General features: G+C 70.0%; 52 protein-coding genes and 1 pseudogene (2 of these 53 only partly in view). 30 read left to right on the top strand and 23 right to left on the bottom strand.

The window, feature by feature from the left end:
* Positions 1-318: the end of a DUF2510 domain-containing protein gene (locus ACZ7OO_RS23365; RefSeq protein WP_471507214.1), read on the top strand. Its footprint begins 747 nt before the window's first position; only the last 318 of its 1,065 coding nucleotides appear in the window; the start codon falls outside the window, past its left edge; it ends in the stop codon at positions 316-318.
* Between the two features lie 153 nt (positions 319-471).
* On the opposite strand, the gene ACZ7OO_RS23360 is transcribed toward ACZ7OO_RS23365, so the two are convergent.
* Positions 472-1,086 carry a TetR/AcrR family transcriptional regulator gene (locus ACZ7OO_RS23360; RefSeq protein ID WP_471507212.1) on the bottom strand — a complete coding sequence of 205 codons (615 nt, stop codon included), beginning with the start codon at positions 1,084-1,086 and terminating at the stop codon, positions 472-474.
* A gap of 225 nt (positions 1,087-1,311) precedes the next feature.
* Between ACZ7OO_RS23360 and ACZ7OO_RS23355 the strand changes: the two genes are divergently transcribed.
* Both ACZ7OO_RS23355 and ACZ7OO_RS23350 read left to right on the top strand, forming a co-directional pair.
* A complete protein-coding gene (locus ACZ7OO_RS23355) occupies positions 1,312-2,106 on the top strand; it encodes a phosphatase PAP2 family protein (RefSeq protein ID WP_471507210.1) in 795 nt (264 codons plus the stop codon).
* On the top strand, positions 2,103-3,035 hold the full coding sequence (locus ACZ7OO_RS23350; protein ID WP_471507208.1) for a DMT family protein: 933 nt from the start codon (positions 2,103-2,105) through the stop codon (positions 3,033-3,035). The genes ACZ7OO_RS23355 and ACZ7OO_RS23350 overlap by 4 nt, the downstream gene beginning before the upstream one ends.
* Before the next feature lie 94 nt (positions 3,036-3,129).
* Here the strand turns inward: ACZ7OO_RS23350 and ACZ7OO_RS23345 are convergent, their stop codons facing one another.
* From ACZ7OO_RS23345 to ACZ7OO_RS23335, 3 genes are all read right to left on the bottom strand, one after another.
* Positions 3,130-5,184, bottom strand: coding sequence for a phosphocholine-specific phospholipase C (locus ACZ7OO_RS23345; RefSeq protein WP_471507206.1), 2,055 nt, complete (start codon positions 5,182-5,184; stop codon positions 3,130-3,132).
* Positions 5,185-5,380: 196 nt separating this feature from the next.
* Positions 5,381-5,839, bottom strand: a complete 459-nt coding sequence (locus ACZ7OO_RS23340) for a hypothetical protein (RefSeq protein ID WP_471507204.1) — start codon at positions 5,837-5,839, stop codon at positions 5,381-5,383.
* Between the two features lie 90 nt (positions 5,840-5,929).
* Positions 5,930-6,820 carry a hypothetical protein gene (locus ACZ7OO_RS23335; RefSeq protein WP_471507202.1) on the bottom strand — a complete coding sequence of 297 codons (891 nt, stop codon included), beginning with the start codon at positions 6,818-6,820 and terminating at the stop codon, positions 5,930-5,932.
* 376 nt (positions 6,821-7,196) lie between these two features.
* Here ACZ7OO_RS23335 and ACZ7OO_RS23330 point away from each other — a divergent pair, with 376 nt between their 5' ends.
* The 11 genes and pseudogenes from ACZ7OO_RS23330 (at position 7,197) to ACZ7OO_RS23280 (ending at position 18,987) form a co-directional block, all read left to right on the top strand.
* The gene (locus ACZ7OO_RS23330; RefSeq protein ID WP_471507200.1) at positions 7,197-10,292 is read left to right on the top strand and encodes an AfsR/SARP family transcriptional regulator; all 3,096 of its coding nucleotides are present in this window, start codon (positions 7,197-7,199) and stop codon (positions 10,290-10,292) included.
* A gap of 84 nt (positions 10,293-10,376) precedes the next feature.
* The gene (locus tag ACZ7OO_RS23325) at positions 10,377-11,039 is read left to right on the top strand and encodes a M15 family metallopeptidase (protein WP_471507198.1); all 663 of its coding nucleotides are present in this window, start codon (positions 10,377-10,379) and stop codon (positions 11,037-11,039) included.
* A gap of 165 nt (positions 11,040-11,204) precedes the next feature.
* On the top strand, positions 11,205-11,687 hold the full coding sequence (locus ACZ7OO_RS23320) for an RNA polymerase sigma factor (RefSeq protein WP_471507196.1): 483 nt from the start codon (positions 11,205-11,207) through the stop codon (positions 11,685-11,687).
* A gap of 119 nt (positions 11,688-11,806) precedes the next feature.
* Positions 11,807-12,955, top strand: a complete 1,149-nt coding sequence (locus ACZ7OO_RS23315) for a C40 family peptidase (protein ID WP_352221880.1) — start codon at positions 11,807-11,809, stop codon at positions 12,953-12,955.
* A gap of 108 nt (positions 12,956-13,063) precedes the next feature.
* Positions 13,064-13,903 carry a hypothetical protein gene (locus ACZ7OO_RS23310; RefSeq protein WP_471507194.1) on the top strand — a complete coding sequence of 280 codons (840 nt, stop codon included), beginning with the start codon at positions 13,064-13,066 and terminating at the stop codon, positions 13,901-13,903.
* A gap of 191 nt (positions 13,904-14,094) precedes the next feature.
* Positions 14,095-14,439 (top strand): annotated as a pseudogene (locus ACZ7OO_RS23305) (discoidin domain-containing protein); the annotation flags it as partial.
* Positions 14,427-14,663, top strand: coding sequence for an RICIN domain-containing protein (locus ACZ7OO_RS23300; protein WP_471507192.1), 237 nt, complete (start codon positions 14,427-14,429; stop codon positions 14,661-14,663). The pseudogene ACZ7OO_RS23305 and the gene ACZ7OO_RS23300, both read left to right, overlap by 13 nt.
* 580 nt (positions 14,664-15,243) lie before the next feature.
* Positions 15,244-16,496 (top strand): IS3 family transposase gene (locus tag ACZ7OO_RS23295; RefSeq protein WP_471507190.1). Its coding sequence is split into 2 segments (ribosomal slippage): positions 15,244-15,526 and positions 15,526-16,496, totalling 1,254 coding nucleotides; the frame shifts between segments, so codons are not numbered across the junction.
* A gap of 324 nt (positions 16,497-16,820) precedes the next feature.
* On the top strand, positions 16,821-17,885 hold the full coding sequence (locus ACZ7OO_RS23290) for a Rieske 2Fe-2S domain-containing protein (RefSeq protein WP_471507188.1): 1,065 nt from the start codon (positions 16,821-16,823) through the stop codon (positions 17,883-17,885).
* Positions 17,882-18,052 (top strand): hypothetical protein, encoded by a 171-nt coding sequence (locus ACZ7OO_RS23285; RefSeq protein ID WP_352221933.1) that lies wholly within the window; start codon positions 17,882-17,884, stop codon positions 18,050-18,052. Before ACZ7OO_RS23290 ends, ACZ7OO_RS23285 begins: the two co-directional genes overlap by 4 nt.
* A complete protein-coding gene (locus ACZ7OO_RS23280) occupies positions 18,049-18,987 on the top strand; it encodes a PDR/VanB family oxidoreductase (protein WP_471507186.1) in 939 nt (312 codons plus the stop codon). Before ACZ7OO_RS23285 ends, ACZ7OO_RS23280 begins: the two co-directional genes overlap by 4 nt.
* Here ACZ7OO_RS23280 and ACZ7OO_RS23275 read toward each other — a convergent pair.
* A complete protein-coding gene (locus tag ACZ7OO_RS23275) occupies positions 18,938-19,507 on the bottom strand; it encodes an IclR family transcriptional regulator domain-containing protein (protein ID WP_471507407.1) in 570 nt (189 codons plus the stop codon). The genes ACZ7OO_RS23280 and ACZ7OO_RS23275 overlap by 50 nt on opposite strands.
* A 129-nt stretch (positions 19,508-19,636) precedes the next feature.
* On the opposite strand from ACZ7OO_RS23275, the gene ACZ7OO_RS23270 reads away from it, so the two are divergent.
* The 4 genes from ACZ7OO_RS23270 to ACZ7OO_RS23255 are packed head-to-tail and all read left to right on the top strand — an operon-like array spanning position 19,637 to position 22,994.
* Complete coding sequence (locus tag ACZ7OO_RS23270; protein ID WP_471507184.1) at positions 19,637-20,602, top strand: ABC transporter substrate-binding protein; 966 nt, start codon at positions 19,637-19,639, stop codon at positions 20,600-20,602.
* A 5-nt stretch (positions 20,603-20,607) separates the two neighbouring features.
* On the top strand, positions 20,608-21,381 hold the full coding sequence (locus tag ACZ7OO_RS23265; protein WP_471507405.1) for an ABC transporter permease: 774 nt from the start codon (positions 20,608-20,610) through the stop codon (positions 21,379-21,381).
* Positions 21,378-22,154 (top strand): ABC transporter permease, encoded by a 777-nt coding sequence (locus ACZ7OO_RS23260; RefSeq protein WP_471507182.1) that lies wholly within the window; start codon positions 21,378-21,380, stop codon positions 22,152-22,154. Before ACZ7OO_RS23265 ends, ACZ7OO_RS23260 begins: the two co-directional genes overlap by 4 nt.
* Before the next feature lie 24 nt (positions 22,155-22,178).
* Entirely contained in the window at positions 22,179-22,994 is an 816-nt protein-coding gene (locus ACZ7OO_RS23255) for an ABC transporter ATP-binding protein (RefSeq protein WP_471507180.1), read from the top strand.
* Here the strand turns inward: ACZ7OO_RS23255 and ACZ7OO_RS23250 are convergent.
* The 10 genes from ACZ7OO_RS23250 to ACZ7OO_RS23205 all read right to left on the bottom strand — a co-directional run bounded on the left by ACZ7OO_RS23250 (position 22,963) and on the right by ACZ7OO_RS23205 (position 35,165).
* The gene (locus ACZ7OO_RS23250; RefSeq protein WP_471507178.1) at positions 22,963-25,140 is read right to left on the bottom strand and encodes a discoidin domain-containing protein; all 2,178 of its coding nucleotides are present in this window, start codon (positions 25,138-25,140) and stop codon (positions 22,963-22,965) included. The genes ACZ7OO_RS23255 and ACZ7OO_RS23250 overlap by 32 nt on opposite strands.
* A 55-nt stretch (positions 25,141-25,195) precedes the next feature.
* Entirely contained in the window at positions 25,196-26,803 is a 1,608-nt protein-coding gene (locus ACZ7OO_RS23245; RefSeq protein WP_471507176.1) for a glycoside hydrolase family 13 protein, read from the bottom strand.
* Between the two features lie 30 nt (positions 26,804-26,833).
* Complete coding sequence (locus tag ACZ7OO_RS23240; protein ID WP_471507174.1) at positions 26,834-27,715, bottom strand: carbohydrate ABC transporter permease; 882 nt, start codon at positions 27,713-27,715, stop codon at positions 26,834-26,836.
* Entirely contained in the window at positions 27,712-28,668 is a 957-nt protein-coding gene (locus ACZ7OO_RS23235) for a carbohydrate ABC transporter permease (RefSeq protein ID WP_471507172.1), read from the bottom strand. Before ACZ7OO_RS23235 ends, ACZ7OO_RS23240 begins: the two co-directional genes overlap by 4 nt.
* A gap of 5 nt (positions 28,669-28,673) precedes the next feature.
* Complete coding sequence (locus ACZ7OO_RS23230) at positions 28,674-30,026, bottom strand: ABC transporter substrate-binding protein (RefSeq protein ID WP_471507170.1); 1,353 nt, start codon at positions 30,024-30,026, stop codon at positions 28,674-28,676.
* A gap of 140 nt (positions 30,027-30,166) precedes the next feature.
* Entirely contained in the window at positions 30,167-31,162 is a 996-nt protein-coding gene (locus ACZ7OO_RS23225; protein ID WP_471507168.1) for a LacI family DNA-binding transcriptional regulator, read from the bottom strand.
* A gap of 57 nt (positions 31,163-31,219) precedes the next feature.
* Complete coding sequence (locus ACZ7OO_RS23220; RefSeq protein ID WP_471507166.1) at positions 31,220-32,035, bottom strand: ABC transporter permease; 816 nt, start codon at positions 32,033-32,035, stop codon at positions 31,220-31,222.
* 11 nt (positions 32,036-32,046) lie between these two features.
* Positions 32,047-32,910: an ABC transporter permease gene (locus ACZ7OO_RS23215; protein ID WP_471507164.1), complete on the bottom strand. Its 864-nt coding sequence runs from the start codon at positions 32,908-32,910 to the stop codon at positions 32,047-32,049.
* Positions 32,911-32,913: 3 nt separating this feature from the next.
* Positions 32,914-34,104, bottom strand: coding sequence for an ABC transporter substrate-binding protein (locus tag ACZ7OO_RS23210; RefSeq protein ID WP_471507162.1), 1,191 nt, complete (start codon positions 34,102-34,104; stop codon positions 32,914-32,916).
* A 29-nt stretch (positions 34,105-34,133) separates the two neighbouring features.
* Entirely contained in the window at positions 34,134-35,165 is a 1,032-nt protein-coding gene (locus ACZ7OO_RS23205; protein WP_471507160.1) for an ABC transporter ATP-binding protein, read from the bottom strand.
* A 123-nt stretch (positions 35,166-35,288) separates the two neighbouring features.
* Here ACZ7OO_RS23205 and ACZ7OO_RS23200 point away from each other — a divergent pair, with 123 nt between their 5' ends.
* Together ACZ7OO_RS23200 and ACZ7OO_RS23195 are read left to right on the top strand one after the other, a co-directional pair.
* Positions 35,289-36,029 carry a FadR/GntR family transcriptional regulator gene (locus ACZ7OO_RS23200; RefSeq protein WP_471507158.1) on the top strand — a complete coding sequence of 247 codons (741 nt, stop codon included), beginning with the start codon at positions 35,289-35,291 and terminating at the stop codon, positions 36,027-36,029.
* A 38-nt stretch (positions 36,030-36,067) separates the two neighbouring features.
* Complete coding sequence (locus ACZ7OO_RS23195; RefSeq protein ID WP_471507156.1) at positions 36,068-36,847, top strand: cache domain-containing protein; 780 nt, start codon at positions 36,068-36,070, stop codon at positions 36,845-36,847.
* Positions 36,848-37,075: 228 nt separating this feature from the next.
* Here the strand turns inward: ACZ7OO_RS23195 and ACZ7OO_RS23190 are convergent, their stop codons facing one another.
* Positions 37,076-37,747, bottom strand: coding sequence for an MmyB family transcriptional regulator (locus ACZ7OO_RS23190; protein ID WP_471507154.1), 672 nt, complete (start codon positions 37,745-37,747; stop codon positions 37,076-37,078).
* Between the two features lie 258 nt (positions 37,748-38,005).
* Between ACZ7OO_RS23190 and ACZ7OO_RS23185 the strand changes: the two genes are divergently transcribed.
* The 3 genes from ACZ7OO_RS23185 (at position 38,006) to ACZ7OO_RS23175 (ending at position 39,715) form a co-directional block, all read left to right on the top strand.
* Positions 38,006-38,662, top strand: a complete 657-nt coding sequence (locus ACZ7OO_RS23185) for a helix-turn-helix domain-containing protein (protein WP_471507152.1) — start codon at positions 38,006-38,008, stop codon at positions 38,660-38,662.
* A gap of 39 nt (positions 38,663-38,701) precedes the next feature.
* Positions 38,702-39,253 (top strand): toxin-antitoxin system, toxin component, encoded by a 552-nt coding sequence (locus ACZ7OO_RS23180; RefSeq protein ID WP_471507403.1) that lies wholly within the window; start codon positions 38,702-38,704, stop codon positions 39,251-39,253.
* Positions 39,254-39,487: 234 nt separating this feature from the next.
* Entirely contained in the window at positions 39,488-39,715 is a 228-nt protein-coding gene (locus tag ACZ7OO_RS23175) for a hypothetical protein (RefSeq protein WP_471507150.1), read from the top strand.
* A 22-nt stretch (positions 39,716-39,737) separates the two neighbouring features.
* Here ACZ7OO_RS23175 and ACZ7OO_RS23170 read toward each other — a convergent pair whose 3' ends face one another.
* Both ACZ7OO_RS23170 and ACZ7OO_RS23165 read right to left on the bottom strand, forming a co-directional pair.
* Positions 39,738-40,418 (bottom strand): 4'-phosphopantetheinyl transferase family protein, encoded by a 681-nt coding sequence (locus ACZ7OO_RS23170; RefSeq protein WP_471507148.1) that lies wholly within the window; start codon positions 40,416-40,418, stop codon positions 39,738-39,740.
* Positions 40,366-41,271 carry a metallophosphoesterase family protein gene (locus ACZ7OO_RS23165; RefSeq protein WP_471507147.1) on the bottom strand — a complete coding sequence of 302 codons (906 nt, stop codon included), beginning with the start codon at positions 41,269-41,271 and terminating at the stop codon, positions 40,366-40,368. The genes ACZ7OO_RS23170 and ACZ7OO_RS23165 overlap by 53 nt, the downstream gene beginning before the upstream one ends.
* Positions 41,272-41,636: 365 nt before the next feature.
* On the opposite strand from ACZ7OO_RS23165, the gene ACZ7OO_RS23160 reads away from it, so the two are divergent.
* Together ACZ7OO_RS23160 and ACZ7OO_RS23155 are read left to right on the top strand one after the other, a co-directional pair.
* Positions 41,637-42,767 (top strand): ATP-grasp domain-containing protein, encoded by a 1,131-nt coding sequence (locus tag ACZ7OO_RS23160; protein ID WP_471507145.1) that lies wholly within the window; start codon positions 41,637-41,639, stop codon positions 42,765-42,767.
* Between the two features lie 219 nt (positions 42,768-42,986).
* A complete protein-coding gene (locus ACZ7OO_RS23155; protein ID WP_471507143.1) occupies positions 42,987-44,666 on the top strand; it encodes a carbohydrate binding domain-containing protein in 1,680 nt (559 codons plus the stop codon).
* A gap of 27 nt (positions 44,667-44,693) precedes the next feature.
* Here the strand turns inward: ACZ7OO_RS23155 and ACZ7OO_RS23150 are convergent, their stop codons facing one another.
* The 5 genes from ACZ7OO_RS23150 to ACZ7OO_RS23130 form a co-directional block, all read right to left on the bottom strand.
* Positions 44,694-45,563, bottom strand: coding sequence for a sulfotransferase family protein (locus ACZ7OO_RS23150; protein WP_471507141.1), 870 nt, complete (start codon positions 45,561-45,563; stop codon positions 44,694-44,696).
* Positions 45,564-45,755: 192 nt separating this feature from the next.
* Positions 45,756-47,006, bottom strand: coding sequence for an alpha-L-fucosidase (locus tag ACZ7OO_RS23145; protein WP_471507139.1), 1,251 nt, complete (start codon positions 47,004-47,006; stop codon positions 45,756-45,758).
* A gap of 4 nt (positions 47,007-47,010) precedes the next feature.
* Complete coding sequence (locus tag ACZ7OO_RS23140; RefSeq protein ID WP_471507137.1) at positions 47,011-50,055, bottom strand: alpha-mannosidase; 3,045 nt, start codon at positions 50,053-50,055, stop codon at positions 47,011-47,013.
* Positions 50,056-50,100: 45 nt separating this feature from the next.
* Complete coding sequence (locus tag ACZ7OO_RS23135) at positions 50,101-51,438, bottom strand: 6-phospho-beta-glucosidase (RefSeq protein WP_471507135.1); 1,338 nt, start codon at positions 51,436-51,438, stop codon at positions 50,101-50,103.
* Positions 51,435-52,199, bottom strand: coding sequence for a DeoR/GlpR family DNA-binding transcription regulator (locus tag ACZ7OO_RS23130; RefSeq protein WP_471507401.1), 765 nt, complete (start codon positions 52,197-52,199; stop codon positions 51,435-51,437). The genes ACZ7OO_RS23135 and ACZ7OO_RS23130 overlap by 4 nt, the downstream gene beginning before the upstream one ends.
* 127 nt (positions 52,200-52,326) lie before the next feature.
* On the opposite strand from ACZ7OO_RS23130, the gene ACZ7OO_RS23125 reads away from it, so the two are divergent.
* From ACZ7OO_RS23125 to ACZ7OO_RS23105, 5 genes are all read left to right on the top strand, one after another.
* Entirely contained in the window at positions 52,327-53,346 is a 1,020-nt protein-coding gene (locus tag ACZ7OO_RS23125; RefSeq protein ID WP_471507133.1) for a carbohydrate kinase family protein, read from the top strand.
* A gap of 71 nt (positions 53,347-53,417) precedes the next feature.
* Positions 53,418-54,704 carry an extracellular solute-binding protein gene (locus ACZ7OO_RS23120; RefSeq protein WP_471507131.1) on the top strand — a complete coding sequence of 429 codons (1,287 nt, stop codon included), beginning with the start codon at positions 53,418-53,420 and terminating at the stop codon, positions 54,702-54,704.
* Complete coding sequence (locus ACZ7OO_RS23115; RefSeq protein ID WP_471507129.1) at positions 54,704-55,660, top strand: carbohydrate ABC transporter permease; 957 nt, start codon at positions 54,704-54,706, stop codon at positions 55,658-55,660. The genes ACZ7OO_RS23120 and ACZ7OO_RS23115 overlap by 1 nt, the downstream gene beginning before the upstream one ends.
* 14 nt (positions 55,661-55,674) lie before the next feature.
* Entirely contained in the window at positions 55,675-56,511 is an 837-nt protein-coding gene (locus ACZ7OO_RS23110) for a carbohydrate ABC transporter permease (RefSeq protein WP_471507127.1), read from the top strand.
* A protein-coding gene (locus ACZ7OO_RS23105; RefSeq protein ID WP_471507125.1) for a glycoside hydrolase family 2 TIM barrel-domain containing protein crosses the window boundary here: on the top strand, positions 56,508-56,527 show its 5' portion. It continues 2,908 nt past the right edge of the window; 20 of the gene's 2,928 nt are visible here — the first part of the coding sequence; the start codon lies at positions 56,508-56,510; its stop codon lies beyond the right edge, outside the window. Before ACZ7OO_RS23110 ends, ACZ7OO_RS23105 begins: the two co-directional genes overlap by 4 nt.

Genomic DNA, 56,527 nt, shown 5'->3' with positions numbered 1-56,527 from the left:
GCCAAGGCGGACATCGCGGCCAACGCCAAGGAGTCCTACGGCGGTACGAGCTACGGCGCGATCACCTCGCACGAGGTGCTGGCCTCCAAGGCGGTCACCGTGGCGGGGCAGAAGGGCTATCTGGTCCGGTGGAAGGCGGTCACCAGCAAGGGCTCCGACGGTTATGTCGAGTCGCTGGCCTTCCCGTCGCCCGCCAACGCCCAGCAGATGGTGGTGGTCCGCTTCGGCGTCGACGTCAGTCAGAAGCAGACGGTCATCGACACGATCACCAAGGGCATCAAGGTGTCCTCCGGCAGCGGCAACGGTCAGACCGTCTGACCCACCCCGGACGGGAACGTCCGTCGGCCGGGTGGAGAGCCCCTCCGCTCAAAGGGGAGCTCCACCCGGCCGGGGGGTGCGCGCCGCCCCCGTCCCCACGGTGCGGCGCGAGCAGGTCACCGTCCAGTCATCCCGTGGACGGCGGCCTGGGTCCTAGGTCAGTCCGAGTGCGGGCAGCGCCACGGCCTCCACGAAGCGGACGAGATAGTCGGCGTCGGCGTACTCGCCGGAGAGCACGGGCCGTACCCGCAGCACGCCGAACATCATGGCGGGCACGTAGTCCAGCGCGGGATGGCCCTCGGGCACCTCGCCGCGCTCGACTCCGCGGTGCAGGATCTCCTGGAGCGCGGCGATCTCGGGGTCGACGAGCGCCTCGCGCAGTGCCTGCGCCAGTTCCACGTCCGAGTGGAGCGCGTGGCTCAGCGCCGACAGCAGCTTGGTGTCCTTGCGCGACCAGTTCCCCGCGACCCGCGCCACCTCGCGCAGGTCCCCGGCGAGCGACCCGGTGTCGACCCCGGCGAAGCGCACCTCGCGGGTGGCCCGCAGCGCGGCGGCGACGAACTGCGGCTTGTTCTTCCACTGCCGGTAGAGCGTGGACTTGCTGCACCGGGTGCTGCTCGCGACCCCCTCCATGGTCACGGAGTCGTAGCCGCACTCGCGGATCTGTTCGAGCACGGCGTCGAAGAACTCCCGCTCACGCTCCGGCGTGATCTTGGAGCGGCGCGAGGCGGCGACCGTCTCCGGTCCGTCCGCGGCCTGCGACGTCATGTGCCCTACTCCTCACTCGCGCCTCACTTGCGGATCACCTGGTCCCCGCCCGCCGTTCGGTCCGGGCGGAAACCTACAACCAGTGTGGCCCACGTCTATCGATACGCCACTGTACCGGTACCCGACCGTATCGGTACAGTGGCGTATCGGTACGCTTTCGTATCGATGAGTTCGGGCCACCGCCCGGGACTCGGCACAGCACCACCGTCAGTGAGGGGGCCTGGGATGAGATCCCAGTCCGAGCCGGAAGCAGCGGAGCCGGGGGCGATAGCCCGGCCGCCGCTCGTCCGTGAGCTCCTGCTTGTCGTGGGACTCTTCCTCGTCTACAAGTTCGGGCGGCAGCTGGCCACCGGCCATACGGCCGAGGCCCTGCACAACGCCCACCGGATCTGGGACCTGGAACGGACGCTGCGACTGCCCTCGGAGGTCGACGTGCAGTCCGCACTGCTGCACGGCGACGCCCTCGTCCACCTGGCCAACACCTACTACGCGACGGTTCATTTCCCGGCCACGCTGGCCTTCCTGGTCTGGCTCTACCTGAAGCGGCCCGCGCACTACGTCTGGGCCCGCCGGGTCCTCGCCGTGGTCACCACCGCCGCCCTGGTACTTCCCTTCACGTTCCCGCTGGCGCCGCCGCGGATGCTGGCCGCGACCGGCCTCGTCGACACGGCCCGGATGTACGGCCCCTCCGTCTACGGGCCGCCCTCCAGCGACCACCTCTCCAACCAGTTCGCGGCGATGCCCTCGCTGCACTTCGGCTGGGCCCTGATGGTGGCGATCGGCCTGATCGTCGCCACCAGCTCCCGCTGGCGCTGGCTGTGGCTGCTGCACCCGGCGATCACCCTGATGGTGATCGTGGGCACCGCGAACCACTACTGGCTGGACGCGCTCGTCGCCACCGTGATGCTCGGTGCCGTCCTCGCCCTGATCAATCCGCCGCACCGCACGGCCACCACCGCCGGCCGCGGCACCCGCGAGTTCGTGTCCGAGGAGCCCGTGCTGGTAGGGGCAGGCCGATGAGCGCCGCGGCGATGATCGCCGTCCTCCTCTCCCTGGTCTCGGCCGTCGCCTACGCGGCCGCCGCCGTCGCCCAGGAACGGCTCGCGTCGAAGACCTCCGGCGCGGGTCTGCTACGACTGCTCGGCTCCGGTGCCTGGTGGGCGGCGGTCGGCCTCAACGCGGGCGCCGCGCTCCTGCACGTCGTGGCCCTCAAGTACGGCCCGCTCACCCTCGTCCAGCCGCTGGGCGCACTCACCCTGGTCGCGGCCGTGCCCATGGGCGCGCGCGTGGCCGGGCGCCGGGTCAGCGGGACGGAGTGGCGGGGCACGGCCCTGACCCTGCTGGGCCTCGGCGCCCTGCTGGTCACGGCCTCCGGCCCCGCACCCCATCAGGTGCTGAGCCTCACCGAAGCCCTCGCGGTGGCCGGTACGACCGCTGCCCTGATCGGCGCCCTGTCCCGCCCCGGCACCCGCCCGGGCCTGCGGCACGCGACCGCGTCCGGCTTCGCCTCGGGCGTCGCCTCCGCCCTCACCCAGACGGTGACGGTGGCGGTGATTGACCGCTCGGGCCCGGTCCTGAGCGTCCAGGTGATCGTGGTGGCACTCCTGGTGGCCGCGTTCGCGGTGGGCGGCCTGCTGCTCTCCCAGATGGCCTACCGAGGCGGCCTGGGCGCCCCCCTGGCGGTGGTCACCCTGTCCAACCCGGTGGCCGCGGCGGTCATCGGCCTGACGCTGCTGGGGCAGGGCCTGCAAGGCGGCGTGGCGGGCATCCTGCTCGCCCTGGTAGGCGCGGGCCTCGCCTCCTGGGGCGTGGTCCTGCTGACCCGGGCCACCCCGGCGACACCGCTCGCCGAACCGGACGACGAACACCCGGTGGCGGCGGTTCTGGCCCTGGACCCGACGCTGGTTGCCCGGCAGAAGACCGAACCTGGACAACTGACGGCCCTGTAGCGCGCCCCCTGAGGGGCGCGGGGAACTGCGCGGCCGGCCACAAACAACCCGCGGCCGCCTCACAACAGTCCCCCACGCCCCCTCGGGCGCCCTCTCACACCGTGATGATCGCCGGGTCGCTCACACCAGGCCGCCCGTTCTCCACATGCCCGGCGAACCGCCGCACATAGCTCGCGTCGGCCTCGGACGTGACCGTCAGGTCGTACCACCGCTCGCTGTGGTTGAGGTGCACGATGTGCGTCACGGTGGCCCCGGCACGCACCGTGAACGTACGGCCCCGACCCCCGTACCCGTCGGCCACCTTCAGCTTCACCGTACCGCTGCCCTGGTTGGTGAAGGTCAGCTCGATGTCGTCGCCGTGCGGCCGCGCGATGACCTCGGGTCCCGCCACCTTGCCCGGGCCCTGGAAGGTGCGCAGGAAGCCGTTCGGGCCGTGCACGGTGAGGTCGTACGAGCCGCCCGAGTACACCGAGTTCCAGGTGTCGGAGACGGACTTGCCGGCCTCGGTGGTGTAGCTCCAGGGGCCGTCGGTGCGGTTGCCGGAGGTGACCAGGAAGGCGGCACCGGCGTGCGCGCCCGACGCGAAGGTCAGCGTGAACCTGCCGGCCGCCGCGTCCAGGGAACCGTCCACCAGCGGGGCGTACTTGAGCGGCCGGGTGGGCCGCGAGCCACGCTCCTGCTTGGGCAGGGCCGGGTTGGCGGGCGGGGTCGGCACGTAGTCGGGGTGGCGGTTGTTGTCCGGCGGCTGGTAGCCGTCGGTGTCCGGCAGGGCGACCGGCGCGGTGTCCTTGCGGGAGAAGTCGAACGCTGAGGTCAGGTCGCCGCAGACCGCGCGCCGCCAGGGCGAGATGTTCGGCTCGTGCACACCGAAGCGGCGCTCCATGAACCGGATGACCGAGGTGTGGTCCATCGTCTCCGAGCAGACGTAACCGCCCTTGCTCCAGGGCGAGACGACGAGCATCGGCACACGCTGACCGAGCCCGTAGGGGCCGGCCGGCTTGCTGTTGCTGCCCTTGAACAGGTCCGGGCCGGGGTCGACGGTCGACTTGCCCTGCGCGGCGGAGCCGGCCGGGAACGGCGGGACCAGGTGGTCGAAGAAGCCGTCGTTCTCGTCGTACGTGATGAACAGGGCCGTCTTCGCCCACACCTTGGGGTCCGAGGTGAGGGCGTCGAGGACCTGGGCGATGTACCAGGCGCCGTAGTTGGCGGGCCAGTTGGGGTGCTCGGTGAAGGCCTCGGGGGCGACGACCCAGGAGATCTGCGGCAGCTTGCCGGCCTTGACGTCGGCCTTGAGCTGGTCGAAGAAGCCCTCGCCCTTGGTGGCGTCGGTGCCGGTGCGGGCCTTGTCGTACAGCGGGTCGCCGGGCTGCGCGTTCTGGTACTGCTTGAAGTAGAGCAGCGAGTTGTCGCCGTAGTTGCCCCGGTAGGCGTCCTGGATCCAGCCCCAGCCGCCGGCCGCGTCCAGGCCGTCGCCGACGTCCTGGTAGATCTTCCAGGAGACGCCCGCCTTCTCCAGGCGCTCGGGGTAGGTCGTCCAGGAGTAGCCGGCCTCGTCGTTGCCGAGGACCGGGCCGCCGCCCTGACCGTCGTTGCCCGTGTAGCCGGTCCACATGTAGTAGCGGTTCGGGTCGGTCGAACCGATGAACGAGCAGTGGTACGCGTCGCAGATGGTGAAGGAGTCGGCGAGCGCGTAGTGGAACGGGATGTCGTCACGGTTCAGGTACGCCATGGTCGTGGAGCCCTTGGAGGGGACCCACTTGTCGTACTTGCCCCCGTTGAAGGCGGCATGTCCGTCGTTCCAGCCGTGCGGGAGGTCCTGGATGAAGGCGAGGCCCAGGTCGTCCGCGTCGGGGTGGAAGGGGAGGACGTCCTTGGTGCCGTCCGACTGGTACCAGACCGGCTTGCCGTCCTGCCGGGTCACCACCGGGCGCGGGTCGCCGAAGCCGCGGACGCCCCTGAGCGAGCCGAAGTAGTGGTCGAAGGAACGGTTCTCCTGCATCAGGACGACGATGTGCTCGACGTCCTCGATGGATCCCGTGCGGTGGTTCGCGGGCAGCGCGGCGGCGCGCTGGATGCTGTTGGACAGGGCGGTGAAGGCGGTGGTGGCGCCCGCGAGTTGCAGGAATCTGCGCCGATTGACTTCGGGCATAGGTGGGTGCCTCTCATCCTGGGTGCGGATGGCCGGAACGTGACGGAATGCGCGCGGTGCGAGTGTTCCAAGAGCACCAAACGTCAGGGAAGGGTCCGGTGGCGTCCATGTGAAAGTCGTCGGTACGTGAGGTGTGGGAGACGCAGGCCGCCCCGGCACCCGTCGACCGGGTGCCGGGGCGGCCTGGTGCGAGGGATCAGCCCTGGCTGCAGTAGTCGACCCAACGGTGCGAGGAGATGTTGTTGTTGACGCTCTGGCCGAAGCCGCCGAGGCCGGCGCCGTAGGTGAACTTGTACTGGCCGGTGGTGGTGTCGGGCCAGCTGTCGCCCTGGCTGATGCAGGCGTGGGCGCCGGTGGCGCCGGTGCCCCAGTACAGGTCGACGGCGTCGAGCCCGCCCGGGTAGCCGTTGTTGTAGATGTCGGAGGTCAGGTTGCGGCACGTGCCCCAGTTGTCGGAGTTGCCGGACCAGGCGCAGTGCTTACCGCCGGCGTGCGGCTGGGTCCACACGTGGAGGTTACCGTCGGCGGCCGCGAGCTGCGCTGCCTGCTTCCCCTGGGAGCCGGTCTCCAGGGCGCTGGCGCTGGAGACCGGGGAGACGAGCACGGCGACGGCCGCGGCGGAGGCCGCGAGGGTGAGGATGCGCTTGATGGACATGGGTGTCCCTCATTTCGTGGTTTCGCGGTGGGTGGGGTGGTGCGACCACGACTCGGCGGCCGTGGTGGTCGATGAGTGCAGAGCCGGTACTCAGTCGCCGCGCGCGACGATCGCGCGGGCGCGGGGCAGTGCCTCGCGCCTGAGGCGCGAGAGGTCCCCCGTCTCCTCGGGGTGGCGTCGTCGCAGCTCGGTCCCGTACTTCGTGTCGAGGGACTTCGCCACGGACGACAGCCCCGTGGACTTCGCACAGGCCGCCTCGGCCGAGGCCAGCCGTGTCTCTTCGGCGTGCGGCCATGTCCGTCCCGGCTCGGTGGCCGCGGCACGGGATTCGGCGGGGTTCCGGTACGAGTAGCCCCTGTCCCGCATGCAGTTCGCCCAAGGCTTGGTGGCAGCCTGGTAGCGCTTGTCGCCCAGCACCAGGTCGACGCGCATACCGCCGAGGCTGTCGGTGACTCGGGTGGCCCGGAACCAGGCCGGCAGGTCCTTGTACAACTGCCGTTCCGCGCCGGCGACGCAGCCCTCGTCGCTGTGGGTGACCAGCAGCCCTGTCGGCAGGCGGGTGGAAAGTCCTTGCGGTCGCGGTCCGTTGATGGCGCTCGCCAGGGCGGTTCTACGATCGGCCGGCGCGGACCGGAAGTACTGCTGATTGGGGTTGCGCAGGGCCTCCGCCTCCCGCTTGCTGCGCAGGTCGGTGCCGTAGCCGTGTTTTTCGGCCCATGCCGCGTCGTCCACGACGTAGGGGAACCGGTGCGAGGCGTCCGCCGGCCTCCAGGGCTCGATCCAGTACTGGTAACCCTGCTTCTCCATACAGGACTTGATGAGGAGCTGCTCCGCGAGATGCAGCGTCTGCTCCGGTCCGTCCGAGGTGTGGCGGCCGGCACCGCGGACGGCGGCGTCCGGCGAGGACGATCCGTCCGCGCATCCGGTGACCGTCATCGCCAGCAGACCGGCGGTCAGCAGAAGCAAGGTCCGGCGTTGCATCGGGCGACTCCCTGGGCGCGGATCGAACGGGCTTGGGCTTTCAGGCCGTTGACGCTTCGGAAGGCGCGTTCGTATGACGCCCGCGGTGCACGAATTTTCTGCGCGCGGGTGGTCATACGAGAGCCACGGCTGTGCCGTCACTCAAGTGAGCGGCACCTCTGCGTACCGCCGAATCCAGCCAAGTGCCGACCCGGGGAGGGCCCGAGAGACTGCTGAACCCGTTCCGGGTGCCAGGCCTCACCGGGGGTCCGTTCAGTTCCGACGGACCGGCCGGATCCGGCCACGGCGGCCCGGCGTCCGGCATGCGCGAACGACGTCCGTCGATATCGTTGTCCTGAGCCGCGGGGGGGGCGGGCGGTACGGCGAACGGGGAACGATGCTCCAGGTACGTCTGCTCGGTCCGGTGGAGGTGTGGGAGGGCAGCCGACGGGCCCCGCTCGGCGGGCTCAGACCCCTGGCCGTACTCTCCGCACTCGTCGTGCACCTCGGTGAAGTCCTCTCCACCGAGCGGCTCGTGGACCTCGTCTGGGACGAGCAGGCGCCCGCGACCGCCGGTGCCCTGGTCGCCACCCATGTCTCCGCCGTGCGCCGCGCCCTGTCCCGGGTCGGCGAGGCCGAGGTGATCCGCACCCGGCCGCCGGGCTACGTCGCCGAGCTCGCCCCGTCCCGGATCGATGCCCGGTGCTTCGAGGAACTCCTCGCCTCGGGCCGGAGCTCGGCCGCCCGGGGCCGCCCGGCCGAGGCCGCCGATCTGCTGTCCGAGGCGCTGGGGCTGTGGCGGGGCCAGGAGGCTCTCGAAGGGCTCGGTCAGTCGTTCGCCCGGATCGAGGCGGCCCGTCTCGGGGAGCTGCGGCTCGTGGCCGAGGAGGAGTCCTTCGGGCTGGCGCTGGAGCTGGGCCGCGCGGACGGCACGATCGCGCCGCTGCTCGCCCATGTGGCCGCGCACCCGCTGCGGGAGCGGCCGCGCGGCCAGCTGATGACCGCCCTGTTCCGCGCCGGCCGGGTCTCCGACGCCCTGCGCGTCTACCAGGAGGGCCGTGCGGTGCTCCGCGACGAGCTGGGCATCGACCCGGGCCCGGAGCTGCGGGCTGTCCACCAGGCCGTACTGATCGGCGACACGGGCGTGTTGGGCACCGGCCGGGCGGCCCGGCCGGTGCCCGCCCCGAGGAGTGCCGAGCCCGCGCCCTCCCATCTCCCGCCCGACATCGCCGACTTCGTGGGCCGCGGCGGGCAGATCAAGTGGGCCACAGAGCTGCTGCGGAGCGCCGGCGACCCCGGCCGGACCGCGCCCCCGATCGGGGTGATCTCCGGACGCTCCGGTATGGGCAAGACCGCTCTCGCCGTGCACGCCGGCCACCAGACCGCCGAACACTTCCCCGACGGGCGCCTGTTCGTGGACCTCAGGGCCGCCGACACCACGCCGCTGGAGCCCGCCGACGCACTCGTCCGGCTGCTGCGCGCGATGGGCGTCGACCCGGACACACTGCCCTCCGGTATCGAGGAGCTGACCGGCCTGTACCGCACCCACATCGGGCACCGGCGGGTCCTGGTCGTCCTCGACAACGCGGCCGGTGAGGCGCATGTCCGGCCCCTGCTGCCGCCGGGCCCCGGCTCCGCGGTGCTGATCACCAGCCGACGCCGGCTGGTGGCCCTGGAGGGCGCCGCCCATCTGGACCTCGCCGTACCGGACGAGGCCGAGGCCCTCGACCTGTTCCGCCGGGTGGCCGGCGAGGGGCGGACGGGGGCGGACCCGGAGCGGGCCGCGGAGATCGTCGCCCTGTGCGGGCGGCTGCCGCTCGCGGTGCGTATCGCCGGCGCCCGGCTGGCCGCCCGACCGCACTGGGCGCCCGACCGGCTCGCCGGGCGGTTGCGCGACGAACGGCGCCGGCTCAACGAACTCAGCGCCGGGGACCTGGAGTTGCGCGTCAGCCTGGAACTCGGCTACGCCGACCTCGCGCCGCAGGAGCGCCAGGCCCTGCGCCGCCTCGCCCTGCTGGAGCTGCCCGACTTCGCGGCCTGGATCGCCGCTCCGCTGCTCGGCATCGGGACCGAGGAGGCCGAGGAGGCCGTCGAACGGCTGGTGGACTGCCACTTCATCGATGTGATCGGCGTGGACGGCACCGGCCTCGCCCGCTACCGCATCCACGACCTCGCCCGCGAACACGCCCGCGAGCGCTGTCTCACCGAGGAGAGTGCCGAGGAGCGTGCAGCAGCGGTACTGCGCCTTGTCGGCTGCTGGCTGGACCTGGCCCGGAAGGCTGCCGCCCGCGGCCCCGGCGGCACGGCACGGCACTTCCCGGAACCGGCCGCCGTCCGCCCGCTCGACCCGGAGACCGAGGAGGCGCTGCTCGCCCGGCCCGCGGCCTGGTTCGCCGCCGAGCAGGCCGGGCTGCTGGCCGCCGTGACGCACTGCGCCGACCATGGCATGGCGCGGGCCGCCCGGGACCTCGCCGGGGCGCTGATAGCGAGCTCGGCCGCGCTGTACAACCAGTTCGACGCCTGGTCCCGCTCGCACACCGCGGCCATGGCGGCGGTGCGCCGCAGCGGGGACGTCGAGGGCGAGGCGTGGCTGCTGGCCGGGCTCGGCCAACTCCGTTACGAGCAGGACCGGTTCGAGGAGTCCTACGCCTACTTCGCCGACGCGCTGCGGGTGTTCGAGGAGCGCTCTGCTGAGGGCTCGGCGGTGGCACTGGCCGGAATGGGCACCGCCCGCCGTGAACAGGCCCGCTATGCCGAGGCGTTGGAACTGCTGGAGGCCGCGCTGGAGCGGTACGGCGATAACGGCGACGTCGGCCCTCGGGCGCGGGTGCTGTACGGCATCGGGTACGTGCACCGCGAGCAGGGGCGCGGCACGCCGGCCCGACAGGCGCTGTCCCGCGCCCTGGACCTGTACCGGGCCGCCGCCGACCTGCACGGCGAGGGGCTCACCCTGCGCTCACTGGCCCTGTGCGACCGGGCCGAGGGCCGGTACCCGGAGGCCGAACGGCTGCTGCACGACGCACTGCGGATCTTCACCGGCCTGCAGGACACCTTCGGCACGATGTACACCGAACAGTCCCTGGCCAAGGTGGAGTTGCGCACGGGCCGTACCCCGGAGGCACGTCGGCGGCTGGTGCGCTGCCTGGAGGTGGCCCGGGAGCGGCAGGACCGGTTCGGCGAGGCGCTGGTGCTGCGCACGCTCGGGGAGGTGCAGCTGGCGACCGGGGACACCGACGGGGCCCGGGAGCCGCTGGAGCACGCGGCGGCCCTCTGGGCGGAGCTGGGGCTGGAGCTGTGGCGGGCGCGCACGGTGTGGGACCTGGCGGAGGTGTGGACGGCGGACGGCGGCACGGAGACCGCGCGGGCGGCCCGGTCGGAGGCGCTGGAGGTGTTCCGGTGGGTGGGCGGACGGGAGGCCCGGGAGCACCGGGAGCACCGGGAGCACCGGGAGCACCGGGAGCACCGGGAGCACCGGGGCGACGAGTCGTCGTAACCGGCCGGGGCTGTAGGAGCCCTGGTGACACGCTTGCAGGGAACCTGCAGAGCAATTGCAGGGGAGCCGGGCACTGTTGTCTGCGTGACGGACATCATCACGCTCTCCGACTCCCGGGTCGCGGCGGTCACCGAGCGGGACTGCGGTGAACCGCTGGTCGATCTGCGCGGGACTCCCGGCCTGCTGATCGACCCCCGCCAGGCCGACCCCGACGGCAGCTATGCGCACCTGCGCTCCGGGGCACTCAGCCGGCTCCTCGACGCGCAGTCGCTGCTGCCCGCCGGGATCAGGTTCCTGGTGGTGGAGGGGTACCGGCCGCCAGATCTGCAGCGCCGCTACTTCGAGCAGTACGCGGCGACCCTGCGCGCGGCCCACCCCGACGCCCCGCCGGACCGGATCCGCGAACTGGCCAGCGCCTACATCTCCCCGCCGGAGGTGGCACCCCATGTCAGCGGCGGGGCGGTGGACCTGACCCTGTGCACCGTCGACGGCATCGAACTGCCGCTGGGCACGGAGGTCAACGCCACCCCGGAGGAGAGCGCGGGTGCCTGCCGTACCGGGGCACCGGGCATCGGCGCCGAGGCGCGCGCCAACCGGGCGATGATGGAGCGGGCGCTGACCACCGCCGGCTTCGTCAACTACCCCACGGAGTGGTGGCACTGGTCCTACGGCGACCGGTACTGGGCCCTGCTGAGCGGCGCGCCGGCCGCCCGCTACGGGCCCGCCGCCTCTGTCCGGCCCGTCTGACCAACGGACCGCACCCTGTCCTCTCTTTCTTCTCCCTTCACATCTTTCTTCTCTCTTCACACCGCGAACGACCATCGGGGGACGACCATGGAAAGTCACGGCGGCACATGTACGCAGGACCCGCAAGAAGTCGTGCGGGGACCGGCCGAGGCGGCACAAGTGCCCATGAGCCCGGGAGACTTCGACGCCTCCTTCACCGCCGACATGCCCAGACTGCGCAGACGGCTGCTCGCCCTGACCGGCAACCCGCACGACGCCGACGACCTGCTGCAGGAGACGTATCTGCGGCTGTCCCGGCGGGCCCGCGCCCGGAGTCTGGCCCACCAGCAGCACCCGTACGCCTACACCTGCACGGTCGCGCTGAACCTGTTGCGCGACTCCTGGCTGCACCCCTCCCGGCGTGAGCGCACCACCGACCGGCTGCCGGAGGCGGGCTGGGACGGCGGGCTCGGCTCGTACGAGGCCTCGGCCACCGCCCTCGCGCTGCTGAGCATGCTCTCGCCGAAGGAGGCGGCCGCGGTGATCCTCGTCGATCTGGAGGGCCTCACCCACGACACGGCCGGGGAACGGCTCGGCGCCCATCGTGGCACGGTCCAGCGCAACCGGATGCGGGCGCTGGCCAAGATGCGGGCGGCGCTGGCCGGTTGAGCTCCGGGTGTCGCGTCCCGACGGGGGTGGGACGCGACACCCGGCACATCATCGGACCCCCGCACACGGCTCCATGTCCCCATGTCTCCATGCCTGCATGTCGATGAAGGATGTACACCTTGAGACTCTCGGAACTCTCCACGCCGGGCCGGGCGACCGCCGCGGCGGCGGCGATCGCGCTGATCGCCTTCCTCCCCGCCACCGCGCACGCGGCCGCCCCGCGCGCCGCCCAGGACGCGACCTGCGGGGTGCTGGCCTCCGGCGCCTCGGCCACGGCGGAGGCCGCCGTCAACGCGGCCTGCTCACAGATCGGTGTCTGGTACAGCTGGGGCGGCGGCCACGGCGCCACGCCCGGTGCCTCGTACGGCTACTACGACGGCTCCGACCCCGACAGCCTGCACGACAACGAGCGCAAGGGCTTCGACTGTTCGGGCCTGACGCGCTACGCGTACTACCGGGCGACCGGCAGGGACCTGCTGAACGGCACGGCCGACGACCAGTACCACAGCTCGCAGGCCTCGGCCCGCTTCTCGGCCGCCCAGGGCACCGCTCCCCTGGTCCCCGGTGACCTGATGTTCTGGGGCAGCGGGCACATCCACCATGTCGCCATGTACCTGGGCGCCGGGCAGATGGTCGAGGCGTACGAGTCGGGCACCCACATCCGGGTCGCCCCGGTGCGCACGGGCGGCGACTACGCGGGCGCGATCCGCATCAACCCGTCCGGGACACCGGTGCCGCCGCCGGCCAACGGCGGTACGACCTTCGAGACCTGGGGCACGGGGGTGCGGACCCACTCCACGCCGAGCGTGCGCTCCTCCGTCGTGGACACCTTCGCCGGGCCGACCCAGGTCTCGGTCCAGTGCCAGGAGCACGCGGAGACGGTGACCGCCGAGGGCTACACCAACGACATCTGGTCCAAACTGGCCGACGGTTCCTGGCTGACCAACATCTACATCAAGGGCCCGGCCGAGCTGCCCGGCATCCCGGACTGCGGCGGCGACAGCGCACCACCGCCGAGCGGGGGCAGCACGGCGTTCCAGACCTGGGGCACGGGTGTGCGCACGCACAACCAGCCCAATGTGAACGCCGGCGTCGTCGACTACTTCCCGCAGCCCACGACGGTCAACGTGGTCTGCCAGGCCCACGCCCAGACGGTGACGGCCGAGGGCTACACCAACGACGCCTGGTCCAAGCTGACCAACGGCGCGTGGATGACGAACATCTACATCAAGGGCCCGGCGTGGCTGCCGGGAGTGGCGACCTGCTGATCCGAGGCCGGTGACGGGGCACCCGACGAGTCGGGCGCCCCGTCCGTTTACCTACTCACATTTCTCAGCTCCCAAGTCGCGAACTGGAGCCACTTCGACCGGGTCGAGATGGTGCTGCAACTGCAGTGGGCCGAGAACTACCTGCGGCTGAAGTCGTACACCAACAGCGGTGGAATGGCGAACATATCGATCCAGGACCACGAGGCAGGCATCCTCTTCCAGCGGCCGTATCCGCTGCTGTCCAACGGCTCTCCCCTGCACTTCGAGAACGCCCATGAATTCCTCACCGAACCAGGCGCGTTCTACCTCGACAAGGACGCGCAGACGCTCTACTACCTTCCTCGGCCCAGGGCGTCCATGACGTCGGCGACCGTGCAGATCCCGACACTGCAGACCCTCTTCAAGATCCAGGGCGACAGCCTCGGCTCTCCTGTTCACAACCTGCAGTTCTCCGGCATCACCTTCACCCGGACCAACTGGACCGAGGCCGGCGACAACGGCCTGCTGAACGGCCAGGGCGGCAACTACAACATCTCCGCCGACCCGACCAACAAGCAGTACGTCAACCGCCCGCCGGCCGGTGTCTACGTCGCGAACGCCGACAACCTGTCCTTCACCGGCGACACCTTCACCCAGATGGGCTCGACCGCGCTGGACCTGCACCACGGCGTCCACAACTCCGCCGTCACCGGCAACATCGTCCAGGACATCTCGGGCAACGGGATCATGGTGGGCAAATTCTCGGATCCCGACGTCGAGTACCACACCGTGTACAACCCGCCCACCTCACCCGCGGGCGAGGACGCACGCGAGGTCGTCAGCGGTGTCACCGTCACCAACAACCTGATCAACCGCACCGGTCAGGACTACTACGGCACCGCGGGCATCAACGCGGGCTTCGTGTACGGCACCACCATCGACCACAACGACATCTCCGACTCCCCGTGAACCGCGATCACCCTGGGCTGGGGCTGGCAGTCGGCCGCCAACGCGGAGGGCAGCAACTCCATCAGCTACAACCGCATCGGCAACGTCGAGAACATGTTGTGCGACACGGCAGGCATCTACCACCTCTCCAACGACCCCGGCACGGTGATCAACAACAACTACATCCACGATGTGCTCCGCTCGCCCACCGAATGCTCCTCGGGCTGGGCGGCATCTATCTCGACGAGGGCTCGAGCAACATGACTGTTGCGAACAACGTCCTGTCGCACACCACCGACTTCATCATCCGCAACGCCAATGGCCCCAACGTCACCCTCTCCAACAACACGACCACCGGAACCGCGGTGATGCAGGCCTCGGGTCTGCAGTCGGCCTACCGCGGACTGCTGGCGAAGATCAATCTCGCCTATGGCAAGACGGCCACCGCGTCCTCCGTCTTCAACTCCGGCTGGGCGGCGCCCAAGGCCATTGACAACGACCCGGCGACCGGCTGGTCCCCCACCGGGAGCGACACCTCGGCCTGGTGGCAGGTCGACCTTGGCAGCGTGTACCAACTCGGCCAGTTCTCCTTCACCACCCGTCAGGACGTCGACCAGCCCGAAACCCGCAGCAAGTCGAGTCGTCCGGCAGCGGATACGTCATCCGCAACTTCGAGACCAAGCAGGCCTTGGAGGTCTCGGGCGGCTCGACCACCAGCGGCACAGTGCTCGACCAGTGGACACCGCTGAACCAGAGCAACCAGCTCTGGACGATCCAGTGACATTCCGCGTGTGAGGCGACGGCCCCGCGACGGCCGGCAGCTCACCTGTCGGCCCGGGCGGGGTCGTCGTCACGACCAGTGCCCTCCCACGACCGCCGCCCAACGGCCCAGCCGCCAGCCACCCCGGAGCCTCCCATGCCCAAGCCCGACACCTCCGCCCTCGTCGACGCCCATCACCACCTCTGGAATCTCGAGCGACGTCCGCAGCCATGGCTCGACGAGCCTGCCCTCTCGCCGATCCGACGTTCCTTCACGCTCGCCGACCTGGCCACGGATGCGACCCGTACGATCGCCGGTCACCGCATTCGCGCTGGCCAGATCCATTCGCACGGTGCACCACCAGCAGACCAAGAACCTGCCGGTGACCGCCCCTGGACCCTCGGGTGCGGCAGCCACTCACGCGCCCCAGCGTCACGACGTCTAATCATGCTGTTGACCTGCAACAACCCACCGAACGGGGCGAAAGGAAGGTGAATTCGACCGGATTAGACCCCAAGCCCCTCCCGTCACGGCAACGACCAACCTTGATCTGAACCGCCCCGTGTCAGGTAGAGACTCGATTCCGTGAAAGGATTGAGTCATGGCACGACCCTCCCGTTACCCGCTTGAGCTGCGCCGACGCGCGGTGCGCATGGTCGCCGAAGTGCGCGACGACTACCCGAACGAGACGGCTGTCTTGCAGGCGGTCGCGGACAAGCTCGGCATAGGCTCCCGCGAGACGCTGCGGAACTGGATGAAGCAGCAAGAGATCGACGCGGGGCAGCGTCCGGGGACGACGACGGAGGAGTCCGCCCAGCTCAAGGCGTTGAAGAAGGAGAACGCCGAGCTGAAGCGGGCGAACGAGATCCTGAAGGCCGCGGCGAGTTTCTTCGCGGCCGAGCTCGACCGGCCACACACGCACTCGTAGCGTTCATCGACGAGCACCGGGACCGCTTCGGCGGGGTCGAGCCGATCTGCAGGACGCTCACCGCACATGACTGCAAGATCGCCCCTTCCACCTACTACGCCCACAAGAAACGCCTCCAAACGCCCTCCGCCCGTTCCGTGCGAGACGAGGCACTCAAGGAGAGGATCCAGGACGTCTATACGTCCAACTACCGTGTCTACGGAGCCCGGAAGATCTGGCGCGAGCTGAACCGGCAGGGACATGCGGTGGCCCGCTGTACTGTTGAGCGTCTGATGCGCGAGCTCGGTATCCAGGGTGCGGTGCGCGGCAAACGCGTCATCACCACGATCCCCGGCGGACGGGCCCAGCGGGCCCCCGATCTGGTCGACCGCGACTTCGTCGCCGCCGCTCCGAACCGGTGCTGGGTGGCGGACTTCACCCACGTGAAGACCTGGTCCGCGACCGTCTACGTCGCGTTCGTCGTGGACACCTTCTCCCGCCGGATCGTCGGCTGGTCCGCGGCCACCGTGAAGGAGACCGTTTTTGTCCTTGACGCCCTGGAGATGGCCATCTGGCAACGCGATCGCGACCAACGGCCCGTTCAGCCTGGAAAGTTGATCCATCACTCCGACGCCGGGTCGCAATACACATCGTTCAAGCTGGCCGAGCACCTGGACGCCGCCGGCATCGCAGCGAGCATCGGATCCGTCGGTGACGCGTACGACAACGCCCTGATGGAGTCCACGATCGGCCTGTTCAAGACCGAGTTGATCAAGCCCCGGCGGCCATGGAAGACGCTCTCCCAGGTCGAGTTGGCCACCGCCGAGTGGGTCGACTGGTACAACCATCGAAGACTCCACGGTGAGATAGGCCACGTCCCGCCCGTCGAATACGAAGCCAACTACTACACGGAACTCACGAAACCCCAGGTCACAACCACAGTCTGAGATCTCTACGGAACCCGGGGCGGTTCAATCTGCAGTAATGCGAATTCTGCCGCTGTACCAGCCATACACAGCCAGGAAGTCATCACAAAGAAACCAAATCAGCCACTCATCGCAATTCATCGAAGCTGCACCGACACGAGTCGTCGGCGAAGAACAGAAAGCACGGCCGCGTCTTCCACTCGGGTCGAACACCGAGGCGTATCCAGAGCAAACCTCTGAGCAGGCCTTTTACTTAGACCCTTCCGTGAGGCGGAAAGCAGTATTGCGCCCCCGTTACGCCCTTCCCGACGATGTCGCCACCACCCAACGACGGGAGCCGCAGCCATGCCGCACATCACCGCTTTTGCCAGGAACCAGTGGTACGTCGCCGCCTACAGTCACGAGGTCGGGCGGGAGTTGCTCGGGCGGACGGTTCTCGGGGAACCGCTCGTGTTCTACCGCGCCGAGGAGGACGGCAGCCCGGTCGCCCTCAGCGACCGTTGCGTGCACCGGCGTTACCCGCTGTCGGAGAGCGGGCTCGACGGTGACCGGATCGTGTGCGGGTACCACGGGTTCACCTACGACCGGACCGGCGCGTGCGTGTACGTGCCGGGGCAGAAACGCATCCCCCGCACCGCGCGGGTCGCCTCATACCCGGTGGTCGAGCAGGACTCCCTGGTGTGGGTGTGGATCGGCGACCCCGGGTTGGCGGACGCGGACACCATCCCGCGCGCCCGGCACCTCGACTCCCCCGGCTGGACGACCGTACGGGGCATGGAGCCCATCGACGCCGACTACGGTCTCCTCGTCGACAATCTCCTCGACCTCTCCCACGAGACCTATCTGCACGGCGGCTACATAGGCACCCCGGAGGTCGCCGAGACACCGATCACCACCGAGGTCGACGAGGGCGCCGGGATCGTGCGGGTCAGCCGGCACATGGACGACGCCGAGTGCCCGCCGTTCTACGCCCGTTCGACCGGGATCGAGGGGCGGGTCACCCGCTGGCAGGACATCGAGTACCACGCGCCCTGTCTGTATCTGCTGCGCAGCAGGATCGCGCCGGTCGGCGTGCTGCCGGAGGCAGACGGCAGCGATCCGAACGGCTTCCACACCGAGATCACCTACGCCATCACCCCGTCCTCGGACGGCAAGGTGTACGACTTCTGGATGGTCTCCCGGGACTGGGCGACGGACGACCCCGAGGTCACCGACTTCCTGCGGGGCAACAACCGCACGGTGGTCATGCAGGACGTGGACGCCCTCAACCTCCTTCAGCGGACGCTCGGTTCGGAGCGTGCCGGCTACCAGGAGCTGAGCATCAACATCGACACCGGCGGCCTCGCCGCCCGCCGTATCCTCGCCCGGCTGGTCGAGGAGGGCACCAAGCCCGTGGAGAAGGTCCTGTGAGCACACCGACCGGGGAGATCTACCGCATCGACTGGCTGCCGGGCACCGACGTGCTGCACGGTACCTGTCACTGCGGAGCCGAGCACACCGCGCAGGACCCGGTCGAGATGTGGGAGTGGATGCTCGGACACCCCGAGGGACACCAGCCCCCGGAGCGAACCACATGAGCCTGTACGAAGCCGAACTGGATGTCCGAGAAAAGGTGTTGGCGGCTGACGGTGTCGTGTCCCTCACCCTTCGGCATCCCCTCGGTGAGGACCTTCCGGGCTGGGAGCCGGGGGCGCATGTCGATGTCGTGCTCGGACCGGAGCTGGAGCGGCAGTTCTCGCTGTGCGGGGATCCCGGGGACCGTTCCGGCTGGCGCATAGCCGTTCTGCGGGAGCCAGACGGGCGGGGCGGATCCGCCTACGTCCACGAGCAGTTGGACGTCGGCGACAAGGTACGGGTGCGTGGACCGCGCAACCACTTCCGCCTGGAGCCGGCCCCCCGCTACCGGTTCGTCGCGGGTGGCATCGGTATCACCCCGATCCTGCCGATGCTGGCCGCCGCCGAGGCCGCGGGCGCCGAGTGGACGCTGTTGTACGGCGGGCGCACCCGGCGGTCCATGGCGTTCACCGGCGAGTTGGCGCGGTACGGCGGGGAGCGGGTCACCGTCGCCCCGCAGGACGAGAGCGGGCTGCTGGCCCTCGGCCCGGTGCTGGACGACGTCCCGGACGGCACCCTCGTGTACTGCTGCGGTCCGGGGCCGCTGCTGGACGCGGTGGAGGAGCGCTGCCCGGCGGGCGTGCTGCGAGTGGAGCGGTTCCAGCCGAAGGCCCGACAGGCGGGCGAGGACGGGGAGTTCGAGGTCGTCCTCGCGCAGAGCGGTCGTACCCTCACCGTCGCACCGGGCGTCTCGGTGCTCGACACCGTCCTGGCCGCCGGGGTCGAGGTGCTCTACTCCTGCGCGGAGGGCACCTGCGGCACCTGTGAGACCGACGTCCTCGAAGGCACCCCGGACCACCGGGACTCGGTGCTCAGCGAGGAGGAGCGAGCGGCCGGGGAGACCATGCTCATCTGTGTGTCGCGGTGCCGAGGGGAGCGCCTGGTGCTCGATCTGTGATCCGCAGGTCCGCCTCGATCCCCGCCACCGCCGCCAGCAGAGGCGCCAGCAGGTCGCGGCGGACCGCGGTGACGGACATCCGGCCGGAGTGCACCGCCAGGGTCACCCCGGCCACCACCTGGCCGCTCCGGTCCCGCACCGGAGCGGCGAGTGTTCTGACACCGTCTTCCACGTCGTCTTCGCGCAGGGAATATCCCTGACGACGTATCAATTCCGCCTCGGACAGTAGGGGTTCCGGCGTGTGGGCGAGTATCACCGCCCCCGCCGCCGTCCGGTGGGCCGGGTACCGCGCCCCCACCGCGACGGTCGCCGCCATCACCCGTCGGACCGGGACCGTGGCGACATGCACCACCGCGTCTCCGTCCAGCACGCACAGTGACGCCGACTCCCGTACCAGCTGGGCGAGTTGTTCCAGATGCGGTTGTGCGAGGCTCGGCAGGCCGACGCGGTCCGCCGCTGCGCGACGGTTCGACGGTTCGACACGGAGAACACGGTGAGAGCGCGGTTCGATAACTGTCAACAATTTTGTCAGCAAAAACCATTGACCGGGTTGTCGGCCGGTTCTACCTTCCCGCTGAGCACCATCCGAGCACCATTGTGCGCACAGCGCACACCCTGTCGGAACACCGTTGTCTGCACAGGAGGAGCCATGCGTCGTCTGCTCGCCGGTCTCGCGGCCGGCACCATCCTGCTCACCGCGGCGGCCTGCGGCTCCTCCGGGGGCTCGTCGTCCACTTCGCCCTCGTCGGGCGGCACCACCACCGTCAAGGTGGGGATCATCCCCATCGTCGACGTGGCCCCCCTCTACCTCGGGCAGAAGAAGGGCTTCTACGGCAAGCGCGGCCTGAAACTGTCGACGACGCTCGCGCAGGGCGGCGCGGCCATCGTGCCGGGTGTGACGAGCGGTCAGTTTCAGTTCGGCTTCAGCAACATGACGTCGCTGATGATCGCCCAGTCCAACAACGTTCCGGTGCAGGCGATTGCGAACGGCGTGGCCTCGACGGGCGTGGCGGGCAAGGACTTCGGCGCCCTCGTCGTGAGGAAGGGCAGCAGCATCACCTCGGCGAAGCAGCTGGAGGGCAAGAAGGTCGCCGTCAACACGCTGAAGAACATCAACGAGACCGCCGTGCGCGAGTCGGTGCGCAAGGCGGGCGGCGACCCCGACAAGGTGAGCTTCGTCGAGCTGGCCTTCGACCAGATGCCGGCCGCGCTCGACAAGGGGCAGATCGACGCGGCGATGGCGGTCGAGCCGGCGCTCGCCACCATGAGGCTCCAGGGCGCCACCGAGATCGCCTCGCCGATGGTCGACGTGGCCAAGAACCTCACCGTGGCCATGTACTTCACCTCGACGTCGTACGCGCAGCAGAACCCGGACGTCGTGAAGAAGTTCCAGGAGGCCACGGCCGAGTCGCTGGCCTACGCGGACGCGCACCCGGACGAGGTCCGGCAGATCGTCACCACGTACACCAAGACCCCGGCGGACGTGCTGGCCAAGGTGACCCTGCCGAAGTGGCCGGCCGAAGCGAACCGTTCCTCGATCGACACGCTGGAGAAGCTGAGCGAGCAGGACGGTCTCTTCAAGACGGCACCCGACCTGGACAAGCTGCTGCCGTGAAAGAGGTGAAGGGGCTGAACACCGCACTCGGTGCGGCCGGGCTCGCGGTCTTCCTCGCCCTCGGCGAGGCGGTGCCGCGGCTCGGTCTGGTCAAGGAGGACTACTTCCCTCCGACCAGCCGGATCGCCCGCGCGCTGGGCACCGAACTCGCCGACGGGGCCTTCTGGTCGGCGCTCGGCGACACCCTCACCGGCTGGGCGGTGGGCCTGGCCATCGCGGTCGGCGCAGGCAGCGTGGCGGGGATCGTCCTCTCGGTCGTCCCGCATCTGCGCGAGGCCACCGCCTCCACGGTCGAGTTCCTCCGCCCGATCCCGTCGGTCGCCCTGATCCCCCTCGCCATCCTGCTCTACGGCACCGAACTCCGCTCGGTCCTGCTGCTCGTCGTCTACGCCTCCTTCTGGCAGGTCCTGATCCAGGTGATGTACGGCGTCCAGGACGTCGACCCGGTCGCCGAGGAGACGGCACGCTCGTACGGACTCGGCACCTGGGCCCGGGTCCGCCATGTGCTGTGGCCGACCGCGCTGCCGTATGTGATGACCGGTGTCCGGCTGGCCGCCGCGGTCGCCCTGATCCTCACCATCACCGCCGAACTGGTCATCGGAGCACCGGGGTTGGGCCAGCAGATCGCGGTCGCGCAGTCGTCGCAGGCGGTGCCGGACATGTACGCCCTGATCGTGGTCACCGGACTGCTGGGCCTGCTCATCAACGTGGGCGCCCGGTCGGTGGAACGGCGGGCGCTGGCCTGGCACCAGTCGGTGCGCGGGGAGGTGGCGGTGTGAGGCGGCTGCTGCTCAGAACCATGTACCTGCTGGCCCTGCCCGTGGTGCTGATCGCGCTGTGGTGGGTGGCCTCCGACGGCAGTACGAACGTCTACTGGCCGACGCTGCGGACGATCCTGAAGACCTTCCCGGACGTCTGGACGGGACAGCGGCTCCGCGACGACCTGCTGCGCAGTGTGCTGCGGCTGCTCGCCGGATACGCCACGGCCGCCGTCGTGGGCGTCGGCCTGGGCACCGTCATCGGCTCCTACCGGCGGGTGCGGGCGGTCTGCGAACCGGTCCTGGAATTCCTGCGGGCGGTGCCGCCGCCCGTCCTGGTCCCGGTCATCATGCTGTTCGCGGGCATCGGCGACGGCATGAAGACAGTGGTGATCGCCAGCGGCTGCGTCTGGCCGATCCTGCTCAACACCGTCGAGGGCGTACGGGCGGTGGACCCGGTGATGACCGAGACGGCCCGTTCCTACGGCATCACGGGCGTGACCCGGCTGCGTACGCTGGTACTGCGTTCGGCGAGTCCGCAGATCTTCGCGGGCCTGCGGCAGGCGCTGTCGGTCGGGATCATCCTGATGGTCATCAGCGAGATGTTCGCGGCCAGCAACGGGCTCGGCTTCACCATCGTGCAGTTCCAGCGCGGCTTCGCGATCCCCGACATGTGGACCGGGATCCTGCTGCTTGGATTGCTCGGCTTCGCGCTGTCGGCGGTCTTCCAGGTGGTCGAGCGACGGGTGCTCGGCTGGTACCACGGACTGCGCGCGACAACCCGGCGGTCCTGAGTGAGCATCGTGAAGGGGCGGTCCATGCTCGACGTACGCGGCCTGAAGAAGGTCTACGACGGTTCCGGTCGCCGCATCGAGGCGGTGCGGGACCTCACCTTCACCGTGGAGGCGGGCGAACTCGTCTGTCTCGTCGGCCCGTCGGGCTGCGGCAAGACCACCCTGCTCAGGTGCATGGGCGGTCTGCTCACCCCGACCGGCGGCGAGGTCCTCCTGGAGGGACGGAAGGTGACCGGGCCACCGCCCGGGACGGCGTTCGTCTTCCAGGAGTACGGCCGCAGCCTGTTCCCCTGGATGCGGGTGGCCGAGAACGTCGAACTCCCGCTGAGGCACAAGCGGTTGACGCGCGAGCGGCGGAAGGGACTGGTTTTGGACGCGCTGCGCTCGGTCGGCCTGGCGGACGCCGCCGGCGCCTATCCGTGGCAGCTCTCGGGCGGTATGCAGCAGCGGGTCGCGATCGCGCGGGCCCTCGCCTACGAACCGCAGGTCCTGCTCATGGACGAGCCGTTCGCCGCCGTCGACGCGCAGACCCGGGCCGATCTGGAGGATCTGGTCCGGGGGCTGTGGCGGGAGCGCGGGATCACGATCCTGTTCGTCACCCACGACATCGACGAGGCGGTCTACCTGGGCCAGCGGGTGATCGTCCTGTCCGCCTCGCCGACCGTCGTCCAGGAACAGCTGAAGGTCGATCTGCCCGACCAGCGCGACCAGTTGCACACCCGGGTCGCCCCACGCTTCGCCGAACTGCGCACCCATGTGTACGAGCAGATCCAGGCGGCGAAACGCGGGACTCCCCCAGCGGCGGAGGTCACGACGTCAGATACGCCTCCACCTCACTGAACTGCGCGGCCGGCCAGCCGTTGTTGGCGGTGACGGTCAGCCGCAGATAGCGCAGGTTGGTGCTGCCGGGCAGGGCGACGGTGACGGTGTTGCCGGTGGCCGGGTCGAAGCGGTAGCCGGTGGAACCCACCACGGTCGAGTAGTTCGAGCCGTCGGTGCTGCCCAGCACGGTGACGGTCTGGGTGCGCGCGCCCCAGGCCGAGGACGGGGGCAGCTTCAGCACCAGTCGGCGGGCCGCGTAGGAGGAGCCGAGGTCGACGGTCAGCGACTGCGGGAAGGCGTTGTTGGTGGACTCCCAGTAGCTGTTGGCGTCGCCGTCGACCGCCCTGCCGGGGGTGTAGACGTCCTGCGAGCCGGTGGCGGTCGCCGGGCGGCCCTTGGCGAGGTTCCGGCCCGGGTCCGGGGCCGGGTTGCTCTGCCCGGGCTGCGGCCAGGTGGAGCAGTCCGACCAGGTGCTGGACCAGCCGGAGTTGCCGCCGCCGTCGGTGAGCGCGAAGGAGCCGGAGCTCGCCGGGTAGGGGCAGTTGTAGATACCGGCGGCGCCGACGCCGGTGGCGGTGACATTACGGAAGGTCGCGGCGCCCTGCGCCTCGGCCTGGACCACGACCGTCCCGGTGTTCCGCACGGTCGCGCCGGTGACGTTGACGTTCCTGACCGCGTACCCCTGGCCGCCGCCGGAGACGAACTCGAAGGCGCTGTACGGGCTGTCGGCGATCGTGGTGTTGGTGATGTTGACGGTGGCGTTGATGGCGCTGTCGTAGGAGTCGACGCGCAGCGCGCCCATCGGATGGTTCCAGTTGGGGTTGATCGCGCCCGCACGGACGAGCGTGTTGCCGTCGACCGTGATGGTGCCGGCGAGCGGGGAGAAGGGATCCGCGAACTTCTGGTTGGAGATGGCGATACCGCTGCCCAGCGCGTTGGTGTCGGAGATCAGGTTGTTCCGGACGGCGATGTCGGTACCGCCGTAGATCGCGATGCCGTTGGCCAGGTTCGGCTGCGAGATGGTGTTGTTCTCGAAGCTGGAGTTGCTGTCCGGCGAGTACAGCGACCACATGGCGAGGGAGTCGTCGCCCTGGTTGCGCAGGAAGTTGTTGCGGACGATCACACCGTGGGCGGTGCCGTTGAGGTTGAGTCCGTCGGCGGTGGTGTCGAGGATGCGGTTGTTCTCGACGACCAGGTTGTCATTGTTGCCCGTCAGCCAGAAACCGCACTTGAGGTGCTGGATCCACATCCCGGACACCGAACTGTTCGGTCCCAGTGACCCGTTGACGAAGTTGTCCGGGTTGGAGTCGACGCGTTCGGTGACCTCGCCGATCACCGCGAAGTCCTTGATGTGGACGTTCCCGGAGGAACTGGACTGGTCGATGAACCGTGAGGTGTGCACGACCGAGTACCAGTTGCCGGCACCCTGGAGGGTGACGTTCTGTACTCCGCTCAGGGAGGACGTCAGCCGGTAGTCGCCCGGCGGGATCCACACCGTCCCGCCCTGTGCGGCGGCGATGGCGTCCCGGAAAGCCTGGGTGGAGTCGCCGCTGCCACTGGGGTCCGCCCCCTTGGAGGTGACGGAGACCGACCCGGCGGGCTGTGCGGCGGCCCCGGCCACCTGCTGGAAGTCTGCCACGTCGACGGTGACCTGGGTGCCGGTGGACTCGAAGGCGACCTTGTCACCGGCCTGGACGTTCTGGCCGAGCAGCAGCCGGGCGTTGTCGAAGAAGTGGTGCTGTTTGGCGCCGGCGATCCAGCCGGTGTCGACGTAGGAGTACTTCGAGGTGACGGTCAGCGTCTTCGCCAGCTTGACCCCGTTGACGTACACGTTGAGCGTGCCTGACTGGCCGTCGGGGACGTTGTAGGAGACGTTCACGGCGTTGGACGCCTGGGGTGCGGTGAACTCGACCCGCTGTCCCGAGGTGAGGCGCACGGCCTGGCGGCCGGAGGCCTCGGAGGCGAGGGTGCCCTGGGTGTAGTCCGGGCCGATCCTGGTGCCGGTGGTGGTCGCCGCCTCCGCCTCGACCGAGGTGAAGGGCAGGCTCGCGCCCACGGCCGCGTGGGCGGCGGGCGCGATGGCGACGAGCATGCCGGCGGCGAGCGCGACAGCGGCCGCCACGGCCGGCATGCTTCTGGCACATCTGGCTGTGGTGCTCTGCATGTGCTGATCCCTTCGGTGTGGGGGTGACGGGGATAGCGCGAGCGGTGCCTGCGGCTCAGGTCGTCAGCCAGGCCGCCGTGTCCTGCGGCAGTCGGCCTTCGTCGTCCAACGGGCCGCTGGCGAGCAGGAGTTGGGTGTGAAAGGGGAGTTCCGCGGGGGTGGGGACGAGGTTGACCACGCAGGTCACGCCCTCGGCGCGGGTGAAGGCGAGGACTCCCTCGGGGGCGGGCAGCCAGGTCAGCGGGCCGGTACCGAAGACGGGGCGGGCGGCGATGGCCCGGCGGTAGAGGCTGAGCATGGAGTCCACGTCATCCTGCTGGCGGTCGGCCGCGTACGAGGACCAGCCGGCCGGCTGCGGCAGCCACGGCTCCTCGCGCGAACCGAATCCCGCGTACGGCATGGCGGCGACCCAGGGCATCGGCACCCGGCAGCCGTCCCGGCCGGGATCGGTGCCGCCGGACCGGAAGTACATCGGATCCTGTATGCGGTCCGCCGGGATCTCGGCCTCCGGCAGCCCCAGCTCCTCCCCCTGGTACACGTACACCGCACCGGGCAGCGCCAGGGACAGCAGCGCGGCGGCGCGGGCCCGGCGGGTGCCCAGCTCCAGGTCCGTCGGGGTGCCGAAGGCCTTGGTCGCGAAGTCGAAGGCGGTGTCCTCGCGGCCGTAGCGGGTGACCGTGCGGGTCACGTCGTGGTTGCACAGCACCCAGGTGGCAGGCGCGCCTACCGGGGCGTGCTCGGCGAGGGTGGTGTCGATCGACGTCCGCAGCCGGTCCGCGTCCCAGGGGCAGGACAGGAAGGAGAAGTTGAAGGCGGTGTGGAGTTCGTCGGGACGCAGGTAGCGGGCGAAGCGTTCGGCGTCGGGGAGCCAGACCTCGCCGACGAAGACACCGTCGTAGTCGTCGGCGACCGCCCGCCACGAGCGGTAGATGTCATGCAGGTCGTCGAGGTCGACGAAGGGGTGCGGCTGCGGGCTCGTGGCCAGGTCGGGCAGGTGCGGGTCCTTGGCGAGCAGGGCGGCGGAGTCGATGCGCACGCCGGCGACGCCCCTCTCGAACCAGAACCGCAGGATGTCCTCGTGCTCCTGGCGGACGGCCGGATGGGCCCAGTTGAGGTCGGGTTGTTCGGGGGTGAACAGGTGCAGGTACCAGTCGCCGTCGGACAGCCGGGTCCACACCGGTTCGGTGGAGCCGACGAACTGCGACGGCCAGTCGTTGGGCGGGAGTTCGCCGTTCGCGCCACGCCCCGGGCGGAAGTGGAACAGCTCGCGCTCGGGACTGCCGGGACCTGCCGCCAACGCCGCCTGGAACCAGGGGTGTTGGTCCGAGACATGGTTGGGGACGATGTCGACGATCGTCCGCATGCCCAGCTCCCCCGCCTCGGCGATGAGTTTCTCGGCCTCGGCGAGGGTGCCGAAGGCCGGGTCGATGGCCCGGTAGTCGGCGACGTCGTAGCCGCCGTCCTTCAGCGGTGACAGGTACCAGGGGTTGAACCAGATGGCGTCCACGCCCAGTCCGGCGAGGTACGGCAGCTTGGCGCGGACGCCCGCGAGGTCGCCGGTGCCGTCGCCGTCGCCGTCCGCGAAGCTGCGGACGTACACCTGGTAGATGACGGCGGAACGCCACCAGTCGAGGTCCTTCGGGGCATGGCTGGGCTGTCCCACTGTGCGTGCCTTTCTGTCGGAGGAAGGGCGTCAGCCCTTGGTGCTGCCCGCGCTGATCCCGGCGATGATGTGCCGCTGGAAGACGAGGAACAGCGCGACCATCGGGATGCTGGCGATCACCATCGCGGCGATGAGCACGGTGAGCTGGATGTTCTGCGACAGCTGGACCAGGGCCACGCTGATGGGCTGCTTGTCGGTGTCGGAGAAGACCATCAGCGGCCACAGGAAGTCCTGCCACACCGCGACCAGGGCGAAGATCGACACCACCCCGAGCACCGGGCGGGACATGGGCAGCACCACCGACCACAGGATGCGCAGCTTTCCGGCGCCGTCGATCTCGGCGGCCTCCAGCACGTCACGCGGCAGCTGGTCGAAGAACCGCTTGAGGAGGTAGAGGTTGAAGGCGTTGGCGACAGCCGGGAGCCAGATGCCGAGCGGGTCGTTGAGCAGGCTGGTGTGGATGAACGGCAGGTCGGCGACGGTCAGGTACTTGGGTACGACCAGGGCCTGGGCCGGGACCATCAGAGTGGCCAGGATCCCGCCGAGGACCACCTTGCCGAAGGCCGGCTTCAGTTTCGACAGGGCGTAGGCGGCGGCCGTGCAGAACACCAGCTGGAAGGCCCAGGCGCCGGCCGCCTGCACCACCGTGTTCCACAGGTGCTGCGGCAGCTGCATCAGGTCCCAGGCGTCTGTGTACCCGGTCAGGTGCAGGTGCTTGGGGATGAGCGTGGGCGGGGTCTGGGCGACCTCGTCCGGGGACTTCATCGCGCCGGTCACCATCCAGTACACGGGGAACAGGAAGGCGAGCGCGAAGAGCAGGACGACACCGGTGAAGACGGTCCAGTAGACCGCCCTCCCGCGCGGGCGGGCCAGGGTCGCCGGTGAGATCAGGGTTCGGGTGGCGCTGCTCATCCGTCCTCCCCGGAGCGGGTCAGCCGCAGATAGACGGCGGAGAAGACACCGAGCAGCACCAGGAGCATGACGCTGAGGGCGCAGGCGCCGCCGAAGTCGTTGTAGAGGAAGGCGTACTTGTAGATGAGGTAGAGCACGGTGACCGTTGCGTTCTCCGGGCCGCCCCCCGTGATGACGAACGGTTCGGTGAAGACCTGCATGGTCGCGATGATCTGAAGGAGCATCAGCATCAGGATGACGAACCTGGTCTGAGGGATCGTCACATGCCGGATGCGCTGGAGGAGGTTGGCGCCGTCGAGTTCGGCGGCCTCGTAGAGCTCGCCGGGGATGGACTGGAGGGCGGCCAGGTAGATCAGGACGGTGCCGCCCATGTTGGCCCACGTGGCCACGATCACCAGGGAGACGAGCGCGGTGTCGGCGCCGTTCGACCAGTTCGAGGTGGGCAGGTGCAGGAAGCGCAGCGTCTCGTTGGCGAGGCCGGCACCGGGGTCGTAGAACCACTTCCACAGCAGGGCGCTGACCACCGGCGGGATCATCACCGGGAGGTAGACCACGACGCGGAAGAAAGCCTTCGCGTGCCGTAGTTCGTTGAGGACCAGGGCGAGGACGAACGGGATCGCGAAGCCGATCAGCAGCGCCAGCAGCGTGAAGGTGAGGGTGTTGCGCCAGGCCGCCGAGAACTCGGGGTCGTGCAGGACCCGGGTGAAGTTGGCGGTGCCGACCCATTCGGGGGGCGAGCCGGGCGTGTACTTCTGGAAGGCGATCACGACCGCGCGGATCGCCGGATACCAGGAGAACAGGGCGAAGCAGATCAGTCCGCCGAGCAGAAAGCCATAGGCACGGGCCTGGTCGAGGAACCGGCGCCGCCTCCGATCCCCTGCCGGGGACGGCGCCGGGGCCTGTCGGGCGCCGACCGCCGCCGGGGCAGGTCGGCGCTCGGCCGTCTTGGTCATCGCGGTCAGCTCCGGGCCAGGATGCCGTCGATCTTCTCGTTGGCGTCCTTGAGGAGCTGGTCGATGTCGGCGTCCTTCTTGGTGAGGACGGCGGAGACGGTGCCGTCGAGGACGGAGTAGATCTGCTGGGCGTTGGGCGGCTCGATCTTCATCTGGAGGGACTGGTTGCCCTCCAGGAACGCCTGGTAGTTCTCCACCGGGACGTTGGCGTTGGCCTTCTTGACCTGCTGGTCCTTGGCGTCGGCGGCACCGGTGAACAGGCGCGGCTCGGGCAGGCCCACGGGTGCGTTGTTCTTCTTGGCGCGGGCGTAGTCGCCGAGGAAGCCGTCGCCCGGGGTGAGGAACATGGAGTCGAGCCACTTGAGGCCGGCCCGGATCTGCGCCGGGGTGTCCTTCTTGTTGAACATGTAGCCGTCGCCGCCGATGAGGGTGCCCTGGCCGCCGGGCATCGGGCCGAGGGCGAGGTCCTTGTAGTTGCCGCCCTTCTCCTTGACCAGGATCGGGATGTTGTCCGGGGCGGAGAGGTACATGCCGAGCTTGCCCGAACCCATCATCTGCTGGACGTCGTTGATGATCAGCAGCTGCTTGCTGCCCATCGAGTTGTCGGTCCAGCGCATGTCGTGCAGGTTCTGCAGGACGGCGTGGCCCTGCGGGGTGTCGACGGTCGCCGTCTTGCCGTCGGCGGAGACGACGTCCCCGCCCTGGGAGTACAGCTCGGCGGTGAAGTGCCAGCCGCCCTGGTTCTGGGCGCTGTAGTCGGCGTATCCGACGGTCCCGTTGCCGAGAGCGGCGATCTTCTTGGCGTCGGCGCGGACCTCTTCCCAGGTCGTCGGCGGCTTGTCGGGGTCGAGACCGGCCTTCTGGAAGAGCGCGCGGTTGTAGATCAGCCCCATGCTGTATCCGGTCCGTGGGATGCCGTAGACCTTCCCGTCCACGGTGTAGATGTCCCGCAGCTGCTTCTGGATGGTGTCGTAGCTCTTCAGGTCCTTGAGGTACGGCGTGAGGTCGGCCGCCTGGTTGATGTTCACGACGTGCTTGGCGTCGGTGAAGTACGTGTAGAAGACGTCCTCCATCTGGCCGCCGGCCAGCTTGGCGTCGAAGGTCTTCGGGTCCTGGCAGGGGAACGCGTCGTGCGCGACGACGTCGATGTCCGGGTTCTTCTTCTCGAAATCGGCGATGTCCTGATCGAAGAACGTGCGGTCGACCTTGGCGCTCTTCGGCGGCTCGCAGTTGACGGTGATACGCGTCTTGCCGCTTCCCGCGCCGTCGTCACTCGACCCGCAGGCCGAGGCCGAGAGCGCTAGGGACGAACAGACACCTATCGCGACGAGAGCACGGCGGAACCCGGTGCTGGACATCGGTGGACCCCCCAGAACAGGAGCAGTGGGCGCCGCACCGGGACCGGTGGGCGCCGCACACTCAAGCACCGGTGACAGGCGACCGCAAGATGTCGCGCAGAATCTGTAATTATTCGACAGCAGATTGGATCTGCTGACACTCAGACCTTGGGCGCTTGCGCTGTCGAGCCTCGGACCACCAGCTCCGGCTCGAACAGCAGCTCCTCCGGCGGTACGGCGGTGCCGCCGATCTGCACGTTCAGCAGCTCGACGGCCGCGCGGCCCATGGCCTCGATGGGCTGGCGGACGGTGGTCAGCGGGGGTTCGGTGCAGTTCATGAAGGCCGAGTCGTCGTAGCCGACGACGGAGATACGGGAGGGGACCTCGTACCCCTTGCGGCGGGCGGCGCGGATGGCGCCGAGCGCGAGGGGGTCGCTGGCACAGATGATGCCGGTGACGCCCCGGTCGATCAGCCGGGACGCGGCGGCGTGGCCGCCCTCGATGGAGAAGATGGCGCGGGCCACGAAGTCGTCGGGCACGTCGCCGATCGCCCGCGCCGCGGCGAGTTTCCGGGCGGACGGGACATGGTCGCCGGGACCGAGGACGAGCCCGATGCGCTCATGGCCGAGGGAGGCGAGGTGCCGCCAGGCCTGCTCCACCGCCACCGCGTCGTCGCAGGACACGCCCGGGAAGCCGAGGTGCTCGATGGCCGCGTTGACCAGCACCACCGGGATGTTGCGATCGGCGAGCAGCCGGTAGTGGTCGTGCGGCGCGTCTGCCTGAGCGTAGAGGCCGCCGGCGAAGACCACCCCGGAGACCTGCTGTTGCAGCAGCAGCTCCACGTAGTCCGCCTCGGAGACGCCGCCCTTGGTCTGGGTGCACAGCACCGGGGTGAGCCCGAGCTGGGCGAGCGCGCCGCCGATGACCTCGGCGAACGCCGGGAAGATGGGGTTCTGCAGCTCGGGCAGGACCAGACCGACGAGCCGGGCGCGTTCGCCGCGCAGTTGGGTGGGGCGCTCGTAGCCGAGGACGTCGAGGGCCGAGAGCACCGCCTGCCGGGTGACCTCGGAGACCCCGGGCTTGCCGTTGAGTACCCGGCTGACCGTGGCCTCGCTGACCCCGACCTTCTTGGCCACTTCCGCAAGTCGTCGCGTCATGGTCGCAAGACTAGCGCAAGTTACGCAAGCTGTTTGCGTAAGCCGGAGGAGCCGGGGTCAGACGCGGCTGCCCGTCGCCGTGTCCGCCGACAGCCGCTGGGCGACGTAGATCGGGACCACTGACAGCAGCACGAGCACGGCCGCCACCACGTTCACCACCGGTGCCTGCTGGGGGCGGGTCATGTTGTCGTAGATCCACAGCGGCAGGGTCTGGACGCCCGGTCCCGCGGTGAAGGTGGTGACCACGATCTCGTCGAAGGAGAGCGCGAAGGCGAGCAGTGCGCCCGCGAGCAGCGCCGAGCGCACCAGCGGGAAGGTGATGTCGGCGAAGGCACGGAAGGTGTCGGCTCCCAGGTCGGCCGCCGCCTCCTCGTAGGTGCCGGAGGTGCGGCGCAGCCGGGCGACGACGTTGTTGAAGACGATCACGACACAGAAGGTGGCGTGTCCGACGACCACGGTGAACAGGCCGAGTCCGACGCCGAGCGGCTGAAGGACCGTGCTGAAGGCCGAGTTGAGGGCGATGCCGGTGACGATACCGGGCAGGGCGATCGGCAGGACGACCACGAACGAGAGGGCGTCCCGGCCGAAGAAGCGGTGACGGGCGACCGCGAAGGCGATCAGCGTGCCGAGCACCAGCGCGATCGCGGTGGCCCCGAGCCCCGCCTTCACCGAGGTCCACAGGGCGTCCCGGGCACCGGAGCTGCGCCAGGCGGCCGACCACCAGCGGGTGGTCAGGCCGGGCGGCGGCCAGCTCGCGCTCCGGTCGGGGTTCAGGGAGTTGACGAGGACCAGCAGCAACGGCACGTAGATCACCGCGAAGCCGAACCCGGCGGCGAGGCGCACCGCGATCCGCGCGGAACGGGAGAGTTGCACGGCGGCCTCCTCTACAGGCTGCTCAGCGCGCCCGTGCGGCGCATCGCGAGCAGGTACAGCACGATGACGACGACCGGGACGGTGGCCAGGGCTGCGGCCATGGGCAGGCTGAGTTCGATGTTGGCGTAGACGAGGTTGCCGATGAGCTGGGTCTTGCCGCCGACGATCTGCACGGCGATGTAGTCGCCGAGGCTGAGCGAGAAGGTGAACACCGATCCGGCGGCGGCCGACGGCAGCACCATCGGGAGGACCACGGAACGGAAGGTCCGCCCGGCGCGGGCGCCGAGGTCCGCGGACGCGTCCAGCAGGTTGTCGGGCAGCTGCTCCAGGGCGGTGTGGATCGGCAGGATCATGTACGGCAGCCACAGATAGGTCAGGGTGAGCACGGTGGCCGGCAGGCCGAAGCCGGGCCCGCTCAGCCCGAGGGGTTTCAGCAGCCAGTCGGCGAGCCCGCCCTCGGACAGGATCAGCCGCCAGGCGTACACCTTGACCAGGTAACTCGCCCACAGCGGGGTGAGGATGGCGACCACCAGGAGCGGGCGCCGGCTCGGCCTGGCCACCCGGGCGGTGTAGAAGGCGACCGGGAAGGCGATCACCGCGCACAGGGCGGTCACCGCGAGGGCGACGCCGACGCTGCGCCAGATCACCTGCCGGAACACCGGGGTCGTGAACAGCTCGTGGAAGTTGTCGGTCGACCAGACCTTCACCACCTCGGAGGTGAAGGAGTCCGTCGTCCAGAACGCGGAGACGAACAGCACGGCCAGGGAACCGAGGTAGAGCACGGCCAGCCACAGCAGCGGTGCGGTCAGCAGCAGGGCGAGGCGGAGCCGGGGGCGCCGGTGCAGCGCCCCCGCGGTCCGGGTGAGCACGGTCATGGCTCAGCCCTTGATCTCGGTCCAGGCCTGCACCCACTTCGCGTACGGCACGCACTTGACGTCGGTACGGCCGTCGAGGCACTGCTCGATGGGCGTGTTCCAGAAGGCGATGTTCTTCCAGTAGCTCTCGTCGGCCGCGTGATAGGTCGTGCAGAAGTTCTTGTCGCTGGTCAGCGCACAGGCCTTGGCGTTGGCCGGGGCCTCGCCGAAGTACTCGGCGACCTCGGCGTTGACCTTCGGGGAGACGATCCAGTCGAGCCACTTGTAGGCGCAATTGGGGTGCTTGGCCTTGGCGGAGACCATCCAGGTGTCGGACCAGCCGGTGGACCCCTCCTTGGGCACGAAGGCCTTGATCTTGGCGCCCTCGTCGGCGGCCAGGTTGGCGATGACCTGCCAGCTGGTGCCGATCACGGAGTCGCCGCTCTTGAAGGCGGAGATCTCCTTGAGGTAGTCGCTCCAGTACTCGCCGATGTCCGCGTTCTGCTTCTTCAGCAGGGCGACGGCCGCGTCGAACTGCTTCTGGTCCAGCGCGTACGGGTCCTTGATCTTCAGCTCGGGCCTGGTGGCCTTGAGGTACAGGGCCGCGTCGGCGATGTAGATCGGCGAGTCGTAGGCGGTGACATGCCCCTTGTACTTCGCCGCGTCGTCGAAGACGGCCGACCAGGAGGTGGGCGCGGGGGTCACCTTCTGGGTGTTGTACATCAGCAGGTTGGCGCCACGGCCGTGCGGGATGCCGTACATCTGACCCTTGACCGAGTTCCAGGCGCCGTTCTTCAGGCCGCTGAAGACGTCCTTGTAGTTCGGTACGAGCTTGGTGTTCACCGGGGCCGCGTCGCCGGAGGCGATCAGGCGCAGGGAGGCGTCGCCGGATGCGGAGACGGCGTCGTACTCGCCGGTCTTCATCAGTTTGACCATCTCGTCGGAGCTGGCGGCGACCTTGGAGTGGACCTGGCAGCCGGTCTGCTTCTCGAAGTCGGTGACCCAGTCCACCTTGGGGTCGTCGGAGCCGTCCTCGACATAGCCGGCCCAGGCGATCAGGTTGACCGCGCCCTCGCTCTTGCCGAGCTTGGCCAGGGGCTTGAGGTCGGGCGGGTTGAGGCCGGTGGAGGAGCCGGAGCCGGAGGAGCCGCAGGCGGTGGCGGCCAGCAGCAGGGCTACGGCGGCGGCCGCGGTGAGGGGACGGGTGAGGCGCACGACGTACTCCAGACGTGAGGGACGGCGGATCAGCCGGGGACGTGGACGGTGTGCCGGCGCTGCCAGCGCAGCCGGACGCGGGTGCCGCGGTAGGCGGCGACGTCTTCGGCGGAGGTGTCGAGGTTCTGCTGGAGCGCGGTGAGCCGGCCGCCGCCGTCCAGGTCGACCAGGAAGCGGGTGGCGTCGCCGAGGTAGACCACCTCGGCGACGGTGCCGACGGCGTCGGCGTGGCCGGGTTCGCCCGGGGCCGCGGTCTCCTTGAGGACCCGGATCTTCTCGGGCCGGATGCTGTGCGTGCCGCTCTCGCCGAGCACGCGCCGGGCGGTGTCCCCGATGAGCAGGTTGGAGGTGCCGACGAAGGAGGCGACGAAGGCGGTGGCGGGGCGTTCGTAGATCTCGGCAGGGGTGCCGACCTGTTCGATACGGCCCTGGTGGAAGACGGCGACGCGGTCACTCATCGTCAGGGCCTCCTCCTGGTCGTGGGTGACGAAGACGAAGGTGATGCCCACCTCCCGTTGCAGGGCCTTTAGTTCGAGCTGCATCTGCTCGCGCAGCTTGAGGTCGAGGGCGCCGAGGGGCTCGTCGAGCAGCAGGACGCGGGGTCGCCCGACGAGGGCGCGGGCGAGGGCGACGCGCTGGCGCTGGCCGCCGGAGAGCTGGGCGGTGCGGCGGGCGCCGAAGCCGTCGAGCCGGACCTCGGCGAGGGCCTTGCGGGCGCGGACCAGGCGTTCGGCCCGGGGGACCTTGCGGACCTTGAGGGAGTAGGCGACGTTCTGCTCGACGTTCATGTGCGGGAACAGGGCGTAGTCCTGGAAGACGGTGTGCACGTCCCGTTCGAAGGGCGCCCGGCGGGTGACGTCCTGCCCCGCGAGTTCGACCACGCCCGAGGTGGGGGTCTCGAAGCCGGCGATCAGACGCAGGACGGTGGTCTTGCCGGAGCCGGAGGGGCCGAGCATCGAGAAGAACTCGCCGTCGCGGATCTCCAGGTCGACTCCTGCCACGGCGCTGGTGTCGCCGAACGACTTCCGCAGATCCCGCAACCGGATCGCGCTGGCCTCCATGGGCGGGAACCTTTCTGGCGCTCTCTGGCGTTGGACTTGATGATCGGAAAGATATGAAGTCATAGTTCAAAGCTCAAGACCCTTCTGAGGTAAAGCTTGGGTCAACGCACAGGGTGGTGGGCCGTGAAACAGCAGCAGACGGACGGCGGCGCCCGAAAGGCCGTCTTCGCCCCGGTGGACAGCGGGGCCCGGGTGAACGCCGTCGTACGCCGGATCGGCGACGCCATCGAGCTCGGCCTGCTCGCCGACGGGGAGCAGCTGCCCGGCGAGACGGAGCTGGCCGGACAGCTCGGGGTGTCCACGGTGACCCTGCGGGAGGCGCTGATGGCACTGCGCCAGCAGGGCCTGGTCGTCACCCGCCGGGGCCGCGGCGGCGGCAGTTTCGTGTCGCTGCCGGACACGCCCGGCCGGGAGCGGCTCATGGAGCGGCTGCGCGGCTGGAGCCCCGAGGAACTGCGCGACCTCGGCGACCACTGGGCGGCCCTGTCGGGCACCGCCGCCCAGCTCGCCGCACAGCGCACCGAGGACCACGACCTGGACCAACTCCGCCGGACCACCGACGAGTTGCGCAGGGCCCGGGGCGCGTCGGCGCGGTGCCGGCTCTACGGCCGCTTCCATGTGGAGCTGGCCGCCGCCGCCCAGTCGGCCCGGCTCACCCGGGAACAGGTCGCCCTCCAGACGGAGACCGGGGCGCTGCTGTGCCTTGTGCTCGGCGACGACGAATATCGTGAAGAGGTGGCGGACCGTCACCGGTCCGTAATCTCGGCCGTGCAGGATGGGGCGGACGCATCGGCCAGGGAGCTGGCCGAGCGGTGCGTGCGGGACTCGACGGCACGGCTCATCGCCCTGCGGCTTGCCCTGTAGCCGCGCCGCGCCCGCTCCCCCGTCCGCCGGAGGGCAGCATGAGCCGCGGCACCGTCCCCTCCACTCCCGTGACCAGGACGCTGGACACCGGCGAGGAGTATGTGGCCGAGCGGGTCGGCCGCGCCCTGGAGGCGGTGTTCGACGCCGTCGCGCAGACCCGCGCCGACACCACCGCGCTGCTGGCCAGGGTGGCCGCCGAGGGCCGCAGGCCGGTGACCGCGGACCTGGCCGCGCTGCGCCCCGGGCTCCATCTGCGCCTGGCCCGGCAGGAGTTGGTCTCCGGTGTCGGTTTCGTCGCCGCGCCCGGACTGCTGGCCGACGTCCCGGCCTGGCTGGAGTGGTGGCAGACCGACGCCCACGGGGACGTACGGCCGCTGCTCCTCGACCTCGACCCGCGCACGTCGGCCTACTCCGACTACACGCACTGGGACTGGTTCACACTGCCCCGGGACACCGGGCGGCGGGCGGTGGCCGGCCCGTACGTCGACTACCTCTGCTCGGACGAGTACAGCCTCACCCTGTCCGCGCCGGTGGAACGGGCGGGCCACTTCCTGGGCGTGGCCGCCGCCGACGTGTACCTACGGCACTTCGAGGCGGCCGCGCTGCCCCTGCTGCGCGCGCTGCCCGGCCCCGCCCGGCTGGTCAACGCCCGCGGCCGGGTGGCGGCGTCGTCGGACCCGGCGCATCTGGCCGGCTCGCTGACCAAGGGGCCGGACTTCGCGGCCGTACTGGAGAGCGGGCGACCGGGCGCGTTCGGCGCGCTGCGGCTGGTGCCCTGCCGGGGCGTGCCGCTCGTCCTGGCGGTGGCCGCGGCATGACACGGAACCCGCGTCCGGGCCGGTGACGGTGAGGGTGCCCGGGGCGGGTAGGCGGGTGAGTGTCCGAGGCAGGTGACGGCGGCGATGTCCGGGGCGGAGCGATGGAGACGCCCGCGGCAGAAGCCGACGCGGACGTCTCGGGCAGAAGCCGATGCGTTCGTCCCGGGCAGCGTCGGCGCGGGCGTCCGGCCCGGCGCCGTCGGCGACCTGAACGCCGACGGTGCCGGGTCAGGCGTCGGGGGCGGGGACCACGGTCAGGTGGGCGCCCAGACCGCCGGGCCGGCGGGAGCGGCGCGGGGCGGCGGCGGGGCGGGGGGCGACGCGCAGCACCAGGGTGTAACGCGCGTAGCCCATGTCGTGAAGTGTCCTGGGGGTCTCGCCGACCACCCGGCACTCGGTGGCGCCCAGCAGCGGGTCCGGGTGCAGCACCGGCCGGACGGCACCGTCGAGCCGGGCGCCCTCCTCGCCGACCGCACGCAGCCAGTGCGGCAGGCCGTGGCGGAAGGCGGCCTCCATGATGGGGTCCTGGGCGATCTCCCGGCGGATCGACAGGAGTTCGTGGTCGTGGGCGTACCGCTCCAGGGTGGTCTTGAACTGGGCCAGCATCGGCAGGCACCAGCCCGACTCGTGCGCGTCGAGCACCGAGCCGGCGTCCGGGTGGAAGAGGACGAACCGGAGGAAGTTGTCCCCGGGCATGGCGGTGGGATGCGGGGCGACCCCCCCGAAAAGTGTCTCGAACGCGCCGTTGGCCAGCACCACGTCCCAGCGGTGGTCCACCACCAGGGACGGGAAGGGAACCGCGTCCAGCAGCAACGCGTAGTCCTGGAGATATGCCTGGGCCTCAAGACTCTCGGGGACGGGCCGCGGCACCGGCCGCCGCCCACCTGCCTGATATGCCATCGGGAGGTCACCCCTCTTGCCTATGCGGCCTTCTCGCGGCGATGTGATCCTGCTGCCCCACCCAGAGGCATGTCAACTATCGTGGCATTTCATGCCCGTTGGCGGCCGAAATTGGCCACAGTTGTGGCGACACCTGGATGCGAGTTCGAACCACCCGCTAATCTCCGGGAAGTTCACACACGGGAAGTCCATGGGAAGTCCACGGCGGCCACATGTGCGAAACCTCTGATTCCTCTGAGAGACGTAGGAGTTCTGTCGGTGACGGATGGCTACGAGGATCCGGGCGCCACGGCGACCGCCCAGCTGCCGGCCGTCGTCTCCCGCGTCACCGCGCTCGCCGACCGACTCGGCGTCGCGTATACCGAGGTCTACGACGTCGAGCGGCTCTCCTATGCCTGCGGTGTCCCCGAGCAGGTGGTCAAGGCCCTGCTCAGCGGCCGGCCCGCGGGCGAGCCCGACGTCCAGGAACGCTTCCTGCAACGCCTCGACCTGCTGCGCCGCACCCGGCTCAAGCCCAATGGCCGCAAACACACCCAGCAGGAGATCGCCGACGGCGCGGGCATGTCCCGGCAGCAGGCCGGCGCCCTGCTCAACGGCGACCGGCGGCCGACCATGGAGCACTGCGACGCCCTTCAGCGCTTCTTCCGGGTGCACGCGGGGTTTCTCACCGCGGCGGACCCCGAGGCCCTGGCCGGCGCCCTCCAGCGTGTCGAGCAGGAACTGCTGCAGAAGCTGGCCGACCGTGAGCGGGCGGCGGCCGAGGCCGCGGCGGACCCCCTGAAGCGGCTGCTCCAGGACCACGGGGTGCGCGGGATCGCGTGGCGGGCCGCCCAGCTCCCCACCGACCAGCACCGGGACAAGGTCGCGGAATGGCTGGACATGCTCCTGGAGAGCGTCAGGCGGCCCGAGTCGTGAGCTGAGGGGGAACAGGAGAACATGGCCATCGGCAGGGAGATGCGCCGGCTGAGCGGTGCGCTGGTCGGGGAACTGACCCTGCCCGCGCCCGCCGCGCCGCAGGAGCTGTACCGGGCGCTGTGCGACGCGATGGGCCGCCGCCGCGGCCGTCCGGTGCTGTTCCGTACGGCCGTCTTCCCGCCCGGCACGGCCAGCGGGCTGTGGCTCGACCTGGCCGACCGCGACCTGGTCGTGGTCGAGGAACGCACCGCGCCCGACCACCAGTTGGTGATCCTCGGTCACGAGCTGTGGCACATGCACGCCGACCACCACGGCCATGACGTCGAGGGGGTCGCGGTGGCGGCACGGCTCATCGACGAAGGCACGGGCACCGACGCGCGCATCGACCGGGCCGCGATCCAGGCCGCCGTCCGGCGGGTGGCCGCCCGTACCCGCTCCGACCAGGCCGAGGAGCAGGACGCGGAGACCTTCGGGCTGCTGCTGGCCAGCAAGTGCCGGACCTGGCTGGTGGGTTCCGCCCTGCGAGGTCCGGTGCGGCGGCACGACGTGGCGGGGCGCATCGAGGCCTCGCTGGGCTATCCGGGGAAGTGAGCACCGGCCCGGCCGTACGCCCCTGCCGGCCGGATTCCGCTGCGGGCCGGGCGAAGAGACGTTCCCTCAGAGAGATTCCCGATGCGGTGCCGCGTCGGCTGAGCGGGCGAACCGGGGCGTAGCGAGCAGGCGTTGTCAGTGGCGGACGGCAAGCTGGTGGGTGCGCACCGCACACGCGGTGCCGCCGCGCCGTCCGGGCGCGTGACCGTGACGACCGACGGGGAGAGCCGAGCCATGCCCACCACCGTACTGACCGACCGTGAGCGCACCGCCGTCCAGGCCTATCTGCGGCTGCTGCACACCGTGCGCGCCGCCTTCGACGGACCGCCGGACGCCGCGCGCCCCTTCCTGGTCCCGCCGGCCGTGCTCACCGAAGCCGAGGAGGCGCTGGCCGGCGCGGGACTCGCCGGCAACGAGGAGGCGTTCTTCCGGCTGCTGCGCGACTGGTGCCCACCCACCTGAGCCCACGGCGCACCCGGAGGGGTCAGGGGTGCGGCACGACCACGGCCGAGGTCAGCATGCCGTGCCCCACGCTCCAGCGGCCTTCGAAGACCTGCAGCCGCTGGCCGCCGAGCTGCGGGCCGGGGATGAGGAGGCGGGCGTGCAGGGTGCCGTGCGGCCGTTCACCGGGCTCCGGGACCAGCTCGATGTCGGCCTCCATGAAGTCCAGCCACTTCCCGGTGAGGGGGAACCACGCCTTGTAGACGGACTCCTTGGCGCTGAACAGCAGCCGGTCCCAGTGCACGTCGGGCCGCTCGGCCGCGAGCAGGCCGAGCCGCTCCCGCTCCGAGGGCAGCAGGACGGACTCGCCGACGCCCTCGGGCAGCGGGGCGTGCGGTTCGGCGTCGATACCGAGGGAAGCCAGGTCGGTGGCGCGGACCAGGGCGGCGGCACAGTAGCCCTCGCAGTGGGTCATGCTGCCGACAAGCCCGTCCGGCCAGCGCGGTGCGCCGCGCTCGCCGCTCACGACGGGCTGCGGCGGGACCCCGAGCTTCTCCATGGCACGGCGGGCGCAGGCGCGCACGGCGGAGAACTCGCGGCGGCGCTTGGGCACGGCACGCGCGACGAGCGCCGCCTCCTCGGGGTAGAGGGGGGCTTCGCGGATCGCCTCGTCACCGAGCATCTCCACGGCCACCACCGAGTCCGGGAGCAGCTCCTCGATCACCGGTTCCGACCTCCATCGGCAGAATACGGCGCAGCTCGCCCGGGGGCCGGGAGCGCTTGCGCCACTCGCGGGGGTATCCCACGGAGACCTCTTCGAAGCGGACGCCCTCGTGCCAGGTGGTCCGGGGGATGTGCAGATGCCCGTAGACCATGGTGTCGACGCGGAACCGGCGGTGCCAGTCGGCGGTGAGGGTGGTGCCGCACCACATGGCGAACTCGGGGTACCACAGGACGTCCGTGGGGTGCCGGTCCAGCGGGTAGTGGCCGGCCAGCACGGTCGGCAGTTCCCCGGGCAGCTCGGCGAGCCGGCGCTCGGTGGCCTCGACCCGGGCCCGGCACCAGTCCTCGCGGGTCGGGTAGGGGTCAGGGTGCAGCAGGTACTCGTCGTTGCAGACGATGCCGGTGCCGTGCGCGTACGCGAGGCCCTCCTCCTTGGTGGCGCAGCCGGCCGGCAGGAAGGAGTAGTCGTAAAGGAGGAAAAGCGGTGCGACGACGACGGGGCCGCCCGGGCCCTCCCAGACGGGATAGGGGTCCTCGGGGCTGACCACGCCGAGTTCCCGGCAGAGGTCGACGAGGTGCTCGTAGCGGGCGACGCCGCGCAGGGTGACCGGATCCTTGGGGTGGGTCCACAGGTCGTGGTTGCCGGGGGCCCACAGCACCTTGCTGAAGCGGCCGGCCAGGGTCTCCAGCGTCCAGCGGATGTCGGCGACGGTCTCCGCGACGTCACCGGCCACGATCAGCCAGTCGTCATCCGTCCCGGGGCGCATCTTCTCGACGAGCTCGCGGTTCTCCGGGTACGAGATGTGCAGGTCGCTGATGGCCAGCAACTGCCCGGCACCGGCCGTGGACTCCACCCCGTACCCCTTCCGATCATGTCGTCACCGCCCACCTCAGCACATGACGGGTCCACGGAACAAGGGGCCCTGTCGGCCTGTCGGCGGTCATTCGCCGGCATGCCGTAGAGCGGTCGCCGTGCGGTGCCCGGCCGACGGCCGTCAGTCAAGGAAACCGACGTGGACGGTGCAGGAAAACGCGCGTGGACAGTCCCGGTGAATCCGTAACACCCGCGTTGCACGCGGGGCCCCTTGAAAGCCGTATGATCCCCCCAACACCACCGCCAGGAACCTCCCTTCACCCAGGGCGGTTTGGTGTTCCTCCAAGTACCCTGCCCGGGCACGGGCCGCCGAGTCCTGCCCGAAAAGCCCGAAAGGCGGCCTGCATGCTCTCTCGCGTACGCGTCTGGCTCAACCGCACGTACGCGGAGAACGTGTTCTTCATGGATCAGCTGCGGAGAAATCCCAGCGACCGGGCGGTCGAGATCCATGCGACGCACGGTGACGCCGACTCCCCCGTGCTGGCCGCCGCCGACACCGCCGACCTGGAGCCGGAGGGCCTCTCCCCGGCCGGCTACGTCGAGTACGCGCTCGACCAGTGCCAGCGCCGTGGCATCGATGTCTTCGTGCCCCGGCTGCACCAGTCGGCGATCGTCGCGCACCGGGCCGACTTCGCGGCGATCGGTACGGCCCTGCTGGCGCCGACGCCGGAGGCGACCGCCGTCTTCGAGGACAAGGCGACCGCGTACGAGGCGGTCGGCGCGGTCGGTGTCCCGGTGCCGCCGTGGTGGCGGGTCCGCACGGCCGACGAACTGCTCGCCGCGGTCGAGGAACTGGAGGCCGACGGGCACAAGGCCTGCTTCAAGCCGGCCGCCGGTGCGGGTGGTGTGGGCTTCCGGGTGATCACGCGCGCCCCCTTCTCGCTCTTTCACCTCAACGGGTTCCCCGGGCCCTACGTCCAGCTCGACCTGGTCCTCGACGCGGTGCGACGGGCCGACCAGCCGGTGGACTGGCTGGTGATGCCGCGCCTGGAGGAGCCGGAGGTGTCCGTGGACTGCCTCACCGGGCCCGACAACCGGGTCCGGCTGGCGGTGGGCCGCACGAAGAAGGGACGGCGGCGCGGATTCACCCTCGACGAGCGGTGGCTGGAGCCGGCCCGGCTGATCGCGGAGGGCTTCGGGCTGCACTACCTGTCCAACATCCAGTTCCGGATGTACGGCGACGAGCCGGTGCTGCTCGATGTCAACACGCGTCCCGCCGGAGGGTTGCACCAGCTGTCACTCTGCGGGGTCAACGCGCCTTGGGCGGCCCTGCAGTTGGCGCTGGGCGAGGACCCCGGGGTGATCGAGCCGCCGTTCCTGGGGCAGGACTACGCGGTGGTGTCGGGGCCGAGGCCTGTGTTGCCCTCGCTTCCTGTACGGCGGGAGGAGGTCGACGAGGTGGTGCTGCCTGCGCCCAGGCCTGCAGCGGTGGAGCAGGTTGGGGCCGAAGCTGCGGCTGAGGTGCTGCCGCTCTAGGTCGTCGGCCGACTGCGGGTCCACCGTGGCTGGTCGCGCCCACGCGGCGGCGCCGCCCGTCGAAACAGCCCCGCGCCCCTGACGGGGCGCTTCAGCCCACCGGTATGGACCAATTGCGCCCATCTCCTTGACAGGCAGATTGGTCCATACCAAGTTGGTTGCGCACTCCTTTGCACCTTCGTGCACTCCCGAACACCCCCATTCCTGCAGGGAGATCGCGTGCGCAACTCGCTCAGACGTTCCAGACGTCGGATACTCGCACTGCTCGGGTCCGCCGCCCTCGCGCTCGCCGGGGCCATCGCGCTTCCCGGTACCGCGCAGGCGGCCAACATCCTCTCCAACCCCGGCTTCGAGTCGGGGAGCCTCTCGCCCTGGTCCTGCACCGGGAACCTGGGCTCGGTCGTCTCCTCCCCCGTGCACGGCGGATCCAAGGCCCTCGCGGGGGCCGTGAGTTCCAGTGACAACGCCCAGTGCACACAGACCGTCGCCGTGCAGCCCAACACCACGTACTCGCTCAGCGGCTGGGTCCGCGGCTCGTACGTCTATCTCGGGGTGACCGGCGGCGCCTCCACCTGGACGACCTCGCCGTCCCAGTACAGCCAGCTGAGCGTCTCCTTCACCACCGGGGCCACGCAGACCAGCGCCCAGATCTATGTCCATGGCTGGTACGCCCAGGGGACCTACTACGCCGACGACATCAGCCTCGACGGGCCCGGCGGCAGCTCCGACACCCAGGCGCCCACCGCGCCCGGCGGCCTCACCTCCACCGGCAAGACCTCGTCCAGCGTGTCGCTGTCCTGGTCGGCCGCGACGGACAACGTCGGGGTGACGGCGTACGACATCTACAGCGGGTCGAGCCAGGTGCTGAGCGTCTCCGGGACGAGCGCCACGGTGAGCGGGCTCTCGCCCAGCACGTCGTACACCTTCAGCGTGAAGGCCCGTGACGCGGCGGGGAACGTCTCGGCCGCGTCCAACTCCGTGAGTGTCACGACCGACGCGGGCAGCGGCGGCGGGACCGGGTTCAAGCAGGCCGCGCCGTATCTTTACGAGGGCTGGGGCGATCCCCCGAGCCCGTCCACGGTGATGAGCGCCACCGGCGTCAAGTGGTTCACGATGGCCTTCGTGCTGGACTCGGGCGGCTGCACCCCGGCCTGGGACGGCAGCCGGGCGCTGACCGGCGGCGCCGACCAGAGCGCGATCAACCAGATCCGGGCGGCCGGCGGTGACATCGTGCCGTCGTTCGGCGGCTGGCAGGGCAGCAAGCTCGGCGCCAACTGCTCGTCCGCGAGCGCGCTGGCCGGGGCGATCCAGAAGGTGATCGACGCCTACGGTCTCAAGGCCGTCGACATGGACATCGAGAACACGGACGAGTTCGAGAACGAGGCCGTGCAGGCGAAGATCCTGACCGCACTGAAGACGGTCAAGGCCAACAACCCCGGCCTGAAGACGATCGTCACCTTCGGGACGTCCACCACCGGGCCGACGTACTACGGCAACCGGCTCATCGAGCAGGCGCAGTCGCTCGGCGCCGGCATCGACGTCTTCACGATCATGCCGTTCGACTTCGGTGGCGGCGCCGACATGTACGGCAACACCGTGGCCGCGGCCGAGGGCCTGAAGGCCAAGCTGAAGTCCACGTTCGGGTGGGACGACGCGACCGCCTACGCGCACATCGGGATCTCCGGCATGAACGGTCTGTCGGACCAGCAGGAGACCACGACGCCGGCGATCTGGACGCAGATCCGTGACTGGGCGAACTCGCACCACATCGCCCGGCTCGCGTTCTGGTCGGTCAACCGGGACCGCGGCTGCGCGGGCGGCGGCGTGGTGAGCAACTGCTCCGGGATCAGCCAGAACAACTGGCAGTTCACCTCGATCACGGCCGGCTTCACCGGCTGAGCATCGGCAGCGGTGGCGTGGGGGTGCCTAGACCGGGTACCCCCACGCCTTCGCTATCTCGGCGAGCCGGGGCGGGAGTTCGGCGGTGGGGTCGGCCTTGCGGGCGGCCTGGATACGGCCGGACTTGATCTCCTGGCTCCAGTCGCCGAGCTTCGGCTTGAAGGTGCCGTGGTCCTTCTTGCCGTAGTCGAGCATGCCGCTCTCCCACGGGACGCCGAGGTACGCGCACAGGTCGCGGGTGACCCGCTCCGGTTCGGCGGTGAGGTCCTCGTACGTGATCACATGGGCGCCGGTGAGCTTCTGGCGGGCCTCTTCGAGCTTCGCGGCGTAGCTCAGGACCTCGGCGCGGATCGCCTCGTGGTCGGGGTCGGCGCGGCGGCTGGTCAGGGACTGGATGACGGCGCCGGGGTGGCGCAGCAGCAGGACGAACCGGGCCTCGGGCCAACATCGGTGCAGCCGAGGCCAGATAAGGGTGTTCGGCGGAGTCTTGTCGATGATGACGTCCTTGCCGCTGCGGCTGAGCTCCAGGTGCAGCACCCGGTCCCACAGGACGTGCTCCAGTTCCTCGCGGTCGAGGTCCAGCTCCTTCATGGCGTCCGCGGTGAACTCCCTGGACATACGGACGTGGACGGTACGCAGATGCATCTCGTGCGGGGCGCGGATGCGGCTGTGGCTGTTCAGCAGGACCCGCAGCAGCGTGGACCCGGAGCGCACCGAGGAGAGGACGAAGACCGGGGACTTCACCAGGCGCGGGGCGAGCGGGGCCACATACCCGTCGGAGGTCCGCGGATCGAGGGCGCGCTGCGTCGGGATCGCGTCCAGGGTCTTGCGCGGGGGACTCACCGCCTGCGCCATGAGCCGTCCCCGGCGCTTGAGCCCCTTGGCGATCGCTGACATTCGCGGGTCTCGCACGGTGATGCCTTTCTCTCGTCCCTGCCGTTCCGCATCCCAGGGGTGGCAGGCGAACTCAAGATGTCCAAGAGGCGAACGAAAGGGTTCACGGCGGCCCGAAAAGCCGCCGTGACCTGCCAACTTACCGTTCTCTTAATTCTTCATATGAGAATTCCCGACTTTCGACTTCAAACCGGATCAGAACCGGCCGGAACCCCGGTACAGCTCCAGCTCCCCGTCCAGTTCGACGGCGAGGACGGTGGCGTACGGGTCGAGGTCGGCCGCCGTCGGCGGATCGATCCACAGCACGCCGACCGCCTCGTGCAGCCCGCCGACCACCCGGTGGCCCAGCTCCGCCCCGCTGCCGAGCACGCTCACCCTGCGCACCCCGGTCACCAGGCCCCGGACGCCGATCTCGGCGCGCGGGGCGTCGAACAGGGTGAGATAGAGGGTGCGCCGGTCGGCGGAGAGGGTGCTGGGCCCGTAGTGGTGCCCGGCCGGCAGGCCGCGACCGGTGCCGTACACCGCCTCCGCGTGCCTGCGGATCCACTCCCCCAGCCCCTCTAGGCGCTCCACCTGTGGCTGCGGGATGGTGCCGTCCTCCATCGGGCCGACGTCGAGCAGCAGATTGCCGCCGCCCCCGATGGTCTCGGTGAAGTAGCGGATCAGCTGGGCGAGCGACTTGTGGTTGTGGTCGTGGTGCTGGTAGCCCCACGAGTCGTTGATCGTCAGGCACAGTTCCCAGGGGCCGTCCGGCGGCACGACGGGGGCACCCTGCTCGGGCGTCGCGTAGTCGCCCTCGCTGAGCATGCGCGCGTTGAAGACGACATGCGGGACGTACGACCGGACGAGCGCGGCCAGTTCGGGGATCCGCCACTGCTCCTCGCTGCGGTCCCACTCCCCGTCGAACCACATAAGGTCGGGGCGGAAGCGGGAGGCCAACTCCGATATCTGGCCGTCCCGGTAGGCGATGAACCGTTCCCAGGCGGCCAGGTCCTCGTGCTCGGCCGCGACTTCGGAGTAGCGGTTGTCGGCCAGCTCCGGCGGGCGGCCCGGCTTGCGTGTGGAGGCGTAGTCGGGGTGGTTCCAGTCGGAGTGGGAGTAGTAGAGGCCGACCTTGAGGCCCTTCTCCCGCAGGGCCTCGGCGTAGGGGCCGACGTAGTCCTTGCCGAGGTTGAGGTCGCCGTACGCGGTGTCCCACAGGGCGACACCGTCATGGTGTCGGCTCGTCAGTACGGCGTACCGGGCGCCGGCGCGGGCGAACAGGTCCGCCCACACGCGAGGGTCGTAGTGGGCGCCGGTGAAGCGGTCCAGCTGGGACATGTACTGCTCGTGCGGCACGATGTCGTCGTAGAAGGACCAGGACTCCTGGACCCCGTCGACGGCGTAGATGCCCCAGTGCACAAATATCCCCAACTTGGCATCGGTGAACCAGGGTTGTATGGCCATGCGGTCAGCCCCTCCGCAGCCGGAGGGTGAGGATCTGGAAGGGGCGCAGCTCCACGGAGACGGTGTCGCCGTCGGCGGAGGCGTCCTCGAGGGGGCGTTCCAGGAGGTCGGTCACCTGGGCGCCCGCGAGCGGGAAGCCGGTGCGCAGGACGCCCTGGGCGCGGCCGCCCCGGGACTCGTAGAGCCGGACCACGACATCGCCGGACGCGTCGTCGGCGAGCTTGACCGCCTCGATCGTCACGCCCTCGCCGGAGACGGAGGCGACCGGCTGCGGCTCGCCCGCCGAATCGGCCACCCGGAGCGGCAGGTTGAGGGCGTAGCCCGCGGCGACCGCGTCCTCGATGCTCGCACCGGGGAGGAGGGAGTAGGTGAAGCGGTGGCGGCCCTGGTCGGCGCCGGGGTCCGGGACGCGCGGGGCGCGGACCAGGGAGAGCCGGACCGTGGTGGTCGTACCGCCGTCCTCACGGACCGTGCGGGAGACGTCGTGGCCGTACGTCGAGTCGTTGATGACGGCGACGCCGTAGCCGGGCTCGGCGAGGTGCACCCAACGGTGGCCGGAGACCTCGAACCGGGCCGCCTCCCAGGTGGTGTTGGTGTGCGTGGGCCGCTGGACATGACCGAACTGGATCTCCGCGGAGGAGTGCGGGGCGCGGATGTCCACCGGGAACCCGGCCTTGAGGAACTTCTCTGCCTCGTGCCAGTCGATGTCCGTCTCGAAGTCGATCCGGGGGCTGCCCGCGCGGACGGTGATCGTCTGGGTGATCTTCGAGCCGTTGCCGAAGGCGCGGGTGACTCGGATGGCACCGAGCAGCGGGTCCTCGTCGACGACCGTGATCTCCGAAGGGTCCAGCAGGTCCGTGTAGCGGTTCTTGTAGTGCTTGTCGACGTCCCAGGCGTCCCAGTAGTTGGGGAGGTCGGTGTGCAGGCGGAGCAGGTTGCCCTGGCCCGCGAGGACCTCGCGGTTCGCCCGGAGGTCGTAGACGGACGACAGCGTGCCGTCCTGGGCGATCTCCACGCGCACCAGGCCGTTGTCGATCACCCGGCCGGCGACGGTCACCGGCTGCGGAGCCTCGATGTCACCCGTCAGCGGCGCGCTGCCGCTCGCCGGCACCTCCACGTACACCGGCGTGCCCGCGCCGTCGCGGACGACCTCCGCACGGTCGTAGGGGCTGGTGTTGAAGACCCGGGCCGGGCCGCCGCCCAGCGCGGTGATCGCCTCGGCGGTCAGCGCCTCCAGCTCCTTTGCCACGCGGGCGTATTCGGCCTCCGCCTCGCGGTGCACCCAGGCGATCGAGGAGCCCGGCAGGATGTCGTGGAACTGGTGGAGCAGGACCGTCTTCCAGAGCCGGTCGAGCTTGTCGTGCGGGTAGCGGTAGCCGGGCGCGTGCAGCGCGGCCGTGGTGGCCCACAGCTCCGCCTCGCGCAGCTTGTGCTCGCTGCGCCGGTTGCCCTGCTTGGTGCGGGCCTGGGAGGTGTAGGTGGCGCGGTGCAGCTCCAGGTAGAGCTCGCCGACCCAGACGGGCGCGTCCTCGTACTCGGCGCGGGCCTTGGCGAAGAAGGCGTCCGGGTGCTCGACCTCGACCTTCGGGGAGCCCTCCAGGTCCTTGAGGCGGCGCGCCCGCTCCATGATCTCGCGGGTGGGGCCGCCACCGCCGTCGCCCCAGCCGAAGGGGGCCAGGGAGCGGGTGGCGCCGCCCTTCTCGGCATAGTTGCGGACCGCGCGGGACATCTCCTCGCCGCTGAAGCGGGCGTTGTAGGTGTCGACGGGCGGGAAGTGGGTGAAGATGCGGGTGCCGTCGATGCCCTCCCACCAGAACGTGTGGTGGGGGAACTTGTTGGTCTGGTTCCAGGAGATCTTCTGGGTGAGGAACCACTCGTTGCCGGCGAGCTTGGCGATCTGCGGGTAGGCCGCGTTGTAGCCGAAGGAGTCCGGCAGCCACACCCCCTTGGTCTCGACGCCGAAGTGCTCCATGAAGAACCGCTTGCCGTGGACGAACTGGCGGGCGACCGCCTCGCCTCCCGGCAGGTTGCCGTCGGACTCCACCCACATGCCGCCGACCGGCGCCCACTGGCCCTTCTTGACCGATTCCTGGATCCGGGCCCAGACCTGCGGGTAGTTGTCGCGCACCCACTCGTACTGCTGCGCCTGCGAGCAGGCGAAGACGAACTCCTCGTACTCGTCGGCGAGCGAGGTGACGTTGGAGAAGGTGCGGGAGGTCTTGCGCTTGGTCTCGCGGATCGGCCACAGCCAGGCCGAGTCGATGTGCGCGTGACCGACGCCGGAGATGCGGTGGGCACTCGCGTGCGCGGGCTTGGACAGCGCCGGCTTCAGAGCGGCCCGGACCTCGCCGGCCGACCCCGGGATGTCGTCCAGGTCGAGCAGGTCCATCGCGTGGTCGAGGGCGTGCATGATCTCGTGTCGGCGCGGGTCGTGCTCGCCCAGCTCCAGCATCAGCTCGCGCAGCACCTGGACGTCCAGGTCGAGGTGCCAGACCTCCTCGTCGAGGACGGCGATGTCGGCCCGCTTGAAGGTGTAGAGCGGCTTGTCGCCGGCCGTCAGCACGTCGCCGAGCGGAGTCGGCGCCGCGAAGTCGTTCGCCAGGATGTCGGGGTTGGAGGCGGCCTCGACGAGGTAGTCGATCACCTCGCCGCCCGCCGCCGGGTTGGCGATCGCCACGTACTGGTTGAGCGGGTTGACCGCCTTCAGCGGGGTCCCGTCGGTCAGATGGACCAGGGCCTCGGCCTGGTTGCCCGGCCAGTCGCCCACGAAGCCGAGGTCGATGACGGCCTCGACGCGCCGGCCCGCGAACTCGGCGGGCACCTGACCGCGCATCCGGAACCAGGTGGTCCCCCACGGCGGGCCCCACGGGGTTTCCATCGCGAACGGCTCGTACGGGGCGGCCGCCGCCGCCTCGAAGGGCACCGGCTCCCCCGGGGCCTGCCAGGCGGACACCTCGAAGGGAACGGCGGCCGCGTAGATCGCGGGCTTGATGCGCTGGTTGTGGAGGCGCTCTACGCGCTCCTCGATCCGGCGGCGTTCGTCGTGCATGGAAGTCTCCAGAAGAGGGATGGAAAGCGCTTTCCAGGCGGCTGGTTACTTAAGATACGCGAGGCCGGGGTGGACCTCGGTGTACCCCTCGACCAGCCGGCGGGCCACGTTCACCGAGTCGACCAGCGGGTGCAGGGCGAACGCCTTCACCGCCGTCGTACGGGAGCCGGACTCGGCTGCGGCGAGCACCTCGCGCTCGACGGCCTTGACCGAGCAGACCAGGCCGGTGGCGTGGTCGGGCAGCGGGTCGACGGATACCGGGTGGGCGCCGTTGGCGTCGACCAGGCAGGGCACCTCGATGACGGCCTCACCGTCGAGCACCGACAGGGTGCTCCGGTTGCGGACGTTGAGGATCAGGGTGGCGCGCTCGTCGCGGGCGATGGCCCGCATCAGCGCCAGGGCGACCTTCTCGTAGCCGCCGGAGAGGTCGTCGGCGTCGCGTTCGCCGGCGCCGGCGGTCTCCCGGTTCTCGGCCATGTAGGTCGCCTCGCGCTCGGCACGGGTGCGGTCCCAGGCCGCCAGGGCCTTGGCACCGGGGTCCCGGACCTCCTCGTAGAAGTGCGCCTGCTGGTCGCGCAGGAAGGCGCCGCGGGTCTTCTCGGCCTGCTGGTAGGCGCGGACGGCCTCGCGGTTGAAGTAGTAGTAGTGCAGGTACTCGTTGGGGACCGCGCCGAGGGACTGGAGCCAGTCGACGCCGAAGAGCTTGCCCTCCTCGAAGGAGCCGAGCAGGTCCGGGTCGGCGAGCAGACGCGGGAGTTCGTCCCGGCCGGCGACGCGCAGACCGCGCACCCAGCCGAGGTGGTTGAGGCCGACGTAGTCGATCCAGGCCTCGCGCGGGTTGGCGCCGAGTACCCGGGCGATACGGCGGCCGAGGCCGACCGGGGAGTCACAGATGCCGATGACGCGGTCGCCGAGGTGGCGGGACATGGCCTCGGTGACAAGCCCCGCGGGGTTGGTGAAGTTGATGACCCAGGCGTCGGGGGCGAGACGGGCCACCCGGCGGGCGATGTCGACGGCGACGGGGACGGTCCGCAGCCCGTAGGCGATCCCGCCCGCCCCGACCGTCTCCTGGCCGAGGACGCCCTCGGCGAGGGCCACCCGTTCGTCGTCGGCCCTGCCCGCCAGGCCGCCGACGCGGATCGCGGAGAAGACGAAGTCGGCCCCGCGCAGGGCCTCGTCGAGGTCGGTGGTGGCGGTCACGGTGGGGGCGTCGGGGATGCCGGCCGCCTGCTCGCCCAGTACCCGGGCGACCGCGGAGAGCCGGCTGTCGTCGAGATCGTGCAGCACGACCTCGGTGACCCGCCCCTCGCCGCGGTCCGTCAGGAGCGCGCCGTACACGAGCGGCACCCGGAATCCGCCGCCGCCCAGAATCGTCAGTTTCACGCTTGAGCCTTTCCTGCCAGTACCACCTCGACGCGGGCTTCCTCCAGGGAGGCCCGCGTCGCCGCGTCCACCGGCGCGTTGGTCACCACCATGTCCAGGTCCTCGGGACCGCAGACCTTCGCCATGCCCGTACCCGGGAACTTGGCGGCATCGGCGAGCAGTACCACCTTGTCGCTCGCCTTGATCATCGCGCGCTTGACCGGTACCTCCACGACCGTCGTGTCCATCACCTGGCCGCCGGGGCGCACCCCGCTGGTGCCGAGGAAGAGCCAGTCGGCGTGCAGCTGGCGCAGGTTGTCCTCGGTGAGGAAGCCGACCAGGGAGCGGTACTCACGGCGGACCATGCCGCCGAGCAGCACCAGCTCGATGCCCTCGTCGTCGGCGAGTTCCTCGTAGACCACCAGGTTGCTGGTGATGACGGTGAGCCGGCGGCCGTGCAGCTGGCGGGCCAGCCGGTAGGCGGTGGTGCCGATGTCCAGCAGGACCGACTGGCCGTCCGCGACCAGGGCCGCCGCGCGCGCCGCTATGGCGTCCTTCTCCGCGACCCGTACCTCGGCGACCTCGGCGAAGGGCTGGTCGCCCTCGTCGGCGACGGCACCGCCGTGGACCCGCGTCAGCAGCCCCTCCTCCTCCAGTTTCAGCAGGTCACGCCGGACGGTGGCGGGGCTCACACCCAGTTGCTCGGAGAGATCGGTCACGGCCGCGGGGCCACCCGAGCGCAGGGCCCGCAGGATGAGTTGGTGTCGTCGTTCTGCCAGCACGCGCTGAACACTACTCGTCATCTTCAATCATTTCCATGCTCAGTTCTGCTCATGTATTGACCAATCTCGCGTGACAGCGCACGATTCCCGTCATCGAAATTGACGTGTTTTGACGAGAGGGTGGCGTGTGGACGACGACATGCCCGATGTGCTGCTGACCGGGCTGCTCTTCTACGACCTCGTCCTCACGGGGCTCGGGAAGCCGCCCACACCGGGCGAGGAGATCTGGACGGCCGGCATGGGCTGCGGCCCCGGCGGCATCGCCAACCTCGCGGTGGCCGCGTCCCGCTTCGGCCTGCGCACCTGCCTGGCCACGGTCTTCGGCGACGACTTCTACGGCGTCCACTGCCAGGAGGTCCTCGCCGGACAGGAAGGCGTCGACCTCTCCCTCTCCCGGGTCGCCGACGGCTGGCCCACCCCGGTCACCGTCGCCCTCGCCCACGGTCAGGACCGGGCCCTGGTCACCCACGGTTCGCAGCCGCCGTACTCGCAGGACGTGCTGATGGGCGACCCGCCCGAGGCACGCACCGCCCTCGTCCACATCGAGGCCGAGCCCCGCGAGTGGATCGCCAAGGCCGCCGCGACCGGCACCCGGATCTACGCCGACGTCGGCTGGGACCCCTCCCAGCAGTGGTCCCGCGACCTCCTCGACCAGCTCGCCCTGTGCCACGCCTTCCTCCCCAACGAGACCGAGGCGATGGCCTACACCCGCACCGACAGCGCCGTCGCGGCCCTCGGCACCCTCGCCGAACTGGTCCCGGTGGCCGTGGTGACCCGTGGCGGGGACGGCGTAATGGCCGTCGACCAGATCACCGGCGAGTTCGCGGAGGTCCCGGCCCTCTCCGTGGACGTCCTCGACGCGACGGGCGCCGGGGACGTCTTCGGGGCGAGCTTCGTCGCCGCCTCCCTCGCCGGCTGGCCGCTGGTGGAACGGCTGCGGTTCGCCGTCCTCGCCGCCGGTCTCTCCGTCGGCCACCACGGCGGGGCCCTGGCGGCCCCCGGCTGGTACGGCGTCGACCGCTGGTGGCGCTCGCTCACCGACCCCGGTCTGCGCCGCGCCTACGGCTTCCTCACGGACCGGCTGCCGGCCGACCCCGGCCCGCCCGTCCGCCACGCACCCGTCACACCCCCCGCACGGCAGTACTGAGACCCCACGCCCCCCACGCTCCATACGAAAGTCCCGAACAGATCCGAAAGACCCGAAAGGCGGTGGGAGCTGTGCGGCTCTCACGTAGGGGCCTGCTGCGCGCGGGCCTGGCCGGTACGGCCGCCACGGCGCTCGGCGGCCTGGCATCCGGATGTGCCGTTCCGACCGGTTCCACCGGCCGGAACATGGTCCTGTGGTACTGGGACGGCGGCCTCGGTGACACGGTCATCAAGAACGCCAAGGCCCGCTACGACGCGAACGTCGATCTGCAGGCCCTCAAGATCGGCGGCTACTACCGGTCGAAGCTGCTCACCACCATGACCGGCCGGGCCCACATCCCGGACATCGCGGGCCTCAAGGGCGAGGACATGGCGTCCTACCTCCCGAACGCGAACCAGTTCGTGGACCTGCGCACGCTGGGCGCGGACAAGTACCGAAGCCAGTACCTGTCCTGGAAGTGGGACCAGGGCATCGCCGACGACGGCACGATGGTCGGCTTCCCCATCGACTGCGGCCCGGTAGCGCACTTCTACCAGTACCAGGTCTTCCAGAAGGCGGGACTGCCCTACGAACCCGCCGACGTCTCCGCCGAGCTGAACACCTGGGAGAAGTTCTTCGCCGCCGGCGAGCAGCTGAAGAAGCGGCTCCCGGGGACCTGTCTGCTCTCCGACGTCAACGCGGTCTTCGAGAACGTGGTGCAGCAGGGCAGCCGGCGGTACGTCGACAAGGACCGGCACTTCATCGGCGACCAGGACCACGTCCGCCGCGCCTGGGCGCTGGCCGTGGAGGCGAAGCAGCGGGGGATCGTCTCGGACCTGGTCAGCGGCACCCCGGACCAGCTTTCCGCGCTCCAGGACGGCAAGCTGCCCAGCCAGCTCAACGCCTCCTGGGCCACCAACGACATCAAGACCGGCGTACCGAAGACCAAGGGCAGATGGCGGGTGGCCCAGATGCCGGTACGGCCCTCCAACAACGGCGGTTCGTTCCTGTCGATCACCAAGGAGTGCCGCGAGCCCGAGCAGGCGTTCCAGATCATCGCCTGGATGCTGAACGCCACCAACCAGGCACAGGGCTTCGTCGACGCGGGACTCTTCCCGTCCACTCCCGCGTCGTACGGCATGAAGACCCTGCGCGCGCCCGACCCGTTCTTCGGCGGCCAGGTCACGATGGACGTCTTCGGGCCCGCCGCGCAGAAGATCGCGGTCGCCTACAACAGCCCGTTCGACGTGGCGCTCTCGCAGCCCCTCAAGGACGAGATCAAGAACGTCGGCGTCCTCGGCAAGAACCCCGAGCAGGCCTGGAAGGACGCCATGAGCAAGTGCCGGCGCATCGCCAAGCACCTGGGGGTGAGCTACTGATGGCCACCGCACTGGAGAAGCCCACGACGACCGTGGAACGGACCACCACGGCCGGTCCCCGTACCGGATTCCGCAAGTACTGGCACCTCTACGCCGCGATCTCCCCCTTCTACCTCCTCTTCCTCTGCTTCGGCCTGATCCCGGTCGGCTTCTCGCTCTACGTCTCCCTGCACCGCTGGGACGGCCTCGGTTCGATGGAGTGGGCGGGCCTGTCGCAGTACCGGTATCTGCTGAGCGACACCGACTTCTGGACCGCGGTCGGGAACACGATCGTCATCTGGGCGCTCGCCACCTTCCCCATGATCTTCCTGGCGATGGTGACGGCCGTGCTGCTCAACTCTGCGGTCCGCTTCAAGAACGTCTACCGCTTCGCCTACTTCCTGCCGAACGTCACCTCGGTGGTCGCGATCGCGATCATCTTCGGCTCCGTGTTCTCCACCAACTTCGGCCTGGTGAACGCCTTTCTGCAGGCGGTCGGGCTCGACCAGGTGGCCTGGCTGAACACCCCGTGGGGCATCAAGGTCGCCATCGCCACCCTGATGACCTGGCAGTGGACCGGCTACAACGCGATCATCTTCCTCGCCGGACTGCAGACGATCCCCGGTGAACTGTACGAAGCGGCCCGCATGGACGGCGCCGGGCCGGTGCAGACGTTCTTCCGGATCACGCTGCCGATGATGCGGCCGGTGCTGCTGTTCGTGCTCGTCGTGTCGACCGTCACCGGTCTGCAGAGCTTCTCCGAACCACAGGTGCTGCTCCAGACCACCGCCAACGACTCGACGTTCGCGGGCGGCCCGGGCCACGCCGGCCAGACCATGGTCCTCTACTTCTTCCAGCAGACCTTCGACAACAACGACTTCGGCTACGGCGCCGCCGTGGCGTGGGGGATCTTCCTCGTCGTCATCATCTTCTCGATCATCAACTGGCGCCTGGTGCAGCGCCGGGGCGAAGACTAGGGAGGCCGCACACCATGGCATCCATCAAGGGGACGCGCAGCCGGGGCATCGCGCTGCACGCCGTACTCGTCATCGGTCTGCTGCTCTCCGCCTTCCCGTTCTACTGGGCCGTGATCATGTCGACGCACACGTCGTCGGAGATCTTCTCCTACCCGCCGAAGCTGCTGCCGGGTCCGCACTTCCTGGAGAACGCCCGCGGCCTCTTCGACAACATCGACTTCTTCGGGTCGATGTGGAACTCGCTGCTGGTCGCGAGTTCGGTGACCTTCCTGGTCCTGTTCTTCGACTCGCTGGCGGCCTTCGTCTTCGCCAAGTTCGCCTTCCCCGGCAAGAACGTGCTGTTCGCCCTGCTGATGGTCATCTTCATGGTGCCGGCCCAGCTGTCGGCCATACCGCAGTTCGTGATCATGGCGAAGCTGGGCTGGATCGGTTCGATGACCTCGCTGGTCGTGCCGGCGGCGGCCAACGCGTTCGGCATCTTCTGGATGCGTCAGTACATGCAGGGCGCCATCCACGACGAGCTCCTCGACGCCTCCCGCATCGACGGCGCCAACTTCCTCCGCCAGTACTGGCACGTGGCCCTCCCGGTGGTCCGGCCGGGCCTCGCCTTCCTCGGCATCTTCACCTTCATGGGCCAGTGGAACGACTACGCCTGGCCCCTGATCGCCCTCACCAACCCCGACAACGTCACCCTCCAGGTGGCGCTGTCCCAGCTCAACGGCACCCATGGCACCACCGACTACGGAATGGTCATGACCGGCGCGCTTCTCGCCCTCGTCCCCCTGCTGATCGTGTTCGCGATCGGCGCCCGCCAGATCATCGGCGACCTGGCCAAGGGAGCCATCAAGTGACGGACCCGCTGGTGGC

Source organism: Streptomyces sp. NPDC111744 (assembly GCF_055634995.1).
Note: the sequence above shows the minus strand (reverse complement) of the source record. Positions and strands in the feature narration are given on the sequence as shown.

Bases quoted from the DNA above. Each gene is read 5' to 3' on its own strand.
- ACZ7OO_RS23360 (WP_471507212.1), bottom strand. From the start codon at position 1,086: ATGACGTCGCAGGCCGCGGACGGACCGGAGACGGTCGCCGCCTCGCGC.
- ACZ7OO_RS23355 (WP_471507210.1), top strand. From the start codon at position 1,312: ATGAGATCCCAGTCCGAGCCGGAAGCAGCGGAGCCGGGGGCGATAGCC.
- ACZ7OO_RS23350 (WP_471507208.1), top strand. From the start codon at position 2,103: ATGAGCGCCGCGGCGATGATCGCCGTCCTCCTCTCCCTGGTCTCGGCC.
- ACZ7OO_RS23345 (WP_471507206.1), bottom strand. From the start codon at position 5,184: ATGCCCGAAGTCAATCGGCGCAGATTCCTGCAACTCGCGGGCGCCACC.
- ACZ7OO_RS23340 (WP_471507204.1), bottom strand. From the start codon at position 5,839: ATGTCCATCAAGCGCATCCTCACCCTCGCGGCCTCCGCCGCGGCCGTC.
- ACZ7OO_RS23335 (WP_471507202.1), bottom strand. From the start codon at position 6,820: ATGCAACGCCGGACCTTGCTTCTGCTGACCGCCGGTCTGCTGGCGATG.
- ACZ7OO_RS23330 (WP_471507200.1), top strand. From the start codon at position 7,197: ATGCTCCAGGTACGTCTGCTCGGTCCGGTGGAGGTGTGGGAGGGCAGC.
- ACZ7OO_RS23320 (WP_471507196.1), top strand. From the start codon at position 11,205: ATGAGCCCGGGAGACTTCGACGCCTCCTTCACCGCCGACATGCCCAGA.
- ACZ7OO_RS23310 (WP_471507194.1), top strand. From the start codon at position 13,064: ATGGTGCTGCAACTGCAGTGGGCCGAGAACTACCTGCGGCTGAAGTCG.
- ACZ7OO_RS23290 (WP_471507188.1), top strand. From the start codon at position 16,821: ATGCCGCACATCACCGCTTTTGCCAGGAACCAGTGGTACGTCGCCGCC.
- ACZ7OO_RS23280 (WP_471507186.1), top strand. From the start codon at position 18,049: ATGAGCCTGTACGAAGCCGAACTGGATGTCCGAGAAAAGGTGTTGGCG.
- ACZ7OO_RS23270 (WP_471507184.1), top strand. From the start codon at position 19,637: ATGCGTCGTCTGCTCGCCGGTCTCGCGGCCGGCACCATCCTGCTCACC.
- ACZ7OO_RS23255 (WP_471507180.1), top strand. From the start codon at position 22,179: ATGCTCGACGTACGCGGCCTGAAGAAGGTCTACGACGGTTCCGGTCGC.
- ACZ7OO_RS23250 (WP_471507178.1), bottom strand. From the start codon at position 25,140: ATGCAGAGCACCACAGCCAGATGTGCCAGAAGCATGCCGGCCGTGGCG.
- ACZ7OO_RS23240 (WP_471507174.1), bottom strand. From the start codon at position 27,715: ATGAGCAGCGCCACCCGAACCCTGATCTCACCGGCGACCCTGGCCCGC.
- ACZ7OO_RS23235 (WP_471507172.1), bottom strand. From the start codon at position 28,668: ATGACCAAGACGGCCGAGCGCCGACCTGCCCCGGCGGCGGTCGGCGCC.
- ACZ7OO_RS23230 (WP_471507170.1), bottom strand. From the start codon at position 30,026: ATGTCCAGCACCGGGTTCCGCCGTGCTCTCGTCGCGATAGGTGTCTGT.
- ACZ7OO_RS23225 (WP_471507168.1), bottom strand. From the start codon at position 31,162: ATGACGCGACGACTTGCGGAAGTGGCCAAGAAGGTCGGGGTCAGCGAG.
- ACZ7OO_RS23215 (WP_471507164.1), bottom strand. From the start codon at position 32,910: ATGACCGTGCTCACCCGGACCGCGGGGGCGCTGCACCGGCGCCCCCGG.
- ACZ7OO_RS23205 (WP_471507160.1), bottom strand. From the start codon at position 35,165: ATGGAGGCCAGCGCGATCCGGTTGCGGGATCTGCGGAAGTCGTTCGGC.
- ACZ7OO_RS23195 (WP_471507156.1), top strand. From the start codon at position 36,068: ATGAGCCGCGGCACCGTCCCCTCCACTCCCGTGACCAGGACGCTGGAC.
- ACZ7OO_RS23190 (WP_471507154.1), bottom strand. From the start codon at position 37,747: ATGGCATATCAGGCAGGTGGGCGGCGGCCGGTGCCGCGGCCCGTCCCC.
- ACZ7OO_RS23180 (WP_471507403.1), top strand. From the start codon at position 38,702: ATGCGCCGGCTGAGCGGTGCGCTGGTCGGGGAACTGACCCTGCCCGCG.
- ACZ7OO_RS23175 (WP_471507150.1), top strand. From the start codon at position 39,488: ATGCCCACCACCGTACTGACCGACCGTGAGCGCACCGCCGTCCAGGCC.
- ACZ7OO_RS23160 (WP_471507145.1), top strand. From the start codon at position 41,637: ATGCTCTCTCGCGTACGCGTCTGGCTCAACCGCACGTACGCGGAGAAC.
- ACZ7OO_RS23150 (WP_471507141.1), bottom strand. From the start codon at position 45,563: ATGTCAGCGATCGCCAAGGGGCTCAAGCGCCGGGGACGGCTCATGGCG.
- ACZ7OO_RS23145 (WP_471507139.1), bottom strand. From the start codon at position 47,006: ATGGCCATACAACCCTGGTTCACCGATGCCAAGTTGGGGATATTTGTG.
- ACZ7OO_RS23140 (WP_471507137.1), bottom strand. From the start codon at position 50,055: ATGCACGACGAACGCCGCCGGATCGAGGAGCGCGTAGAGCGCCTCCAC.
- ACZ7OO_RS23115 (WP_471507129.1), top strand. From the start codon at position 54,704: ATGGCCACCGCACTGGAGAAGCCCACGACGACCGTGGAACGGACCACC.
- ACZ7OO_RS23110 (WP_471507127.1), top strand. From the start codon at position 55,675: ATGGCATCCATCAAGGGGACGCGCAGCCGGGGCATCGCGCTGCACGCC.